This window comes from Streptomyces spiralis (assembly GCF_014654675.1).
In the GTDB taxonomy this organism is placed as follows: Bacteria; Actinomycetota; Actinomycetes; order Streptomycetales; family Streptomycetaceae; genus Streptomyces; species Streptomyces spiralis.
Window position 1 is genome coordinate 48,546 of the sequence record NZ_BNBC01000033.1, and the last position, 55,269, is coordinate 103,814.

At 69.4% G+C, this 55,269-nt stretch carries 57 protein-coding genes, 4 pseudogenes and 2 riboswitches (1 of these 63 cut by a window edge); of the genes and pseudogenes, 34 read left to right on the forward strand and 27 right to left on the reverse strand.

Features of this window, described 5'->3' with window-relative positions:
* Positions 1–185: 185 nt before the first annotated feature.
* A complete protein-coding gene (locus IE318_RS29040; RefSeq protein ID WP_189905095.1) occupies positions 186–683 on the forward strand; it encodes a DUF1877 family protein in 498 nt (165 codons plus the stop codon).
* Positions 684–893: 210 nt separating this feature from the next.
* Here the strand turns inward: IE318_RS29040 and IE318_RS29045 are convergent, their stop codons facing one another.
* Positions 894–1,118: a hypothetical protein gene (locus IE318_RS29045; protein WP_229903809.1), complete on the reverse strand. Its 225-nt coding sequence runs from the start codon at positions 1,116–1,118 to the stop codon at positions 894–896.
* Between the two features lie 66 nt (positions 1,119–1,184).
* Here IE318_RS29045 and IE318_RS29050 point away from each other — a divergent pair, with 66 nt between their 5' ends.
* The gene (locus IE318_RS29050) at positions 1,185–2,279 is read left to right on the forward strand and encodes an SDR family NAD(P)-dependent oxidoreductase (RefSeq protein ID WP_229903810.1); all 1,095 of its coding nucleotides are present in this window, start codon (positions 1,185–1,187) and stop codon (positions 2,277–2,279) included.
* A 44-nt stretch (positions 2,280–2,323) separates the two neighbouring features.
* Here the strand turns inward: IE318_RS29050 and IE318_RS29055 are convergent, their stop codons facing one another.
* From IE318_RS29055 to IE318_RS29065, 3 genes are all read right to left on the reverse strand, one after another.
* Positions 2,324–2,941 carry a TetR/AcrR family transcriptional regulator gene (locus IE318_RS29055; protein ID WP_229903811.1) on the reverse strand — a complete coding sequence of 206 codons (618 nt, stop codon included), beginning with the start codon at positions 2,939–2,941 and terminating at the stop codon, positions 2,324–2,326.
* A 218-nt stretch (positions 2,942–3,159) separates the two neighbouring features.
* A protein-coding gene (locus tag IE318_RS29060; protein WP_444546219.1) for an IS5 family transposase occupies positions 3,160–3,977 on the reverse strand; the annotation gives its coding sequence in 2 pieces (ribosomal slippage) (positions 3,160–3,632 and positions 3,632–3,977; 819 coding nt in all).
* A gap of 83 nt (positions 3,978–4,060) precedes the next feature.
* On the reverse strand, positions 4,061–4,780 hold the full coding sequence (locus IE318_RS29065; protein WP_373311310.1) for an IS5 family transposase: 720 nt from the start codon (positions 4,778–4,780) through the stop codon (positions 4,061–4,063).
* A 13-nt stretch (positions 4,781–4,793) separates the two neighbouring features.
* On the opposite strand from IE318_RS29065, the pseudogene IE318_RS29070 reads away from it, so the two are divergent.
* Positions 4,794–5,101, forward strand: a pseudogene (locus IE318_RS29070) (transposase); the annotation flags it as partial.
* Between the two features lie 71 nt (positions 5,102–5,172).
* On the forward strand, positions 5,173–5,343 hold the full coding sequence (locus IE318_RS46615; protein ID WP_189905098.1) for a hypothetical protein: 171 nt from the start codon (positions 5,173–5,175) through the stop codon (positions 5,341–5,343).
* A 552-nt stretch (positions 5,344–5,895) separates the two neighbouring features.
* Here the strand turns inward: IE318_RS46615 and IE318_RS29080 are convergent.
* Together IE318_RS29080 and IE318_RS29085 are read right to left on the reverse strand one after the other, a co-directional pair.
* Positions 5,896–6,312, reverse strand: a complete 417-nt coding sequence (locus tag IE318_RS29080; RefSeq protein WP_189905101.1) for a hypothetical protein — start codon at positions 6,310–6,312, stop codon at positions 5,896–5,898.
* A gap of 260 nt (positions 6,313–6,572) precedes the next feature.
* Positions 6,573–7,037: a MarR family winged helix-turn-helix transcriptional regulator gene (locus tag IE318_RS29085; protein ID WP_189905199.1), complete on the reverse strand. Its 465-nt coding sequence runs from the start codon at positions 7,035–7,037 to the stop codon at positions 6,573–6,575.
* Positions 7,038–7,357: 320 nt separating this feature from the next.
* Between IE318_RS29085 and IE318_RS29090 the strand changes: the two genes are divergently transcribed.
* From IE318_RS29090 to IE318_RS46620, 9 genes are all read left to right on the forward strand, one after another.
* Positions 7,358–7,495, forward strand: coding sequence for a hypothetical protein (locus tag IE318_RS29090; protein ID WP_189905102.1), 138 nt, complete (start codon positions 7,358–7,360; stop codon positions 7,493–7,495).
* Between the two features lie 433 nt (positions 7,496–7,928).
* On the forward strand, positions 7,929–9,116 hold the full coding sequence (locus IE318_RS29095) for a CE1758 family FMN-dependent luciferase-like monooxygenase (RefSeq protein ID WP_189905104.1): 1,188 nt from the start codon (positions 7,929–7,931) through the stop codon (positions 9,114–9,116).
* Positions 9,116–9,598: a MarR family winged helix-turn-helix transcriptional regulator gene (locus IE318_RS29100; RefSeq protein ID WP_229903813.1), complete on the forward strand. Its 483-nt coding sequence runs from the start codon at positions 9,116–9,118 to the stop codon at positions 9,596–9,598. Before IE318_RS29095 ends, IE318_RS29100 begins: the two co-directional genes overlap by 1 nt.
* Positions 9,595–10,323: a CE1759 family FMN reductase gene (locus IE318_RS29105; protein WP_189905106.1), complete on the forward strand. Its 729-nt coding sequence runs from the start codon at positions 9,595–9,597 to the stop codon at positions 10,321–10,323. Before IE318_RS29100 ends, IE318_RS29105 begins: the two co-directional genes overlap by 4 nt.
* Positions 10,313–11,518 carry a flavin-containing monooxygenase gene (locus IE318_RS29110; RefSeq protein ID WP_189905108.1) on the forward strand — a complete coding sequence of 402 codons (1,206 nt, stop codon included), beginning with the start codon at positions 10,313–10,315 and terminating at the stop codon, positions 11,516–11,518. Before IE318_RS29105 ends, IE318_RS29110 begins: the two co-directional genes overlap by 11 nt.
* Positions 11,515–12,678: an LLM class flavin-dependent oxidoreductase gene (locus IE318_RS29115; protein ID WP_189905110.1), complete on the forward strand. Its 1,164-nt coding sequence runs from the start codon at positions 11,515–11,517 to the stop codon at positions 12,676–12,678. Before IE318_RS29110 ends, IE318_RS29115 begins: the two co-directional genes overlap by 4 nt.
* Before the next feature lie 65 nt (positions 12,679–12,743).
* Entirely contained in the window at positions 12,744–13,610 is an 867-nt protein-coding gene (locus IE318_RS29120; protein ID WP_189905112.1) for a helix-turn-helix domain-containing protein, read from the forward strand.
* Positions 13,611–13,867: 257 nt separating this feature from the next.
* Positions 13,868–14,452 carry a DinB family protein gene (locus tag IE318_RS29125; protein ID WP_189905114.1) on the forward strand — a complete coding sequence of 195 codons (585 nt, stop codon included), beginning with the start codon at positions 13,868–13,870 and terminating at the stop codon, positions 14,450–14,452.
* Positions 14,391–14,696: a transposase gene (locus IE318_RS46620; RefSeq protein ID WP_189905115.1), complete on the forward strand. Its 306-nt coding sequence runs from the start codon at positions 14,391–14,393 to the stop codon at positions 14,694–14,696. The genes IE318_RS29125 and IE318_RS46620 overlap by 62 nt, the downstream gene beginning before the upstream one ends.
* Here IE318_RS46620 and IE318_RS29135 read toward each other — a convergent pair.
* Entirely contained in the window at positions 14,666–15,868 is a 1,203-nt protein-coding gene (locus IE318_RS29135) for an IS110 family RNA-guided transposase (RefSeq protein WP_189905117.1), read from the reverse strand. The genes IE318_RS46620 and IE318_RS29135 overlap by 31 nt on opposite strands.
* Positions 15,869–16,105: 237 nt before the next feature.
* On the opposite strand from IE318_RS29135, the pseudogene IE318_RS29140 reads away from it, so the two are divergent.
* Together IE318_RS29140 and IE318_RS29145 are read left to right on the forward strand one after the other, a co-directional pair.
* Positions 16,106–16,426 (forward strand): annotated as a pseudogene (locus tag IE318_RS29140) (transposase); the annotation flags it as partial.
* Between the two features lie 117 nt (positions 16,427–16,543).
* Positions 16,544–17,665 carry a hypothetical protein gene (locus tag IE318_RS29145; RefSeq protein WP_189905121.1) on the forward strand — a complete coding sequence of 374 codons (1,122 nt, stop codon included), beginning with the start codon at positions 16,544–16,546 and terminating at the stop codon, positions 17,663–17,665.
* A 179-nt stretch (positions 17,666–17,844) separates the two neighbouring features.
* Here the strand turns inward: IE318_RS29145 and IE318_RS29150 are convergent, their stop codons facing one another.
* A complete protein-coding gene (locus tag IE318_RS29150) occupies positions 17,845–18,834 on the reverse strand; it encodes a helix-turn-helix transcriptional regulator (protein WP_189905123.1) in 990 nt (329 codons plus the stop codon).
* A 93-nt stretch (positions 18,835–18,927) separates the two neighbouring features.
* Between IE318_RS29150 and IE318_RS29155 the strand changes: the two genes are divergently transcribed.
* From IE318_RS29155 to IE318_RS29165, 3 genes and pseudogenes are all read left to right on the forward strand, one after another.
* Positions 18,928–19,326 (forward strand): VOC family protein, encoded by a 399-nt coding sequence (locus IE318_RS29155; RefSeq protein WP_189905125.1) that lies wholly within the window; start codon positions 18,928–18,930, stop codon positions 19,324–19,326.
* A gap of 233 nt (positions 19,327–19,559) precedes the next feature.
* Positions 19,560–20,387 (forward strand): alpha/beta fold hydrolase, encoded by an 828-nt coding sequence (locus IE318_RS29160; protein WP_189905127.1) that lies wholly within the window; start codon positions 19,560–19,562, stop codon positions 20,385–20,387.
* A gap of 37 nt (positions 20,388–20,424) precedes the next feature.
* Positions 20,425–20,568, forward strand: a pseudogene (locus IE318_RS29165) (IS5/IS1182 family transposase); the annotation flags it as partial.
* 135 nt (positions 20,569–20,703) lie between these two features.
* Here the strand turns inward: IE318_RS29165 and IE318_RS29170 are convergent.
* Positions 20,704–21,321: a TetR/AcrR family transcriptional regulator gene (locus IE318_RS29170; RefSeq protein ID WP_189905129.1), complete on the reverse strand. Its 618-nt coding sequence runs from the start codon at positions 21,319–21,321 to the stop codon at positions 20,704–20,706.
* Positions 21,322–21,430: 109 nt separating this feature from the next.
* On the opposite strand from IE318_RS29170, the gene IE318_RS29175 reads away from it, so the two are divergent.
* Positions 21,431–22,489, forward strand: a complete 1,059-nt coding sequence (locus IE318_RS29175; protein WP_189905131.1) for an aldo/keto reductase — start codon at positions 21,431–21,433, stop codon at positions 22,487–22,489.
* Positions 22,490–22,533: 44 nt separating this feature from the next.
* The gene (locus tag IE318_RS29180; RefSeq protein ID WP_229903814.1) at positions 22,534–22,731 is read left to right on the forward strand and encodes a hypothetical protein; all 198 of its coding nucleotides are present in this window, start codon (positions 22,534–22,536) and stop codon (positions 22,729–22,731) included.
* 102 nt (positions 22,732–22,833) lie between these two features.
* Here the strand turns inward: IE318_RS29180 and IE318_RS29185 are convergent, their stop codons facing one another.
* The 10 genes and pseudogenes from IE318_RS29185 to IE318_RS29225 form a co-directional block, all read right to left on the reverse strand.
* Positions 22,834–23,892 (reverse strand): LLM class flavin-dependent oxidoreductase, encoded by a 1,059-nt coding sequence (locus IE318_RS29185; protein ID WP_189905133.1) that lies wholly within the window; start codon positions 23,890–23,892, stop codon positions 22,834–22,836.
* On the reverse strand, positions 23,889–25,580 hold the full coding sequence (locus IE318_RS29190; RefSeq protein WP_189905136.1) for a dipeptide ABC transporter ATP-binding protein: 1,692 nt from the start codon (positions 25,578–25,580) through the stop codon (positions 23,889–23,891). The genes IE318_RS29185 and IE318_RS29190 overlap by 4 nt, the downstream gene beginning before the upstream one ends.
* Positions 25,577–26,500, reverse strand: coding sequence for an ABC transporter permease (locus IE318_RS29195; protein WP_189905138.1), 924 nt, complete (start codon positions 26,498–26,500; stop codon positions 25,577–25,579). Before IE318_RS29195 ends, IE318_RS29190 begins: the two co-directional genes overlap by 4 nt.
* Positions 26,497–27,456, reverse strand: a complete 960-nt coding sequence (locus IE318_RS29200; RefSeq protein ID WP_189905140.1) for an ABC transporter permease — start codon at positions 27,454–27,456, stop codon at positions 26,497–26,499. Before IE318_RS29200 ends, IE318_RS29195 begins: the two co-directional genes overlap by 4 nt.
* Before the next feature lie 3 nt (positions 27,457–27,459).
* Positions 27,460–29,079 (reverse strand): ABC transporter substrate-binding protein, encoded by a 1,620-nt coding sequence (locus tag IE318_RS29205; RefSeq protein WP_189905142.1) that lies wholly within the window; start codon positions 29,077–29,079, stop codon positions 27,460–27,462.
* Between the two features lie 214 nt (positions 29,080–29,293).
* A complete protein-coding gene (locus IE318_RS46625) occupies positions 29,294–29,410 on the reverse strand; it encodes a putative leader peptide (RefSeq protein WP_324605924.1) in 117 nt (38 codons plus the stop codon).
* A gap of 34 nt (positions 29,411–29,444) precedes the next feature.
* Positions 29,445–29,559, reverse strand: a riboswitch (SAM riboswitch).
* Between the two features lie 88 nt (positions 29,560–29,647).
* Entirely contained in the window at positions 29,648–30,472 is an 825-nt protein-coding gene (locus IE318_RS29210; protein WP_189905144.1) for a DUF1684 domain-containing protein, read from the reverse strand.
* A gap of 69 nt (positions 30,473–30,541) precedes the next feature.
* Positions 30,542–31,464 (reverse strand): annotated as a pseudogene (locus tag IE318_RS29215) (LLM class F420-dependent oxidoreductase).
* 104 nt (positions 31,465–31,568) lie between these two features.
* A complete protein-coding gene (locus IE318_RS29220) occupies positions 31,569–32,969 on the reverse strand; it encodes an NtaA/DmoA family FMN-dependent monooxygenase (RefSeq protein WP_189905146.1) in 1,401 nt (466 codons plus the stop codon).
* Positions 32,966–34,072, reverse strand: coding sequence for an LLM class flavin-dependent oxidoreductase (locus tag IE318_RS29225; protein ID WP_189905148.1), 1,107 nt, complete (start codon positions 34,070–34,072; stop codon positions 32,966–32,968). The genes IE318_RS29220 and IE318_RS29225 overlap by 4 nt, the downstream gene beginning before the upstream one ends.
* A gap of 344 nt (positions 34,073–34,416) precedes the next feature.
* Positions 34,417–34,525, forward strand: a riboswitch (SAM riboswitch).
* A 322-nt stretch (positions 34,526–34,847) separates the two neighbouring features.
* On the opposite strand from IE318_RS29225, the gene IE318_RS29230 reads away from it, so the two are divergent.
* The 14 genes from IE318_RS29230 to IE318_RS29290 all read left to right on the forward strand — a co-directional run bounded on the left by IE318_RS29230 (position 34,848) and on the right by IE318_RS29290 (position 48,477).
* Positions 34,848–35,828 (forward strand): amino acid ABC transporter permease, encoded by a 981-nt coding sequence (locus tag IE318_RS29230; protein WP_189905149.1) that lies wholly within the window; start codon positions 34,848–34,850, stop codon positions 35,826–35,828.
* Positions 35,825–36,622, forward strand: a complete 798-nt coding sequence (locus tag IE318_RS29235) for an amino acid ABC transporter ATP-binding protein (RefSeq protein WP_189905151.1) — start codon at positions 35,825–35,827, stop codon at positions 36,620–36,622. The genes IE318_RS29230 and IE318_RS29235 overlap by 4 nt, the downstream gene beginning before the upstream one ends.
* 61 nt (positions 36,623–36,683) lie before the next feature.
* Positions 36,684–37,712 (forward strand): ABC transporter substrate-binding protein, encoded by a 1,029-nt coding sequence (locus IE318_RS29240; protein ID WP_189905153.1) that lies wholly within the window; start codon positions 36,684–36,686, stop codon positions 37,710–37,712.
* A gap of 89 nt (positions 37,713–37,801) precedes the next feature.
* Positions 37,802–38,527: a GNAT family N-acetyltransferase gene (locus tag IE318_RS29245; protein ID WP_189905155.1), complete on the forward strand. Its 726-nt coding sequence runs from the start codon at positions 37,802–37,804 to the stop codon at positions 38,525–38,527.
* A 46-nt stretch (positions 38,528–38,573) separates the two neighbouring features.
* Positions 38,574–38,660: a putative leader peptide gene (locus tag IE318_RS46630; RefSeq protein ID WP_324605925.1), complete on the forward strand. Its 87-nt coding sequence runs from the start codon at positions 38,574–38,576 to the stop codon at positions 38,658–38,660.
* A 77-nt stretch (positions 38,661–38,737) separates the two neighbouring features.
* Entirely contained in the window at positions 38,738–39,952 is a 1,215-nt protein-coding gene (locus IE318_RS29250) for an LLM class flavin-dependent oxidoreductase (protein WP_189905157.1), read from the forward strand.
* Between the two features lie 21 nt (positions 39,953–39,973).
* Positions 39,974–41,350, forward strand: coding sequence for an NtaA/DmoA family FMN-dependent monooxygenase (locus IE318_RS29255; protein WP_189905159.1), 1,377 nt, complete (start codon positions 39,974–39,976; stop codon positions 41,348–41,350).
* Positions 41,347–42,438, forward strand: a complete 1,092-nt coding sequence (locus IE318_RS29260; protein ID WP_189905161.1) for an LLM class flavin-dependent oxidoreductase — start codon at positions 41,347–41,349, stop codon at positions 42,436–42,438. The genes IE318_RS29255 and IE318_RS29260 overlap by 4 nt, the downstream gene beginning before the upstream one ends.
* A complete protein-coding gene (locus tag IE318_RS29265; RefSeq protein ID WP_189905163.1) occupies positions 42,431–43,579 on the forward strand; it encodes an LLM class flavin-dependent oxidoreductase in 1,149 nt (382 codons plus the stop codon). The genes IE318_RS29260 and IE318_RS29265 overlap by 8 nt, the downstream gene beginning before the upstream one ends.
* Positions 43,580–43,790: 211 nt before the next feature.
* Positions 43,791–44,348 (forward strand): NADPH-dependent FMN reductase, encoded by a 558-nt coding sequence (gene ssuE / locus IE318_RS29270; RefSeq protein ID WP_189905165.1) that lies wholly within the window; start codon positions 43,791–43,793, stop codon positions 44,346–44,348.
* On the forward strand, positions 44,345–44,992 hold the full coding sequence (locus IE318_RS29275) for an acyl-CoA dehydrogenase family protein (protein WP_189905167.1): 648 nt from the start codon (positions 44,345–44,347) through the stop codon (positions 44,990–44,992). Before ssuE ends, IE318_RS29275 begins: the two co-directional genes overlap by 4 nt.
* 32 nt (positions 44,993–45,024) lie before the next feature.
* Entirely contained in the window at positions 45,025–46,185 is a 1,161-nt protein-coding gene (locus IE318_RS29280) for an LLM class flavin-dependent oxidoreductase (RefSeq protein ID WP_189905169.1), read from the forward strand.
* Positions 46,186–46,627: 442 nt separating this feature from the next.
* Entirely contained in the window at positions 46,628–47,503 is an 876-nt protein-coding gene (locus tag IE318_RS29285; RefSeq protein ID WP_189905171.1) for a glutathione S-transferase C-terminal domain-containing protein, read from the forward strand.
* A 434-nt stretch (positions 47,504–47,937) separates the two neighbouring features.
* Positions 47,938–48,477, forward strand: coding sequence for a manganese efflux pump MntP (locus IE318_RS29290; protein ID WP_030172836.1), 540 nt, complete (start codon positions 47,938–47,940; stop codon positions 48,475–48,477).
* A gap of 6 nt (positions 48,478–48,483) precedes the next feature.
* Here the strand turns inward: IE318_RS29290 and pqqE are convergent, their stop codons facing one another.
* The 8 genes from pqqE to katG all read right to left on the reverse strand — a co-directional run.
* Positions 48,484–49,620 carry a pyrroloquinoline quinone biosynthesis protein PqqE gene (gene pqqE / locus IE318_RS29295; RefSeq protein WP_189905173.1) on the reverse strand — a complete coding sequence of 379 codons (1,137 nt, stop codon included), beginning with the start codon at positions 49,618–49,620 and terminating at the stop codon, positions 48,484–48,486.
* A complete protein-coding gene (pqqD, locus tag IE318_RS29300) occupies positions 49,613–49,942 on the reverse strand; it encodes a pyrroloquinoline quinone biosynthesis peptide chaperone PqqD (RefSeq protein WP_030172843.1) in 330 nt (109 codons plus the stop codon). Before pqqD ends, pqqE begins: the two co-directional genes overlap by 8 nt.
* 5 nt (positions 49,943–49,947) lie before the next feature.
* Entirely contained in the window at positions 49,948–50,646 is a 699-nt protein-coding gene (pqqC, locus tag IE318_RS29305) for a pyrroloquinoline-quinone synthase PqqC (RefSeq protein WP_030172846.1), read from the reverse strand.
* Between the two features lie 4 nt (positions 50,647–50,650).
* Positions 50,651–51,538, reverse strand: a complete 888-nt coding sequence (pqqB, locus tag IE318_RS29310; RefSeq protein WP_189905175.1) for a pyrroloquinoline quinone biosynthesis protein PqqB — start codon at positions 51,536–51,538, stop codon at positions 50,651–50,653.
* Positions 51,539–51,662: 124 nt separating this feature from the next.
* A complete protein-coding gene (pqqA, locus tag IE318_RS29315) occupies positions 51,663–51,758 on the reverse strand; it encodes a pyrroloquinoline quinone precursor peptide PqqA (protein ID WP_063766868.1) in 96 nt (31 codons plus the stop codon).
* 45 nt (positions 51,759–51,803) lie between these two features.
* Complete coding sequence (locus tag IE318_RS29320) at positions 51,804–53,504, reverse strand: PQQ-dependent dehydrogenase, methanol/ethanol family (protein ID WP_189905177.1); 1,701 nt, start codon at positions 53,502–53,504, stop codon at positions 51,804–51,806.
* A 19-nt stretch (positions 53,505–53,523) separates the two neighbouring features.
* Positions 53,524–53,985, reverse strand: coding sequence for an MSMEG_3727 family PQQ-associated protein (locus tag IE318_RS29325; RefSeq protein ID WP_030172855.1), 462 nt, complete (start codon positions 53,983–53,985; stop codon positions 53,524–53,526).
* Between the two features lie 277 nt (positions 53,986–54,262).
* Positions 54,263–55,269 carry the end of a catalase/peroxidase HPI gene (gene katG, locus IE318_RS29330; protein WP_229903821.1) on the reverse strand. The gene runs 1,138 nt beyond the window's last position, so 1,007 of the gene's 2,145 nt are visible here — the last part of the coding sequence; its start codon lies beyond the right edge, outside the window — the gene reads right to left on this strand; the stop codon is at positions 54,263–54,265.

Below are 55,269 nucleotides of genomic sequence, written 5' to 3' on the forward strand. Positions count from 1 at the left end.
TCCGTACGGATGTGTACCTGTCCGGAGTGGACGATCTCGACGACACACGGCGCTCGGTGTGGAGGGGTCCTGGCAGCGCCGGACATCCCAGCGTGAAGAGACGGGCCTCTCGCCGTCAGTGCCGTCGAGTAGGTTCTGTCCGTTCGGCCCGACAGGCGGGCCGCCGAACTCGAGGACTCGTCGCTGTGAGCATCCACATGCACATGCGCGCCGTCGCGGAATCCGAGATCCGGGACGACCACACCTGGCTTGCGGCGTTCATGTGGGAGGCTTGGGAAAACCACCCCGCCGAGTACGCAGCGGGCATCGCCACGTCGATCGACAAGGTCTGGGACTCCGTCAATGACCTCTACGCCGTTGCCGATGGCCTCGATGCGGATGCCGGCAGGCTCTGGACGTTGCCGATCTACGGCGGGCGCCCCGTGGCACACAGTGCCGATGCCGACCCCTCCAACCCACCCATGGGGATTCTGGAGCCGTCGGGGGTTTCCCAGGCCGCAGGCTTCCTCGCGAGTGTCTCTTTCGACGAGCTGTGGAACGTCGCCAGTGCCAAGCTCATCTGGTCCGGCGAGGACGAGGCACAGGTCAGGCGCGAGTTCCTCGACCATCACAGGGACCTCCAAGGGTTCTACGGGCGGGCGGCTGCAGCAGGCCACGCCGTGATCAGGGCGGTGTGGGCCTGAGACGTGGTCAAGTGCCGGTCACAGTCATTTGTTGGTGGAGGCGACCAGCACTACCGCTCCGTAGTGGGACAGCAAGTTCGTATCGTCAGGCGACGGCCCCCGACTGTCAGGAGCACAACATCGTGCGCGCCGAAGACTTCGTCTGCGTCTTCTGCGGCAGCGATCTGCCTGCGGCGTGGAACGTGGACCCCACCGCGTGACGGCCGAGGGTCACAGCCACTCGTTGATGGCACCGACGAGGACGAATGTCTCGTAGCGGACGTCGAGCTCGTCGTAGTGCGTGGCGACGGCGCGGTGTCTCTTGAGGCGGTTGATCCCGCACTCGACCGCATGGCGCTCGCGGTAGTCGGCCGTGTCGAAGCGCGGAGGTCGGCCGCCGCGGGAGCCGAGCTTCTGGCGGTTGCGTGCCTGGTGGTCTTGTCCGGGATGGTGCATCGGATCCCGCGGCGGCACAGGTAGGCGCGGTTCTTGCGGAAGGCATACGCCTGATAGGCATGTGAGTTGGCCGTCATCTACTGGAACAGCGCCTGGCAGAAGCTCCGCTCGCCCCAGTTCCGCAGCGGGCTCTACCTCGCCCAGTGGGTGCACACCTACAGCCAGGTCAGGGACCGACTGCCCTACCGGCGCCAGTTCGCCGTCCCCGGCTTCGTCCGCCGCCACGCGGGCAACCTCACCGACCGGGACGGACGTCTCTGGCGCGCGGTCGCAGCCTGCGTTATCGCGGCGGAGATCGCGCTGCCACCCGCGCTGTCAACTGCTGATGGGCAGCAAGTCTACGGTTGTATACTTAGTTCTATGGAACTGAATCTCACCACCAAGCGCGCCCTGGTCACCGGCTCGAGTGCCGGGCTGGGCGAGGCCACAGCGAAGCTCCTGGCGGCGGAGGGCGCCGCGGTCGTGATCCACGGCCGGGACAAGGACCGGGCGCAGAAGGTCGCCCAGGAGATCCGTGACGCCGGAGGCACCGCCACCGTCGCGCTGGGCGACCTGGCCACCGACGAGGGCGCCGCCGAGGTCGTGCGGGCGGCGACCGCGGACGGCCCCGTCGACATCCTGGTCAACAACGCCGGCTTCTACCGCCACCTGTCCTGGGCCGAGGCGGCCCCCGACGAGTGGAACGACACCTACAACATCAACGTCGTCTCCGGTGTCCGCATGATCCAGCAGCTGGTGCCGGCGATGCGCGAGCGCGGCTGGGGCCGCGTCATCACCATCGGCGGCGGCCTCGCCTCCCAGCCCATGAACACCCACCCGCAGTACAACGCCACCCTGGCCGCCCGCCACAACCTCGCCGTCTCGCTCGCCCGTGACCTCAAGGACACCGGCGTCACCTCGAACGTGGTCTCCCCCGGAGCGATCCTCGTCGAGGCCACCAAGGACCTCGTCACCAGCATCGGCCCCGCCCGGGGATGGGGCGACACCTGGGAAGAGATCCAGCCCAACGCCGTCCAGGCCCTCATCCCCAATGACCACAGCCGCTTCGGCAAGCCCGACGAGATCGCCGCAGCCGTCGCCTACCTGTGCAGCGACTACGCCGAATACATCAGCGGCGCCACCATCCGCGTCGACGGCGGCCTCATCCGCTCCGCCTTCTGATCCGCCTTCTGAACGAGGTGGAGCGGTGAAGGTGAACGGTCCGGCTACTCGGCGGCGCTGTCGGGGTCGCCGCCGGGGGCGTCGCCGGTCTCACCGGTGATCGGCTGGAGCATGTCGGCCAGCAGGTCGGCGAGACGGTCGTTGTCGGCGGCGGCGAGTGCGCCGGTGCCGATCACCGCGCGCAGCAACCATGTCCCGGCGGCCAGGGCCAGCCCGAGCTGAGCCCGTACGTGCGCCTCGGGACCGTCGAGCAACCCCGCGAGACGGGCGCCGACGTGCGTCTCGATACCCCGCCGGACGATGTCCGCCGCCGCGGGATCCGACGCGGAGCGGAGCGTCAGGAGGAACGGGTCGAGGCGCTCGGCGCCGGGCCCGGTGCGCTCGGCGAGCGTGTGCGCGATGGCGCGTGTCAGACCTTGGCGTTCGTCGCCGACGATGGTCGGCGGGCCGAAGGACCGGTCGACGGCCTCGGCGAACAGGCCCTCCTTCGAGCCGAAGTAGCGATTGATCATCATCGCCGTCACGCCCGCCCGCTCGGCGATCTGCCGGACTCCGGCCCTCGCGTACCCGTGCTCGGTGAACTCGACGACCGCGGCGGCGAGGATCGCCTCACGGGTCGCGACAGCATCGCGACGGCGGGCGGGCTGCGCAGCACTACTCATGGGGAGGAGCATACGGGCACCGGTATACGGCCGTAGAGGACGTCCCGGACCGTGCACGGGAAGGGCGAGGGGAGTGCGCGGGAAGTATGCGGGGCGAAAACGCACCATGGCTCTTCGACGCACTGGCACTGATCAGCGCCGTCTGATCGCCGTAGCGGTACTCGCCGTGCCGGAAACCCTGCCGCGGCGCTTACTGTACGTAGCCGCTGTAAGAGGTCCTAACAAAGGCGTTGGATGTGTCTGTAGGTGATGAGGCAGGTGGCGAGGCCGAGCAAGGACTCGTGGATGTCGTCGCGTCGCTCCCAGCGGATGCGCAGGCGGCGGAAGCCGTGCAGCCAGGCGATCGTCCTTTCGACGACATACCGGAAGATGCCCAGGCCGGAGCCGTGTTCCTGGCCTCGTTCGGCGATGACCGGGCGGATGCCGCGTTGCCGCAGCAGGCGTCGGTATTTGTCGTGGTCGTAGCCGCGGTCGGCGAGCAGGGCGTCCGGTCGTCGCCGTGGCCGGCCCACGGCCCCGCCCACCGCCGGGACCTTGTCGAGCAGCGGCAACAGCTGGGTGACGTCGTTGCGGTTGCCGCCGGTCAGCGACACCGCGAGCGGGATGCCCTGGCCGTCGGTGAGGACGTGGTGCTTACTGCCCGGCCGTGCACGGTCGACCGGACTGGGGCCGCTTTTGGGCCCCGCCGAGCTGCCCGCACGTGCGAGGAGTCGATCACCGCCCGGGACCAGTCCAGCTTCTTCGCCGACCGCAGCTTCTTCAACAGCAGCACATGCAGCTCGTCCCAGACCCCGGCCTCGTTCCACGCGGCCAGCCGCCGCCAGCAGGTCATGCCCGAACCGAAGCCCAGCTCCTGGGGCAGGTACTCCCACTGGATGCCGGTGTGCAGCACGAACAAGATCCCGCACAACGCCAGCCGGTCCGGCACCCGCGGTCGCCCCTCGACCAGCTTCGGACCCGGCTCGGGCAGCAACGGCTCAATCAGCGCCCACAGTTCGTCCGACACGATCCACGGCCGCGACTGTCTCTTCCCCACGACCAGACCAACGAGCGGACAAGCCAACAGTCACGTGATCAACCACTTCTGTTAGGACCTCTAAGAGGGCATCTGATCAATGTTCACGCTGTTGTGGGCGGGATGTCCGTTTCGATTCGCCAGGTTGGTGTGGATTCTCCGGCCAGTTCGCGGGACATTTTGTTAGCCATTGCCCAGTGGATCATCGTTCTGGATCTCTGCGGTAGGGCCTCGTAGTCCCGTGCCAGGCGACGGTGCTGCATCAACCAGCCGAAGGTCCGCTCGATCACCCACCGCTTCGGCAGCGGCTCGAACCCCTTGGTTCGTGGTCGCTGAACGACCTCCACATCGATGCCCAGCGCGGCCCCATGGTTGAAGATGCTGCTCTGGTAGCCGCCGTCGGCCCAGACCTTGGTCACGCTGGGGTGCGCCGCGGCCAGGTCGTCGAGCAGGAGCTTGCCGCCGGTGGTGTCGTGGACGGATGCGGCGGTGACGAGGACGGCGAGGGCCAGGCCGAGGGTGTCGGTGATCAGGTGTCGCTTGCGTCCTTTGATCTTCTTGCCGGCGTCGATGCCCTGGCTGGTCTCGGGGACGTTTGTCGAGGTCTTCACGCTTTGGGCGTCCACCACGGCCGCGGTCGGCTCGGTCCTGCGGCCGTGGGCTCGGCGGGTCTTGTCGCGTAACAGGTGGTGGACCTGCTGCGTGGTGCCGTCCGCTTCCCACTTGGCGTAGGAGTCGTTGACGGTTTTGTAGGGAGGGAAGTCGTGCGGAAGGTACCCGCGGGAGATCGTCAACGCGATCCTCGACGTCAACCGCACCGGCATCCCGTGGGAGCATCCTGTCCGCCGTCCCCGCACCCGACCCGACGCGTCGCCGGGGATAAGGCCTACTCGTCCCGCGGTAACCGGTCCTACCTGCGAAAACGTCGTATCAAGGCGGTCATCCCGGAGAAGAGGGATCATGCCGCCAACCGGAAGAAGAAGGGCAGCAAGGGCGGCCGGCCCGTCAGCCACGACGCCGGCCTCTACAAGGAGCGCAACACCGTTGAGCGCCTGATCAACAAGCTGAAGGCCTGGCGAGGCATCGCCAATCGCTACGACAAGACCCCGTCCAGCTACCTCGCCGGCGTCCACCTTCGCGGCGCGGGAGGGTGCTGCCGCTGTGCATGGGCCTCGTCGAGGTCTTCAACGTCACGGACTAAAGGCTGCTGTCCTCCATGCCGAGCCATCTGGCGAGTGAACTCCACTACGACGAGACCCTGGCGCTGGTCGTGCTCGGTGTGATCGTGCAGCCGCTCGCGGGCGCGCTGTCGGACCGCGTCGGTCGTCGCTCGGTGACGTCGCTGGCTGCGCGGGCTTCTTCCTGCACGTCCCCGCGCTGCTGCTGATCCGCCAGGTCGCCAACGTGTCGGTCGCGCTCTTCGGCGGCGCCGCGGTGTGGTTGACGGTGGAGTCGGCGGGGTGGCCGCTGTCCGGGTCCGCCTCCGCTGTGGAGAGGCAGGTGCAGGCGCGTGTTCTTCGGGGGCGTCGCGCCTTGGCGGGGGCGTGGGGCGGCCGGGCGGGGGTGTGGGTATCACTCGGTTTGCAGGCGGAGGTTGACGGTGTTGTTCACACGGTTGGCCACAGCCGTGGCGCGTCGGGAGGCATCTGTGCTTGGCGGCACTGTGCGTGCGCAGCGGGGCCTCGTCGGGTCGTCGGCCTCGCGGGGTCGGCTCACACGAGGGCGGTCAGGTGGACGCTGGAAGAGCGAGGGTCTCGGTGCGGCGGTGGCGGCCGTTTCCGGGCGTGTCCAGGGCGGCCGGGCGCTCGGCGGCAGGCTGTCCACGGTGCTGGCCGGCACCGAAGTCCTTCACTGGACGACGGCGGCGAAGGGTCCTGAGGGTGCGGATCGACTGCTTCATCATGTTCTCTGTTCGCGTGTTCTTGGGAGCGGATTCTGCTCAGATGCCGCGGGGGTCGACGGCGCGGACGGTCCAGAGCTGGTCGAAGTGCCAGCGGTTGAAGGCGTAGGCCTGCTCGTCCGCCTGGGCGACGGCGACCCACTGTCCCTGGCTCAAGTGGTAGAGGCGGTGACCGTCGTAGCGAAGCTGCTGACCGTTGCCGCCGGAGCGCCAGTACGAGTAACCCGACTGGTCCCGCTCGCCGTGCCATTCACGCTGCCCGTCCGAGAGGGACCACCCCTCGCCGATGCGGGAGAGGCCGGCGTGCTCCGTCGCGGTGGCGACGGCGCTGTGGTGACCGCCGTGCCCCGAGGGCAGGGTGGCTGCCGAGGCGGGGCCGGTGACGGCGACGAGGGCGCTGCCGGTCATGGTCACGGTGGCGGCTGCGAGGGCGACGCGGGTCATCAGCTTCTTCATGGTGGTGTCTCCTTGCTTCGCCCGGTGTGTGGTGCGGGCGGTGAACGATCGACGCGTTGTGCCGAAGGGCTCGTGGCCGATATGGCCGAGCAACGTCATGCATTGACGCTAACAGATCGTTGAGACTCGTCAATGAATGAACGGATGTGACTGTCGACTCACCGAAACGAAGCTGCCGGAATGCTGTGGATTCCCAAAACGGGCATGACGAAGGGGCCACGGGAATGCCCGTGGCCCCAAGCTGCCTGGTGGCGGGTCGGTCAGGTGCAGGCGGAGTCGCTCTGGGACGTCCTCACTCGGCCGAGGAGGCTGCGGAGGGTGGAAAGCTCTTCGGGGGTGAAGTCGGCGAAGAGATCATTCTCCACGGCGGTGATGGCGTCCTGGGCCTTGTCGAGGGTGCGGCCGCCTTCGTCGGTGAGCGCCACGATGTGGCGGCGCCGGTCGGCCGGGTCGCGCCGACGCTCGACGAGGTGCGTGTCCTCGAGGTCGTTGAGGATCCCGCACAGGATGCTGGGATCCACCTCCAGGACTTCCGCCATGCCCTTCTGGCTCATGTGTCCCGACTCGCCCAGCAGGACCAGCGTCGCGCCTTGGCGGGGTGTCAGTCCGCACTGCTTGAAGGCGTGCTCCATGCGGGCATGGGCGATGGCGCCGTGCCGGGCGAGCAGAAAGCCGAGCCGGTCGAGGGGTTCGGCCTCGACGGTGCCGGTCAGGTCCGCAGTCATTGTCACCCCACTTACCGTATCAGTTCGCAAACTGTTACTCGATTAAGATCATTTATTAGTTTCGATGATATCAGATACTCAATGATGGAGGGGATCGCAGAGCCGGGGGTCGCGGTGGTGGTGCAGGCCGCGGGCTGTCATGTATCCGCCCTGGTCGCAGGGGGCAGGTCCCTCACGTGCGACCGCGCTGGCTCTGACCGACGGCGAGGTCCCCTATGTCGAGCGTCTAGCGGAGCGCATCGCCGGATTTCCGGAGACGGCGGTACGGATCGCCGAGCGGCGGATCAACGCGGCCGGCCTCCCGCCGAAGGAGGACGTCCATGTCGACTCCGGCTTCTTCCAGCCGCTGGCGCGTGATCCGTCCACCATGGCCCGGATCCGAGCCCCTGATGCAGCGCGGGATGCAGGAACGCTCCCGCGCCGAGCTGGACTTCGGTGAAGCGGTCGGAGAGCTGTGAGCAGCACCGTGTCGGTGGCGATCGTCGCATGACGAGTGCCGCGCGCGGCCGGCTTCTGGCTGCAGGGTGTCGCCCTGCCGGCCGCCGCCGGCGCTCCGGCGCCGCTCGATGTGGTCCACCAGCACCGGAGAGAACCACCGGGCATCCGCGACACCCTCAACGCCCGCCGGGCATCGAGCGCAGATCGGTCGGCCTCAGGTCGAGGCCGCGTCGTCGGTGTGTGGAGCCTTCGTCTGCCTCGCCGTCGCCCCTCTCCCTGGTCGCCGCTGCGCTGCCGATCCGGGCCTGTCCCGCCAGGTGGCTGCCGTCGGCCTCTGAGTCGCCGCACGGGGTATGGCGGAGATCACGCCGCCGCTGGTCGATTCCAGGGGAATACATGCTCAGTCATGTTGTTCATTTGCATGCGAAGTCATGTATCAGCAGGGAGCACGGCATGCAGTTCGGCATCTTCGGGGTCGGTGACATCTCGCCCGACCCGACCACGGGACACACCCAGAGCGAGGCGGAGCGGATCGGCAACCTGATCAAGATCGCCCGGCGGGCCGACGAGGTGGGCCTCGATGTGTTCGCGCTGGGCGAGCACCACAATCCACCGTTCGTGATGTCCTCGCCGCCGGCCCTCCTCGCCCACATCGCGGCGCTGACGGACCGGATCATCCTGAGTACCGCGGTGACCCTGATCACGACCAATGACCCGGTCAAGATCGCCGAGGACTACGCGATGGTGCAGCACGTCGCCAAGGGGCGGCTGGACCTGATGCTCGGACGCGGCAACACCGTGCCCGTGTATCCCTGGTTCGGCAAGGACATCCGCCAGGGTGTCCCCCTCGCTCTGGAGAACTACAACCTGCTTCACCGGCTATGGCGCGAGGACGTGGTCGACTGGGAAGGAAGGTTCCGCACCCCGCTGCAGGGCTTCACCTCCACCCCGCGCCCGCTGGACGACGTCCCGCCGTTCGTGTGGCACGGCTCGATCCGCAGCCCTGAGACGGCCGAACAGGCGGCGTACTACGGCAACGGGTTCTTCGCCAACCACATCCTGGCCCCGAACTTCCATTTCAAGCCAATCGTTGAACTCTACCGGCGGCGGTACGAGCACTACGGCCACGGCACCGCCGAGCAGGCCATCGTCGGACTGGGCGGTCAGGCATTCGTCGCCAAGCGCTCCCAGGACGCGGTCGACACCTATCGGCCCTATTTCGAGAACTACCCGGTCTTCCGCGGCTCGAAGCTGGAGGACTACATGGCGGGTACGCCGCTGACCGTCGGCAGCCCGCAGGAGGTGATCGAGAAGGTCCTCACCTTCCAGGAGGGCTTCGGGGACTACCAACGCCAACTCTTCTCGGTCGACGCCCTCGGTCTGCCCCTCGACATGGCGTTGGAACAGGTCGAACTGCTGGGCACTGAGGTGGTGCCCGTGCTGCGCAAGGAGATGGCAGTCCGCCGCAAGCCCGGTATCCCCGACGCTCCGACGCACGCTTCCCTGGTCAGGGCGAAGTACGGCGACGCCGAGCCGCGTCAGCCGCGGCCGAACCCGAACCGGGGCGACAACCTGTCTGGCACCTCGCCGTACCAGGACAGCGACCCGGCCGTCGAAGCCAGCTTCCCGGCGGCGTTCTGATGGCCGGCGTCAGCCGACTGGCCAACGAGGCTTGGGAGGCGATGTTCCGGGCCCAGGCGACCCTCGCGCGAGAGTTCGAGTACGAGGGCGACTGGGGTGGCTTCCCGCCACGCGAGTACGGCGTGCTCTACGCGCTGGCCGGAGCGAAGGACGGCCTGCGGATCACCGACCTGATCGACGACGCCCTGCTCACCCAGGCAGGGGTGTCCCGGCTCGTCGCCCGCATGGAGAAGCGGGGCCTCGTCGAACGACGGCCCGATCCCGACGACGCCCGCGCCTGCCGCATCGTCCTCACCGCAGAAGGCCGTGACGTGCAACGGCGCCTCGGCCGCGCACATGCGCGGCACGTCACCACCGCGATGACCCGGGCCCTGACCCGCGAACAACTACAGACGCTGCGCGAACTCGGCCACGCACTTCTCGCCGCGGCCCCGGCCACTGCCGCCCACCACACGAAAGCACCCACGAGGGACACCGCATGAACGACCTCACCCCCGCCGTGACTTCGTTTACGATCGCCCTCGTCAACGCCGGCGTCAGCGATCCGTCCTCGACCCGGCTGCTTGCCGACCGCATCGCCCAGAAGACGGTCGACATCCTCGAGGCGTCGGGCACGACAGCAACCGTGCGTGCGATCGATCTCGGCCCTCTGGCCGTCGACATCGCACAGGGCATCGTCTCCGGCATACTCAACCCGAAGGTGCAGACGGCCATGGAGTTGCTCGCCGGGGCCGACGCGGTCATCGCCGCCACCCCGGTCTACAAGGCGGGGATCAGCGGCCTGTTCAAGTCGTTCGCCGACCTGATCGACAACGATCTGCTCATCGCCAAACCGGTCGTCCTCGCCGCGACAGGCGGAAGCGCTCGACACGCCATGGTCGTCGACGACCAGCTGAGGCCGCTGTTCGGATTCCTGCGCACCATCCCGGTGCCCACCTCCCTGTACTGTGCACCCGAGGACTGGGCATCGACCGACCTCGGCAAGCGCATCGCCCGAGCCGCACAAGAGCTCTCCGTCATGCTGCGCAGCGGAGCCGGCCGGCAAATCGCCGACAGCAACTGGAGCGGCTACGACCACCAGTTCGGCGGCAACGCCACACGGGCGCAACGGTCTCTGGACGACGTCGACTTCACCACCGACTTCATGCGACTCGCCACCGGCGCAAGCGCACGCCCTCAAGATGGTGACCGGGCCGATGTACGTTGACACACCCGCCCCGGAAAGGGGACAGGCGGGATACGAGCGAGCGGCCCGACGCGCCACGGTGGTGGTCATAGGAGGCGGACAGTCGGGGCTCTCGGCCGGCTACCACCTCAAGCGGCGCGGGTTCGCTAGCGCCCTGACCGGCCCGCACGCCTCCGACACCGAGGGAACCTTCGTGGTACTCGATGCCGAACCGGCGGCCGGCGGGGCGTGGCGGCACCGCTGGGAGTCGCTGCGGATGGGGACCGTGAACGGCATCTTTGACCTGCCCGACTTCCCGCAACCACCTGTCGACCCCGACGAGCCCAGTCGTGCGGCGGTGCCGCGCTATTTCGCCGCCTTCGAGCAGGCGACTGACCTTCCGATCCTGCGTCCGGTGACCGTCACCCGCGTACGGACCGTGGACGACCGCCCCGACGGAGAACTGGTGGTGGAGTCCAGCGCGGGGACGTGGACCACCCGGGCGGTCATCAACGCCACGGGCACATGGACCAACCCCGTCCGCCCCCACTACCCGGGACAGGAGACCTTCACCGGCATCCAGGTGCACACCCATGACTATGTCTCGGCCGACCGGTTCGCCGGCCTGCGGGTCGCCGTCGTTGGCGGCGGCATCTCGGCACTCCAGCAACTGGAGGAGATCTCACGGGTGGCCACCACGTTCTGGTACACGCGTCGCGAACCCGTCTTCCGCGAGGGCGAGTTCGAGCGCGAGGTCGCCGGCCGTGAGATTGTCGCCAAGGTCGCCGCCGACGTCGAAGCGGGCAGGCCCACCGGCAGCGTCGTCTCCTATACCGACCTGGCCTGGACTCCGTACGCGTTGGCGGCGAAGGAGCGCGGGGTCCTGCGGCGTCGTCCCATGTTCACCGCCATCGAACCCGACGGCGTCCGCGAGGCGGACGGTTCGTTCACGGCCCTCGACGCCATCGTGTGGGCCACGGGTTTCAAAGCCGCCCTGGCGCACTTGGAGCCCCTTGGGCTGCGCAACGAGTTCGGCGGGATCACGATGCGCGGCACCCAGGTGGCCGCCGAACCACGCGTGCACCTGGTCGGCTTCGGGCCGTCCCAGTCCACCGTCGGCTCCAACCGCGCCGGCCGTCAGGCGGTCAACAGCCTGCTGCGGCAGTGGAAGGCCACCGCACTGTCTTTTGCCAGCCCGACGGGCACGCCCAGCGAAGAACCGGAGATCCACTCGTGAAGTTCCAAGTCCTCGACATCCTGCCGAACCTCAAGAACCCCCTGACCGGGCGTGAGATCCGCCCCGACGAGCGGTACTCCCAGGCGCTGACCTCCGCGCGCTACGCCGAGCAGTTCGGCTTTGACGCGGTCGGGTTGGGCGAACGGCACGCCGGTGCCTTCCTCTCCAGCGGCGTCACGGTCCTGCTCGGTGCGATAGCCGCGACCACCAGCCGGGTCCGGATTCAGACGGGCGTCTCGGTCCTGTCGATCCACGACCCGCTGCGCGTCGCCGAGGACTACGCCACGGTCGACCAGCTCTCCCGCGGCCGGCTCGAGCTTGTCATCGGCAAGGGCAACGAAATGCGTCAGCTGCCGATGTTCGGTATCGACAACGGCGACCAGTGGGAGGCGCTGGCGGAGAAGTACGAGCTGCTGCGCCGACTGTGGCGCGAGGAGAAGGTCACCTGGCAGGGCCGCTTTCGCGGACCGCTGAACGAGGTCACCAGCCTGCCGCGCCCCTTCGCCGGTGCTCCTCGCGTGTGGCACGGGTCGGCGACCACGCTGACCTCGGCGAGCCTCGCGGCGAAGTGGGGTGACCCGCTCTTCTCCGCCAACGCCATCCAGCCCCGTGACAACTACACCGTACTCATCGACCACTACCGCACGGAGTACGCCGAGCACGGGCACGACCCCCGATTCGCCTATGTCGGCGCAGGGGCCGGCTTCCTCTACTTGGCCGACACGACCCAGGAGGCGAAAAAGGCCTTCGGGCCGACGTACGAGCAAATCATGGCTTTCTTCAGCAAGCCGGGGAATCATACGCCCGGCAACGAGAACACGTTCGCGACCATCGACGACGCCATCGAGCGTGGCCCGGTCCTGGTCGGGTCGCCGCAGCAGATCGCCGAGAAGATCCTCTGGTTCCACGAGGGGTTCGGACACGATCTGCAGTCCTTCAACCTCCCGACGATGATCCCGCATGAGCAGCAGCTCGCCATGCTCGAGCGGTTCGCCAGTGAGGTCATACCGGTGGTCCGCAGGGCTGCCCCGACGACGTTGTGGAGCGATGAGGACCCCTACGGCGGTCGCCCCGCCGTCCATGGCCGGACTGTTGCTGACGCTGCCACGGAGGTCGAGCGGGCGCAGCTGCAGCAGTCTGACGCCCGTTGGGAAGAGTGAGGTGGGCATGCGGTTCGCAAGCTTTCGGCTGGAAGACGTGCTCGGCGATGACTGAGTCCGCAGAGATGAGCAAGGAAGGCGTGATGTCGTTTCTGCGGTCGCGCCGGGAGCAACTGAGTCCCGAGCAAGTGGGATTGCCTTCCTTTGGCCGGCGGCGGACCCCCGGGCTGCGGCGGGAGGAGCTTGCTGCGCTTGCCGGTATGAGTGTCGAGTACCTGGAACGGCTGGAGCTGGGCCGGGATACCAATCCCTCACATGCGGTGCTTGCCGCGCTTGCCGAGGCGCTGCGGCTCTCTGACGGCGAGAAGCGGCACCTTGCGATGTTGGTCATGAAACGTCACAGCGCCGGGCTCTTCCCAGCTCCCCGTCCGGTCAGCGATGAGACACGGCCTACGGTGCGTACGTTGCTGAATCAGCTTGATCCCACGCCGGCATGCGTGTTCGGGCCGATCTGCAACGTTGTGGCATGGAACAGCGCATGGGAAACAATGGTGAGGCCGCTGGGATTCCTGGATGAGGACTCGCCCAATTTGATTCGCTACCATTTCCTGAACCCCATGGCGCGCCGGATATTCACCGAGAGCAATTGGGCAGCCAGGGCGGACGAGATGATCGGCTTGCTGCCGGCTGCCCGACCGGACTGGGGTGGTGCTGAAGAGTTCCGCGCCCTGATCGACGACGTGAACGTGGCACCTGATTTTACGTCGCGATGGGTTGCTTACCCGGTTGTAGACACGCGGCCCTGCGGCGCGACTCTCTCTCACCCCGTTATTGGAATCATGAACATCATTACCGAGGTTCTCCTCGTTGGGGAGGCGGGTCAACGGCTCGAGATGTGGCTGCTGGTCGATGAGAGGACTGCGGCCGCCATCAAAGCCTCTGCGACGCCACGCCCTCCGCGTCGTCCAATCGAGGGTAGCGCTCCGGGCTGACGGCGGGCCATCAGCAGGCCATCAGCGCCCTGGCCACGGGCACCTCACGATGTTCCAGGAAGGTCCACCACTGAGCCAGGCTCGTCGCGTACGACGGACGGTGTTCGGCGACCAGTACCGCCTGTGCGCCTGCCCCTGGCGGCGCACGTTCGCTCGGGAGCGGTCCTCGATCACGTACTGGTGATGACTGAAGAGGCTGTTGCGGACCACCTACGGGATCTTGAGACCATGAGCAGCCCATGGCAGGCTCATGCCGCATGATCGATGAAATCGCGAAAGACACTCTGCACGGGAGACTGCGGCGGGACCGCAAGGCGCTGCTCTGGAAGCTCGACGGCCTGTCCGAATACGACGTCCGCCGACCTTTGACAGCGACCGGGACCAACCTCCTCGGCCTGGTCAAACACGTGGCCACCGTCGAGGCCAGGTACTTCGGTGAGGTCTTCGACCGCCCTTCGCCGGAACCGCTGTGCCGGTGGCAGGACTCCGACGGCAGCGATCTGTGGGTGACCGAGGACGAGACCCGCGATCAGATCATCGCTTTCTACCGGCGCACGTGGGAACACTCGGACGCGACGATCAACGAGCTTCCCCTCGACGCCCCCGGCCACGTGCCGTGGTGGCCGGAGCCTTATGCCGACACGAACCTGTTCGCCGTCATGGTCCATGTCCTCGGCGAGTCCATCCGGCATGCCGGGCACGCCGACATCTTGCGCGAGGGCCTCGACGGCCGGACCGGGCTGCGCGCCGAACACGAGGAGCAGATCGACGAGGAAGCCCGTGCAGCCTACTGCGCGAAGATCGAGCAGGCCGCCAGGACGGCCGCACCAGTCAAGGCTTAGCAGCGGCTGTGCCTGGCGGCATCTGCCGCCGGCGTTCGGCACGTCGTCCGCCACCGCGCATCGCCGCTTCACCGTATGGACCGAGACCGGCCTGTGGCGTCGGCTGCACCGGGCGGCGCTGGACGAACTCGGGGCCCGGGACGAGGCGGACTGGACCTGGGCGATCGTCGACGTGGCCTCCGTTCGCGCCAAAAGGTGCCCCTATGGTTTTCGTCAAGCGGTGGCCGGAGCAGGTGGCTGGTAGAAGGTTCCGTCTCGGAGCATGGCGAAGAGGACGTCGATGCGGCGTCGGGCCAGGCAGACGATGGCTGCGACGTGGTGTTTCCCCTCGTGTCGTTTCCTGTCGTAGTAGGCACGTGAGTCCGGCTGGGACAGTGAGGCGAACGCGGCGAGGTAGAAGGCTCGCTTGAGCTGTTTGTTGCCTCGTCGGGAGTGCTGTTCGCCGCGGATGGAGGAGCCGGATCTGCGCGTGGCGGGTGCCAGGCCGGCGTAGGCGGCCAGGTGCCCTGCGGTGGCGAAGCCGCTGCCGTCACCGACGTCGATAAGGATCCGGGCTGCCGTCCTGACCCCAATGCCGGGCATCGAGGTCAGGACCTGCGAAAGAGGGTGTGCCTCCAGCAGTTCCTCGATCCTTGTGGCAAGGACTTTGCGCTGGTCAAGTACCGCGGAGAGCGAGGCAGCCAGACTTGGGACGATCAGCGCGGAGGCCTCGGTGCCCGGAACGACGACCGTCTGTTCGTCGAGTGCGTCGAAGATGTCCGCAACGAGCCGTTCTGCCATGCGTGGCGCCTTGGGCCGCAGCAGGGTCACCAGCCGTCGCCTGCCGGCTTTCCGTAACTGGGCTGGTGAGCCGTGTCGTTCGAGAAGGACCAGCACTGCCGGGTGGTCCAGTCGAGGGCCCAGGACCCGCTCGAGCGAGGGATGGATCTGGGTCAGCAGTCCGCGCAGACGGTTCTTGATGCGGGTGACCTCCCCGGCCAGGTCGTCGTCGAAGCCCACGAGCATGTTCAGCTCGGCGACGGTTTCGTCGTCCCGGGCCAGGTCGCGGAGGGTGTGGGGCATGGTGCGGGCGGCATCGGCGATGATCGCCGCATCGCGGGCATCGGTCTTCGACTCGCCCGGGTAGAGATCTGCGATACGCCGCATCGTCAGCCCTGGCAGATAGGCAACCCGGCAGCCCGTATCGCGGGCCACTGCCAGTGGGAGAGCACCCATCGAGGCCGGCTGGTCCACCACGACCAGCACGTTGCCGTGCTTGACCTGCAGCTCCTCGAACAGTTCACGCAGCCGCGATTCACTATTTGGCATGGGCTTGTCGAACACCTTCTTGCCCGCCGGAGTCAGAGCAGTGCCGTGATGTTCGCCCTTGCCGACGTCCAGACCGAGGTAGATGTCGATCTCACCGTCGTGGTTCATGCCCCTCCCCAGCAGCCTCTTCCCGGTCTCGCGCGTGGCATCAGCGTGCCGGCATCCACGTTACGAAGGCCTGCTCATCCATGGTGCGGATGTGAGCGGTCATGCCCCTGATCAGCGGTCTGCCAATGCCTCCCGGCCCGGTGACACCACCTTTTCGATCATGTCGACGAGGGGACCAAGTCATACCGGGCCCGGAGACCGGAGCCCCAATAGCGGGGCCACGGAAAAGGTAACGGGGGATCGCTGACCGGGCCGACCCCGGTCGATCGCGGCAAGAAGGGCAGCAAGCTGCACGTGCCGTCCGATGCCCAGGGCATCCCGCTCGCCGTCGCCGTGTCCGGCGCGAACATGCACGACAGCCTCGCCCTCGAGCCGCTCATTCGCGGCATACCCGCCGTCCGGTCCCGCCGGGGACCACGGCGGCGCCGACCCGTCAAACTCCGCGCGGACAAGGCGTTCTTCTCCGCCGAACACCTGGCTCGGCTGCGCGAGCGCGGGCTCTTCGTGCGCTTCGCGCGGCCCGGCATCGAGTCCGGCGAACGCCTCGGTCGGCACCGTGCTAAGAGAAGCTCGCGAAATCTGCCATGTGAGACACCCTCTAAGTGATCGTTTCAGGATGACTGGCGGTCGGATATCGACCTGCGGCCTCCAGGGCGTCGGTGGCAGAATGCCGCGATGGAGCTGATCTTGCACGCCGCCGGTGAACTGCTGGGTGCCGAGCTGTACAGCTCTGTCGACCTGGGTGGCAGCTCACGCAGCACAGTGTTGCGTTGTGAGACGGCCGACGGCGGCAGTGTGATCGTCAAGGCTTTCAACAACGAGCCGGAGTCGCTGCGCTGCTTCACGGCTGAGGCCGCCGGACTGTCTCTCGGGATCGCCGGTCCCGAGGTCCTGGGCGTAGACCCCGAGGTTCCCTTGCTGGTGATGGGGGATCTTGGGAAGGCACCCACCCTGGCGGACGTCCTGCTCGGGAACGATCCGACCGTCGCGGAAAACGGGTTGCTGGCCTGGGCCCGTGGGCTCGGCAGCCTGGCCGCCGAATCGGTGCACCGGCGCGGCGATCTCACGAGGCTGTGGTCCCGGTACGGCAAGGGCATGCCGTCCTGGGAGGACGAGCCGTGGATCGCACGGAACGCTGCTGAGCTGCTCGTGCTGCTCGACGGCGCCGGAATCGAAGCTCCGCCGGGCCTTGCCGAGGAGTTGTCCCGGATCGGGACAGCAGGTGGGGAAGAGTATCCGGCTTTTACCCCGGGTGACACCTGTCCTGACAACAACCTGCTGACTCCGGAGGGGTTGCGGCTGATCGACTTCGAGGCAGCCTGCTACCAGTCGGTGTTCCTGACGGCAGCGTACTGCCGGATGCCGTTCTCCAGCTGCTGGTGCGTCTTCACCCTGCCGGGCGGGATGGCCGCGAAGACAGAGCAGGCGTATCGGGCGCAGGTCCTCGACGTGTACCCGGCACTGGCCGAGGACGAGGTGTGGCAGGCCGGTATGCGGCAGGCCATAGCGGTCTGGACGGTGGATGTGACGGTGAGGCTGCTGCCTCGGGCCGTGGAGGATGGGCCGCTCCATCGGACTCGACGTCCGGCCCCGACCAGACGCCAGGTGCTCAGGCATCGCTGGGAGATGGCGAGCAGGCTGGAGGAGTTCCCGGCGCTCGCGGAGACGATGCGATTGCTGTTGCGCGAGGTCGCCGGAGACTGGAAGGCAGCCCCGCTGCCGGGGTATCCGGCTTTCGGGCACCGAGAGGCGAGTGAATCGCCTCAGGCACCGGTCGATATGGCGACTACCGGCTGATGGGGCGTCGGGGCAGGATCTGCGGAGTGTGCCGATCTTGTTCCTGATGACCTGTGGGGTGTACGGGGACTGCGCGGCCGCGCCCGCAATCGCCCCGGAGGGCAACACGCCAACCGCGACCACGACCGCGACCACGACTTCGACTAGTTGTGCCGTCTCATGACACTGGTTGCTCGCTGTCAGGCTTGGCGGGCGTAGGACGTGAGGCGATCGGCGAGCGCGATGACGAGGTCGCGAAGTTCATCGGGGCGCTCGATGACGAACGGCAGGTCGAGTGAGGCGAGTATCGGGGGCAACCAGTCGAGCCGCTGCGCCCGTAGCTCGACGCGCAGCCAGTGCTCGGCCGCCGGGTCCTGGCCGGCCGCTGGCTCGTGCTCCTCCAGGCTCGCGACGCTTGCGGGGAGGTGCGCGCGGATCTGCTCAACGGTCCCTTGGACCCGCAAGGTCACCTCATGCCGGTACTCGGCCCTGGCGAATCCTGACAACACGCGCTGTGCCGGACCGGGACCCTCGGGCGCTTCGAATGAGCCGGGCAGGGTCCTCGCGGCTGCGATGCGATCGAGCCGGAAGGTTCGGTCCTCGCCGACCTGGGCGTCCTTGCCCGTGACGTACCACCGGCCCGCGTGGGCGACGATCCCGTACGCGTGCAGTGTGCGTTCGCTGCGCCGTCCGTCGCGGTCGGTGTAGCGGATCGAGACCGGTCGGCGGTGGCGCACCGCATCGGCGACGGTGAGCAGGAGTCCGGCGTCCGGGTGGTCCAACTCGCCGGGTTGATCCGTGAAGGCGAGAGCTTCCAGGAGTGTGTCGAGCCGGCGGGCGATGTGCTTGGGCAGCACCCGCCGGATCTTCGCCGACGCCGTCTCGTTCGCCGTGCGCTCCGTCGTCGTCAGCCCCGCCCGGCGGCCGGCGACCAGGCCGAGCAGCACGGCCAGCGCCTCGTCGTCGCTGAGCATGAGCGGAGGCAAGCGGTACCCGGGAGCCAGCCGGTATCCGCCGTAGCGGCCGCGCACCGACTCCACGGGCACGTCCAGGTCGATCAGCTGGTCCACATACCGCCGCACGGTGCGTCCTTCGACGCCGAGACGGTCGGCGAGCTCGGCCACAGTCCGGGTGCCGCCCGACTGCAGCAGCTCCAGGAGTGTCAGCACGCGGCCGGTGGGTCGAGGCATGTTCGCAGCCTAACCCGAATACAGGACCGATTCTGTCCACTATTTCTCCTAGCCTGCGACGTGCACGCCTCCAGCACAGCCAAGGAGATTCCCATGGACTTCGTCTCGATCCGCATCATCACCAGCGACGTCGCACGTCTCGTCGAGTTCTACGAGCGAGCCACAGGGATGCAGGCGATACGGGCCACCGAGGACTTCGCCGAACTCAGGACCGCGGGCGCCACCCTCGCGATCGCGAGCACCCGCACCGTCCCGCTGTTCGCCCCGGGCTCTGCCCGCCCGGCGGACAACCACAGCGTGATCACCGAGTTCCTCGTCGACGACGTGGACCGCGTCCACCAGAACCTGACCGGCTTCGTCACCGACTTCGTCAACGAGCCCACCACGATGCCCTGGGGCAACCGGTCGCTCTTGTTCCGCGACCCCGACGGCAACCTCGTCAACTTCTTCACCCCCGTCACCCCGGCGGCCATCGAGAAGTTCGCACGCTGACGCCACGCGCAGCTGTTCACCGGGAGCCCCCAGAACCCAGGGCTCCCGGTGAACGCGGCCGCCGAGTCCAGGAGCTCCACCAGCAGGGGACATCGGAACGCACCGCTGACCCCAGAAGGACGTCTGCGCTTGTGCCTGCAACGCGCTGAATCGCTGCCCCGCAATTAATGTTGACCTCATGCGGCGCCGCTTTCGCGTCACATCCCCGGAGGGACATCGAGAGGAGCGCAACCATGCCCTTCGCCACCGCCGAGGACGGCACGCAGATCTTCTACAAGGACTGGGGCTCGGGCCAGCCCGTGCTCTTCTCCCACGGCTGGCCGCTCACCGCCGACGCCTGGGACCCCCAGATGAAGCTCATGGCGGACAACGGATTCCGCGCCATCGCTCACGACCGGCGCGGTGGCGGCCGCTCCGGTCAGCCCTGGGACGGCAACAACCTCGACACGTACGCCGACGACCTGGCCGCGGTCATCGAAACCGAAGACCTGCACGACGTCATTCTGGTCGGGCACTCCACCGGCGGCGGCGAAGTCACCCGCTACATCGGCCGGCACGGCACGGCACGGGTCGCCAAGCTGGTCCTGCTCGGCGCGATCCCGCCGCTGATGCTGAAGACGGAAGCCAACCCCGAGGGCCTGCCGATCGAGGTGTTCGACGAGATCCGCCAGGGTGTGCTCACGGACCGCTCGCAGTACTACAAGGACCTCAGCGCCCCGTTCTACGGTGCCAACCGGGAGGGCTCGACCGTCTCCCAGGGAACGCGTGACGAGTTCTGGCTCTGGAGCATGACAGTCGGCATCAAGGGCGCCTACGACTGCATCAAGGCGTTCTCCGAGACGGACACGACCGAGGACCTGAGGAAGGTCGATGTGCCGACACTGATCGTGCATGGCGACGACGACCAGATCGTGCCCATCGTCTCCGCGGGCGCCAAATCATCCAAGATCGTCAAGGGCGCGCAGTACAAGGTCTACGAGGGCGCGCCCCATGGCCTTGCGATGGTGCCCAAGTACGCCGAGATCTTCAACAAAGACCTGCTTGAGTTCGCGCGGAGTTAGACGGTGTCTTGATTGGCGACAGCTCGTTGATCCGAGAATGGACATAGTTGAGCGGCTGGTGCCCGACGGGCTGTGGGAGATCTTCCAGGACCTGGCGCCGGAGCCACCGGTACGTACTCAAGGGGGAGGCCGGCGGCGCTGCGATGACCGGGCGGTCCTGGCTGCGATCATCTTCGTAGCCTTCGCTGAACACGCGGCGGCCGCAACGACGACACCACCTGCCGCCTCGACGAAGAGGCAGAACCTGCCGCCGCTGCACCGCCGGAGAGCACTCACGGTGATCCGCACCCGGTGCGGATGCGAGGCGTCAGGCAAGTCATTTGCTCCGCAGGTACGCACCGGCGCGCGCGGCAGCCGCGGCGGCTTCGGCGGCCCGGTCCGCGGCGTCTTCGTCGAGGGGATCGCCGCTGGTCAGGAGGCGGTAGTAGAGGGGTGCGGAGACAGCACGGATCACCTCATGGGTGTCGGTGTCCTCGGGTACCTCGCCCCGGTCGATGGCCTGCTGGACGCAGTGCGCCCACTCCTCGACGCGGATGTCGTAGAAGTGGTGCAGAGCCTCGGCCGTCTTCGCCTCGCAGGTGGCGGCCGCGATCATGGCCTTGAACAGTGCCCCCTGCCGCGGGTCGGCCAAGGTGCGCTGCACGAGCCGGGCATTGGCCTTGAGGTCGCCGAGCAGCGAACCGGTCTCCGTACGCGACAGTGACTGCTCGGCCATGTCCACCAGCAGGTCGGCCACCAAGCTGGTCACCGTTCCCCAGCGACGGTAGACGGTCGTCTTGCCCACCTCGGCGCGGCGCGCGATGTCGGCGAGGTCCAAGTGGGCAAAGCCCCGCTCGGCCAGGGCGTCCCCGGCCGCCTGCAGCACAGCCGCCCGCACCCGCGCCGTACGGCCTCCCGGCCGGACGCTTCCCGGCTCCGAACGCTCCGAACCCATAACGGGACCCCAGTTTCGTTAATCGCTTGCATCTGGTACCTTCGGGGTGACATGTTAACGGAACTCTAGACCCGTTAGCTAGCACGGCTGGGAAGATTGGGGAGTGGCCATGGAATACAGGCGGCTGGGTGCATCCGGACTCAAGGTCCCCGCGCTGAGCTTCGGCGCCGGCACCTTCGGCGGCCGGGGACCGCTGTTCGGGGCCTGGGGCAACAGCGATGCGCAAGAAGCGCGCCGCCTCGTGGACATCTGCCTGGATGCCGGGATCACGATGTTCGACACCGCCGACGTGTACTCCGGCGGCGCGTCCGAGGTGGTGCTGGGCGAAGCGATCAAAGGCCGCAGGGATCAGGTGATCGTGTCCACCAAGACCAGCCTGCCGATGGGTGACGGCCCGGGCGACGCGGGCTCGTCCCGCTCCCGCCTGATCACCGCATGCGAGGACGCGCTGCGCCGGCTCGGCACCGACTACATCGACCTGTTCCAGCTGCACGCCTTCGACGCCGGCACGCCCATCGAGGAAACCCTGTCCACGCTCGACGATCTCGTGCGCGCAGGAAAGGTGCGCTACCTCGGAGTCTCCAACTTCTCCGGCTGGCAGGCGATGAAGTCCCTCGCGATCGCGGAGAGGTACGGCCACCCGCGCTACATCGCGCATCAGGTCTACTACTCCCTTGTCGGACGCGACTACGAGTGGGAACTGATGCCCCTCGGACTCGACCAGGGACTCGGCGCGCTCGTCTGGAGCCCTCTCGGCTGGGGACGGCTCACCGGCAAAGTCCGCCGCGACCAACCGCTGCCCGCCGGCAGCCGGCTGCACCGAACCGCGGACTACGGCCCGCCGGTCGATGACGAGCACCTCCACCGGGTGGTCGACGTCCTCGACGAGATCGCGCAGGAGACCGGCAAAGCCATTCCGCAGATCGCCATCAACTGGCTGCTGCAACGGCCGACCGTCTCCTCCGTCATCATCGGCGCCCGTAATGAGGAGCAGCTCCGCCAGAATCTGGGTGCCGTCGGCTGGGCACTCACGCCCGACCAGATGGCGAAACTCGACGCGGCGAGCAGCAAGGCAGCGCCCTACCCGTACTTCCCCTACCAGCGCCAGGAAGGCTTTGCCCGTCTCAACCCACCGGTGGGTGACTTCATGCCTCCGACCGCTGCCTGAGGTTGTGCGGTACGTCCCGGCCGGTACGCCGATGACTGCGCGCCGTGTCAACTGCCCAGCCAGAGATCGACGCCGACGCACAGGCTGCTTCGACTCTCGTGGCCCTGGCCGTCCGGGTCACCCGGGCGACCGGCTATTACAAGGGTCCGGGAAGCCGCTCCTCCGTGATCATCACCTTCGGGCCAGTGACCCTGACCCACGCGGACGGCAGCGTCTCCACCGTCAACATCGACATCAACTAGCGTTGCCGAACTGGGCCGGAGCCCGGGCCTGCTGAGGCGCCGACTCGACGATTCATGGTCGGCCGTTTCTGCTGCCCCGGGCCGGACGCTTTGGAACAGGACTCACCGGCCCGTCTCCTGAAACGCCGGGGAAGCTGGGCGCCAGCCCAGCTCGGGGGCGATCAGGTGCTGTACGTCGTGCAGGATCTGTTCGTACTCCTCGCGATGGAACTCGTACGGCAGCTCCAGGCGCAGCTCCGACACCTGCGCGAGGACGGGGTCCGCCGCCAGCTGTTCCAGGATCTGTTCCGCGGTGCCGACCACGTCCGGGGCGAACAGGAGCCGCTTCGGGCCCAGCGCCGCCAGGGTCTGCGGCTTCAGGGTGCGCTCGTGCCGACTGGCCGCGTAGTCCCGGTAGCGGGCCCGGGTGGCGGCGTCGGCGCTGTCGAACGGCACGATCACCCGTCCGAGCGCCACCCGCGTCGCCGGCCGGTCGTCGAGCGTGCTGCGCCGGTACTCGGAGAGCAGGTTCAGCTGGGCGGTGGTGAAGTCGTCGGTGTCCTCGCCGGAGACGATGTTGCCGGACAGCAGGTTGAGACCGTTCTCGGCGGCCCAGCGGACCGATCGCAGGCTGCCCCCGCCGTACCAGATCCGCTTCACCAGACCGGGGTTGTGCGGCTGCAGTCGCGGCCGCTGGACGTTGCCGGGCGAGTGGATCACCGTGTCCGGGCCGCCGAGGTAGTGGCCGCGCAGGTTGTCGACGAGGCGGGCGATCCTGCCGTACGACAGGTCGAAGCCGCGCCAGTCCCCGTCGTACACCAGATCGCCGAGCAGTTCGGCGTGCGGCATGCCGGTGCTGAAGCCGACCTGGAGGCGGCCGCGGGACAGTACGTCGGCCAGTGACAGGTCCTCGGCCAGGCGGAACGGGCTCTCGTACCCGATGGGGATGACCGCGGTCCCCAGCTCGACCCGCTCGGTGCGCTGGCCGGCCGCGGCGAGGAACACCGCGGCGGAGCCGACGCCGTGCTCGAGATGGCGCTGGCGGATCCAGGCCCCGTCGTAGCCGAGCCGTTCGCCGTATTCGAACAGCTGGAGAGTCTCCTCCAGGCCGGTCCAGGGGTCGTCGTCGGCGAAGTTGCCCGGGGTGAGAAAGGCCAACGAGGTGATGGCGGGAGTGCTCATGAAACTGGTCCTCGGCTCGTGGTGGTCTCGGGGGCGGGGGAGGGGACACGGCCGCCGGGGATCGCCGCGAGAAGTTCGCGGGTGTACTCGTGGCGAGGGCGGCTGAACAGTTCCTCCGGCGGGCCTGTCTCGACGACGCGGCCGGCCCGCATGACGGCGACGTGGTGCGCGATCTGCCGTACGACGGCCAGGTCGTGCGAGATGAAGAGGTAGGCCACCCCTGTGTCGGCCTGCAACTCCGCCAGCAGGTCCAGGACCTGGGCCTGTACGGACACGTCGAGGGCGGAGACCGGCTCGTCGCAGACCACCAGGTCGGGAGACAGGGCGAGGGCGCGGGCGATCGCCACGCGCTGCCGCTGTCCGCCGGACAGCTCCGCCGGCCGACGCTCCAGTGCGGCGGAGGGAAGTGCCACCCGGTCGAGCAGTTCACGGGCCCGGGCGAGCCGGGAGGCGCGGTCGCCGACCTTGAAGGCGCGCAGCGGTTCTGTGATCACCTCGCCGATGGAGCAGCGCGGGTCGAGCGAGGCGTACGGGTTCTGGTAGACGAGCTGGGCGCGGCGGCGCAACTGCCTGGCCCGAATGCCCTTGGCGGTGGTGACGTCGGTGCCGTCGAACAGGATCTGCCCGGCGGTCGCGTCGGCGAGGCGGAGTACCAGGCGAGCGGTGGTGGACTTGCCTGAGCCCGACTCGCCGACGAGGGCGAGGGTCCGGCCCCGGTGCAGGGCAAGGCTGACATCGTCCACGGCGCGCAGGGTGCGAGGTCTCTCCCCGGTGCGGGGCAGCCTGAACTCCTTGACCAGGTTGCGCACTTCGAGCAGGGGTGCCGTCTGCGCCTCGGGGCTGGAGACCGGGGTGCGGGGCCGGGCGGTGGTCAGGCTCGGCGCACTGGCCAGCAGGTGCCGGGTGTAGTCGTCCTGCGGGTCGGCCAGGATGTCACGGGTGGGGCCCGCCTCGACGACCTTGCCCTGGGACATCACCACCAGCCGCTGTGCCCGGTCGGCGGCGACCCCGAGGTCGTGGGTCACGAGCAGGACCGCGGTGCCCGACTCCTCGGTGAGGCGCTGGAGATGGTCGAGGATGACCCGCTGGACGGTGACGTCGAGTGCGCTGGTGGGCTCGTCGGCGATGATCAGCTCGGGCCGGCCGGCGATGGCGATGGCGATCAGGGCGCGCTGCCGCATGCCGCCGGACAGTTCGTGTGGATACTGCCGGGCCCGGACGGCCGCGTCGGGCAGCCCGGCGCGGTCCAGCACGGCGACCGCCTCGGCGGGAGCCGACCGGCGCGTCGCCAGACCATGGATGCGCAGCACCTCGGCGACCTGGTCGCCGATCCGCTTGACCGGATTGAGGGAGACGGTCGGGTCCTGGGGGACCAGTCCGATCCGTGCTCCGCGTACGGTGCGCAGTTCCGCCTCCGAAAGGGTGGCGAGGTCGTGCCGGCCGAAGCGGACCGTGCCCGCGTCGATACGGCCGTTCGCCGGCAGGAGCCGGGTGATGGCGTGCGCGATGGTGCTCTTCCCGGAGCCGGACTCGCCGACCACCGCCGTCACCTGTCCCGGCCACACGTCGAGGTCCACGCCCCGGACGGCCTCGACCGTGCCGCCCCGGGTGCGGTACGACACCGACAGGCCGCGTATCTCCAGTAGTGGTGTGGTCACGTCCTCACCGTTCTCACGTTCGTCGGTCATCGCTGCCGGGACCATTCGCCGTCCAGCGCCCGGGCGATGCGGTTGGTGGCCAGCACGGTCGCGGCGATCGCCAGCCCGGGCAGTGCGGTCAGCCACCAGGCGTTGGCGAGGTAGTTGCGGCCGTCGGAGATCAACGTGCCCCACTCCGGGGCCGGCGGGGGAGCGCCGTAGCCGAGGAAGCTCAGGGCCGACACGGCCAGGATGGAGGAGCCGAAGTCGAGGGTGGCCAGCACGATCACCGGGCCCGCCGCATTGGGCAGCACGTGCCGGCCCAGCACCGAGTACCAGCGGGCCCCGCTCGCGCGCGACGCCTCCACGAACACCGCCTGCCGCACCCGCAGCACCTCCGCACGCGCCACTCGAGCGAACGCGGCGACGCTGGCGATGCCGACCGCGACCGCCACCTTCACCGTGCCGTAGCCCAGCGCGGTCACCAGGGCCAGGGACATGAACAGCGCGGGGATGGCCAGCAGCACGTCGACGAAGCGCATCAGCACGTCGTCCACCCAGCGGCCCACGAACCCGGCGACCACCCCGAGCAGCCCGCCGACCACGAACGCGACCAGCACCGCGATCAGCGTGGCCTTCAGGGACAGCTGGGCGCCATGGACGACCCGCGAGAACACATCGCGGCCCAGCTCGTCCGTGCCGAACCAGTGACTGCCGCTCGGGCCGCGGAAGTTCTGCGACGGCACGCCCCTCAGCGGGTCCTGCGAGGCGAACAGGCCGGGCCGGAACGAGGCCAGCACGACCAGCACGAGGACGACCACCGACAGCAGCAGACCCGGGCGGCGCACCACGAAGCGCAGCAGCCGCCGTACGTCCACGCGGCGTCCCGGATCCGGCCCCCGACTCGCCTCGACCGGGCGCTCCAGTCCCGGCGCCGCCTCGGCCGGGTCGTCGACAAGGCTCTGGCTCATGCGAGTGCCGCCCTTCTGTCCGAGGCCACCACGACCCGCGGGTCCAGGAGCGGATAGACCAGGTCGATGACCAGATTCGTCGTCACGAAGATCAGCGCACCGAACACCACCACCCCTTGGACCAGCGGGATGTCCTGGGCCGTGACCGCCGCCGCGGTGACGCGGCCGAGGCCGTCGCGGGAGAACACCGTCTCGACGACCACCGAACCGGCGATCAGCTGCCCCACCAGCAGGCCGACGACCGTCAGCGCCGGCAGGGACGCATTGCGCAGGGCGTGCCGCAGATGGACCCGCCACCGGTCGGCGCCCTTGGCCCGCGCGGTCTCCACATACGCCTGGTCCAGTGCGGTGAGCAGGCTCTTGGCGAGCACCTGGGCGACCTGCGCGCCGGTCGGCACCGCCAGCGTCAGGGCCGGCAGCACCAGCCCTTTCGGCCCGTCGTTGCCGAACGCGGGGAACCAGTGGAGCCGGAAGGAGAACGTCTCGACGAGCAGCAGTCCCACCCAGAACGTCGGGACGGACACCCCCAGCGGCGGCAGCGACAGCAGCAGCTGCCGCAGCCAGCGCTGAGCGGTGTAGGTCGCCAGCACCGCCAGACCACCGCCGAGGACGACCGCGAGCAACAGGGCCGCCCCGGTCAACTGCAGGGTCTGCGGCAGGGCGTCGGCCAGCGTCGAGGTGACCGGGCGACCGGTGGACACCGCGTCGCCGAAGTCCCCGCGCGCCGCCCGCCCCAGGTACTCGGCGTACTGCACCACCACCGGCTTGTCGAAGCCGTATTCGTGCCGCAGGGCGGCGATCTGCTTCGGATCGACCTGCCCCGAGTCCATCCCGGCACCGGCCATCGCCGTGACCGGGTCGCCCGGCAGATAGTCCAGCACCAGGAACGAGACCGTGTACGCCGCCCACAGCACGCCGACCGCCTGCGCGAGCCGTTTGATCACATAGCGGCGCATGCGCTAGCCGATCCAGGTGTCGTGCAGCTGGAGCCGGCTGGAGGCGTCGAAGTTCAGGGCGTGCACCCTCTTCGACACCCCCAGTTGGGTCTGGAGCTCCACGACCGGCACGTAGTAGGCGTTGTGCACGATCAACCGCTGTGCCTGGGCGATCAGTTGCTTGCGCTTGGCGGTGTCGGTGGTCGCGGCCTGCGCGGCCAGGGCCGTGTCCAGGCTGCTCGTCGGCAAGCGGTACAAGTTGGCCAGCTTCGTGGAGAAGGAGCTGCGCAGGATGTCCGGGTCGGCCCGGGTGATGTTCCCCCAGGCCGCGTCGTAGTCGCCCGACTGCAGCGTCGGCGCGAGCTGGGTGATCTGGAGCTGCCTGAGGGACACCTGGATCCCGACGGCCTTGAGCTGCTGCTGGATCAGCTCCAACGCGGGTTGGTTGGTGGCGGCGTTGGGGACCCAGTCGATGGTGAGACCGAGCTTCTTGCCGTCCTTGGTGCGGATGCCGTCACTGCCCGGCTTCCAACCGGCCGCCTCCAGAAGGGACTTGGCCCTGGCCGCGTCGGACGTCAGGTCCGGGGCGAGGCTGGTGTAGTCGGGCGTGGTGTGCGCGAGGACGCTGGTCGCCGGCTGGGTGCCGGTCGGGAACACGGTGTCCGCAACCTGCTTCCGGTCGATGGCGTACAGGATCGCCTGGCGCACTCGCGCGTCCTTCAGGGCCGGCCGTGAGTTGTTGAGGCCGAGGCCGAACACGATGCCGGGGTTGGCCCGACGCTGGAGGGTGACCTGGCCGCCCTTGAGCGCTGCCTCGTTGGCCCTGCCGACGCTGCTGATCGCGTCCACCTGGCCGGACTGGAGACTGCCCGCCCGTACACCCGCCTCCGGTACGACCTTGAACACCAGCTTGTCCAGGTACGCCTCGCCCTGCTTGGTCCACAGCGAGGAACCCCAGGCGTATCCGGTGCGCTTGGCGAGGGTGAGCGACTGGTTCTGCACGTACTGCTTCAGCACGAACGGCCCGGACCCGGTCACGCCGTCGCTGCACTTCTGCTGCGGGGTCTTCTTCACGCTCGCCGACGACTCGATGCCGAGCGAGTGGGTGGAGGTGGCCTGCAGGAACTGGGCGTTGGGCTGCTTGAAAGTGACCTTGACGGTGAGCGGGTCGACTACCGTGGTGCTCTTGACGCCGCTGAGATAGCCCTCGGCGAGGGTGCCGAGCGCGCCGAGCCGGGGCACCGCGTCGAAGTTGTCCTTGACCACCTGAGCGGTCAGCTTCGACCCGTCGCTGAAGGTGACGCCCGAGCGCAGACGGAAGGTGAACGTCGTGGCGTCGGAGCTGACGTCCCAGCTCTTCGCCAGCCACGGCACGATCTTGCCGGTCTTGGGGTCCTGGTCCGTCAGGGAGTCCACGATCTGGCGCACCGAATAGATGGTCTCGTTGCTGGCGACCTGCTGCGGGTCCACGCAGCCGGCGTCCGAGCCCACCGCGAAGGTCAGGGTGCCGCCGGACCTGGGCTGCCCGGTGCCGCTGCCGGGATCGGTGCCGCTGGAGCCGCAGGCGGTCAGCAGAACACTGGTGGTGACAAGGGCGGTCAGTGCCGCCCACGGGGTGGATCTGACATCGGGGAGTGCAGTCACGGAGGGCTTCTCCTACTCGTGTCACCCGGCACGGGTGCCGTGCGAGGCATGGCCGTACGTGGGTGTGTGGCCCCGGCCGGCGCGACGCCGGTGCCGGGCGAGCGCGGTGCAGACAGGGATCACGGGGAAACAGGGCTCAAAGACAGACGAAGATCAGGCGCGGCCGGGCGCGCGACGGCAGATGCCGTACCGCGACCGGCGGCGGGAAGGTCCGTCAGGCCTGACAGAGACAGCTGGTCGAGCGCTTGAGGTCGATGTGGCGCCGACGCGAGAGCCGGGAGAACACGGTGGCGGCGGCGAAGTGGGTGCTGAGGTCACCACCGTGCCGCATGCCGGTCCTCCACATTTCCGGCCCCGGTCACGGGGCCACGCGCTTGCGGAGATCGTCGGTGATCCCGCCGGGCTTTCACCTGGAGCACCCCACCGCGCGGGAGGGGTTGCCGGTCAGCGAGCCAGGGCTTGACGCTGACACTCAATGCCGTTCGTGATCGTACGGAGGGCTCTTGCCGTACGTCAATGCCGGAAGGCGACGCCCCGCAGGAGCAGTCGGACCGGCACCGGGTCCGGCTCAGGAACCGCCGCGCTCGCGGGGGATCTTCTGGCCGGCCTCGATGGCCACCGGCAGCCGGTTCTCGGCCGGGGGAAGCGGGCAGGTGGCCAGGTCCGTGTAGGCGCACGGCAGGTTCGTGGCGCGGTTGAAGTCCAGTACGACCCTACCGTCGGCGGCGGGCGGCTCCAGGGCGAGAACCCGGTTGGCGGCGTAGGTGGTGACCCCGGAGGTCGCGTCGGTGAACAGCACCATCAGACGGCCCGCGCCATGCCCGGGGAACGCGGTCAGCGACAGCGGGCGCCCGTCCAGCTCGAACTCGACCCTGCCCGGAGCGTCGTACACATGCTCAAGGCCCTCGACCGCGGCGCCCACGGTGGTCGGCCGGGGTGTGTCGAAGGGGACGTAACGGCCCGTCACGGCCCAGCGCGGGTCGGGGGCGTAGGCCGGCGTTCCGGTGAAGGCCGTGCGCAGCGGCGCGTCCGGGTGCCGGGGGCGCACGATGTCGTGCCCGCCGCGCCTGGCGATCTCGATGACGGCGTCTCCCCAGACGGCGTCGACGCCGCCGCGTTCGGGGAGCACGCCGAAGCGGTGCTCACCGTGCACCGGCGTTCCGTCTACGACCAGTTCCTCACCGTCGTCGAGGTCTACGACGACTCCCTCGGTCCCGGTGCGCCACGCACCGGGCGCGTCCGGGAAGCGCTGGGGCCGGTCGTCGAGCCAGTGCAGGCCGGTGATCGCCAGGAACCCGTGCGGGTCGGCGAGCCGGGCCTCCTGGGCTCGGTGCCACTCCAGCCAGTTCTCGGTGAAGGCATGAAAGTCGGTCGTGGTTGCCTCGGTGGTCATGGGTTCTCCTTCGTCACGGGGTGCAGGGGGGCAGAGGGCCGGTCGGGCCCGTAGGTTCGACCGGCGGGCTCAGTGGGCCAGTTCGCCGAGGAGTCGCCAGGTGCGTCGGCGGTCGGGTTCTCCCGCGATCTCGGTACCCGAGAACACGACCTCGGTGGCGCCGGCGTCGCGGTATCGGCGTACCTCGGCCTCGACGGTCTTCTCGTCGCCGATCACGGCCAGGTCGGCGGCCCGCCGGCCGCCGGAGAGTTCGATGACCCGGGCGTAGGACGGGATCTGTTCGTAGAACGCGAGGCTCTCGGTGGCCTTGGCCCGTACCGCGTCCACGTCGTCGGTGACCACGCCGGGCACCAGGGCCACGATCCTGGGCGCGGGGCGGCCGGCGGCCTCGGCCGCGGAGGTCAGGGCAGGCACGATGTGCTCCGCCAGCGCGCGCGGTCCCGCCAGGTAGGGCAGGATCCCGTCCGCCAGCTCGCCGCTGACCCGCAGCGCCTGCGGCCCCATCGCGGCCACCAGCAGGGGGACGCCGCTCTCGGCGCCCGGTACCCGTGCCGGGACCGGGGTGGTCGCGGTGAGCAGCTCACCGTGGAAGTCGGCCGTGCCGGTCTCGGTCAACTGCCGCAGGGCGGTGAGGAATTCACGCAGGCGCGCGATGGGGCGTTCGAAGGGAAGGCCGAAGCCGGTCTCCGTCAGCAGTTTCGTGCCCAGGGCCAGCCCGAGGTGGTAGCGACCGTGGGTAGCGGCCTGCGCGGTCTGAGCCTGGCTGGAGACCAGCAGCGGGTGCCGGCCGAAGACGGGGATCGCGGAGGTGCCGACCTGCAGGCCGGGAACTTCCCGCCCGACGATCGCCGCGAGCTGGGGTGAGTCGCGCCGAAGGTCTGCCCGAACCAGGCCGACGTGAGAGCGAACTCGGCCGCCTCTCGGGCCAGTTGCACGGTGGCGTCGACCTGGTTCGGCGCGTCGGACGCGTTGAGCGCTACTCCAACAGTCATGTCAGTGAGAACGGGCGCCGGTCGAACCCGCATTCCGGTTCGTGTGTGACAGCTTCTTGTCAGTCATGTGTGCTCACTCCTGAGGGGAAGGGCCATCCCGGTACTCAGCCCGCCTGCCGCCGGTCCCGCGCGGACCGGTGCGTGAGGGGGTCGCGCAGGCCGAGGTGCTCGCGCAGGGTGTTGCCGGTGTACTCGGTGCGGTAGACCCCGCGTTCCTGCAGTTCGGGGACGAGCAGGTCGACGATGTCGTCGAGGCCGTCGGGGATGAGGTACGGAGTGACGTTGAAGCCGTCGATCGCTCCGTGCCGCACGAAGTGGGCGAACTTGTCGGCCAGGCCGGACGGTGTGCCGACGTGCCCGCGCTGCGGGCCGAGCGCGATGACGGTCTCGCGCAGCGACCAGCCGTGTGCCTCCGCCTTCGCCCGCCATTCAGCCACGACCGCGCGCGGGTCGGCGATGCGACGTGCGCCGAAGGAGCCGTCGTTCTCGGTGACGACCGGATCCTCCTTCGGCAGTGGCCCGTCGGCGTCGCGGCCGGACAGGTCGATGCCCCACAGCAGCCCCGCGATCCCCAACGCCGTGGCCGGGGTGACCTGTTGCAGACGGATCCAGCGCTTCTTCTCCCGTGCCTCCTCCTCTGTGGCACCAATGATGATCTCGGTGCCCGGCAGGATCCGCAGGTCGTCGTCGGGCCGGCCGGCGGCGCGCAGGCGGGTGCGCAGGTCCTTGGCGAAGGCCAGCGCGTCGTCGAAGTCGTTGCCGTGCGCGGAGAAGATGACGTCGGCGTTGCGAGCCGCGAAGTCGCGTCCCTCACCGGAGTCACCGGCCTGGAAGATCACGGGGTGCCCCTGGGCGCTGCGCGGCAGGGTCGGAACGAGGTCGACGTCGAACTGCGGTCCGCGATGGCGTACTCGGCGTACGGCATCCGGCGCCGACCATTCCCGTGCACCCGCGGAGCCGGCGATCCCTCCGTCCTCCCAGCCGTCCCACAACGCGCGGGCCACGGTGAGGAACTCCTCGGCGCGCCGGTAGCGGTCGGCGTGGTCGAGGTAGCCGCCGCGGCGGAAGTTCGCTCCGGTCCAGGCGTTGTCCGTGGTGACCACGTTCCAGCCGGCGCGGCCTTCGGAGAGCAGGTCGAGGCCGGAGAGGCGGCGGGCGAGGTCGGCGGGCTCGTTGAAGGTGGAGTTGGAGGTGGAGACCAGGCCGATCCGGCGGGTGACCGCGGCCAGTGCCGCGAGCTGGGTGATGGCGTCCGGCCGCCCGGCCACGTCGAGATCGTGGATCCTGCCGTCGACCTCGCGCAGCCGCAGGCCCTCGCCGAGGAAGAACGCGTCGAACAGTCCCCGTTCGGCCGTCTGGGCGACCCGGCGGAAGGAGGCGGGGTCGATCTGGGAGCCGCTGTCGGGAGCGGACCAGATGGTCCAGTGGTTGACACCCTGGAAGAACACCCCGAAGTGAAGCTGGGCGTGAGGCCGGGGGACGTCGAGAGGATCGGTGCGGGTCATCGGGCGTCCTCCTGGGCGACCGCGGCAGCGGCTGCGAAGCGATTGGCGGGGCGCTCCAGGCCCAGGGTCGAGCGCAGGGACGTACCAGGCAACGGACGGGCGACGAGGCGCCGCTCGGACAGGGCCGGCAGCACGAGGCGGGAGAGGACCGGCAGGTCCTCGTCCAGCACCAGCGGGTGCAGCCGTACGCCGTCGACGTGACGACTCAACTCGACCAGCAGAGCTACCAGTTGGTCCGACGAGCCGATGTGCCGCAGCCGCCCCCGGTCGCTCCACGCCGCGTGCCGTTCCAGGTCGGTGACGCGTTCGGCTGCCGTGGCCTGCGGGGTGTCCAGCGCCACGTCGACCTCGGCGAAGACGCGGGGCGTACCGGCGGCAGCAGCGGCCGTGGCGGCCGACGCGAGGTCGCGCCCCTCGACGAGAGCGACGTCGAGCTGGGCGGCGGGAACCCGGTCCGGCCGGCCCAGGACGACAACCTGCCCCTGGGGCGGGCGCGGCACGATCGCCGGGCCCTTGACGGCATACGTCTCGCCCGTGAAGTCGATGTAGTGCAGCCGCTCGCGGTCGAGGTAGCGGCTGGTGGCCACGGACCGGATGACCGCGTCGTCCTCCCACGAGTCCCACAGGGCACGGGCCACCTCCACGCCGTCCCGGGACTCCCGGGCCCGCGCGGCGGCGTCGGCGATCAGCGGCCGCCCCCAGGCACGGGCCGCCTCGGGACGCTCCTCCTCCGTCACCACCCATCCGGCGCGACCGGCGGAGACGTGGTCCAGGGACGCCAACTGGCTGGAGACGTGGAAGGGTTCGGCATACGTGACCGGGACGACGGGCGCGATCCCGATGGTGCTCGTGGACGCCGCGACGAAGGCCGCCCGCTCCACCGCCCCGATACGGCCCACCGGATCCGGTGAGGCGGCGGGCGGCAGCACGCCGTCATCGAGGGTGATCAGGGTGAACCCGGCGTTCTCGGCGATGGCGGCGACCCGGGCCACGCGACGCGGTGTGAGCAGCTGGTCGGGGGAGTGGGCGGCGCGGCGCCAGGCCGCGGGGTGGGCGCCGTCGCCGTCGATCTCGACGGCGAGGTGCAGGGCGGGGCCGGTCAATGGGGTTCCTTCCGGGAAACACGAGGAATCGCGGCCACAGGGCCACGAGGAGACAGCCGGCGGGACGGCCGGCAGGGTCAGGCGTGTACGGAAGGACAGACGGCGGAGGAGGTACGGCAGTAGTCGACATGCCGCCGGGTGATGAGCCGCGCACCGGTGCACGCACCGCGCGGTGCCGCGCCCAGTGCGTCCATCAAAGCCTCCACCCGTCAGGAACTTTCCCGTTCAACGTACGTCGCCCGCCCCGGTGAGTGTCAAGGTCGAACATCACCTCGCCGGCCGTTCCACCTGCCGGACCGGCGTTGACAAGTGTTCGGGCCGTTGTCTTAACTACCGCCCAGAACGGTCATGAGCGTCAGCGACAAGCCCTGGCTTGCTGACCGGCAACCCTCCCATCGCGGTGGGGTGCCCCAGGTGACGACCCGACCGATGAAGCCTCGGTAAGCGCGAGGGCCCCCAGGGCCGGAACAGAGACGGTGACGCCATGTACGCAGCTCCCAGGACGGCCGCACGCCGCTCCCGGGGCTGCGTACCGTCATACGCGAACCTGCTCGTCGCCGATCGTGCCGTCGATCTGCTCCGCGTGAGCAGCGCACTGTGTACCGCACCGGGCTGTGCCCGCTGTCGGGGCTGACACCTTCCCGCAGCCCCCGCACCTCCTGACGCACCGCGCCCGCGCGGTGTGCCGTTGCCTCCCCGCCCCGGTACTCGCCGTCGTGTGCGCCCCCGCATGCCGCCGCGCTACCGGGGTGTACCCACCCAGCCGGAGCCCACCATGAGTGAATCCCCTGGCGCCACCGTCACCCTCCCCGAGGCGCCGACCAGCGACGAGCCGCCAAAGCCCCTCACAGCCCAGCGAGTTGTACCGCTGCGCCGTCCCGGGCGCTGGATCGCCACCGCGGTCGTACTGGTCCTGGTCGCCCAGTTCGTGCACGGACTGGTCACCAACCCCTTCTACCAGTGGGCCCGCTGGAGCTACTGGTTCCTGCGCCCCACCATCCTCGACGGCCTGCTGATCACCCTCGAAGTCACCGCCTTCAGCGCGGTGCTGGGCCTTGTCGGCGGCATCGTGCTCGCCCTGGCCCGGCTGTCGAGGAGCCCGGTGCTGCGCGCGGTCAGCTGGACCTACGTCTGGGCACTCCGCTCCATCCCGCTCATCGTGGTGCTGATCTTCCTCTACAACTTCAGCGCCCTGTACAAGACGTTGAGCCTCGGCATCCCCTTCGGCCCGGCCTTCTTCACCTTCGACGAGTCCAAACTCGCCACCGACATGGTCGTCGCGGTCGTCGGCCTCAGCCTCAACGAGGCCGCCTACGCGGCCGAGGTGGTCCGCGGCGGCATCCTCTCCGTCGACCAGGGCCAGCACGAGGCGGCCGCGGCGCTCGGCCTGCCGAAGGGCTACCAGTTCCGGAGGATCGTGTTTCCGCAGGCGCTGCGCTCGATCATCCCGAACTACGTCAACCAGCTCATCGGCTTGATCAAGGGCACCTCGCTGGTCTTCTACGTCTCCCTGCTCGACCTGTTCGGCTCCGCGCAGACCATGGGCTCCACCTACCCCGGCGACATCGTGCCGCTGCTGCTGGTCGTCACCGTCTGGTACCTGATCCTGACCAGCATCGTGTCCGTCATCCAGTTCTACGTCGAGCGGCACTACGCCCGCGGTGCCACCCGCAGCCTGCCGTCGACACCGCTGCAGAAGCTCCGCACCGGTCTTTCCGACCTGCGGACCCGCATCCGCCGGGAGGCCGCCGTATGACCGCCGAGACGCTCGAAGCCCTGGCGGACGTCGAAGCCGCCACCGTCGAGGTCCACGACGTGCACAAGTGGTACGGCACCCACCGGGTACTGGACGGAATCGACCTGACCGTCCGCCCCGGCGAGGTCACCGTCATCCTCGGCCCCTCCGGCTCCGGCAAGTCCACCCTGCTGCGGGTCATCAACCACCTGGAGAAGCCGGAGATCGGTCACGTCAGCATCAACGGCGAACTGATCGGCGTGAAGCGGCAGGGCGACCGGCTCAAGGAGCTCGGCGAGCGGGCCATCCTCACCCAGCGCGGCCGGATCGGCTTCGTCTTCCAGAACTTCAACCTCTTCCCGCACCTGACCGTGCTGGACAACGTGGCCGCCGCACCCGTGGCGACCGGCCGGCTCAGCAGGCCCGAAGCCCAGGAACTCGCCCGCGGGCTCCTCGCCCGGGTCGGCCTTGCCGACAAGACCGGCGCCTACCCGCGCCAGCTCTCCGGCGGCCAGCAGCAGCGCGTCGCCATCGCCCGCGCCCTCGCCCTGCGCCCCGGCGTCATCCTCTTCGACGAGCCCACCTCCGCCCTCGACCCCGAACTCGTCGGTGAAGTCCTCGCCGTCATCAAGGACCTGGCGACCAGCGGCACCACCCTCGTCATCGTCACCCACGAGATCGGCTTCGCCCGCGAGATCGCCGACCGGGTCGTCTTCATCGACGGCGGCAAGATCGTCGAGCAGGGGCCGCCCTCCGAGGTCCTCGACAAACCGCGGCACGAGCGGACCAGGGACTTCCTCAGCAAGGTCCTCTGAACCGCCGTATCCCAAGACCTCCCCACGCCACCCTCCTCACCCTCAGCGACAAGGAACGGCCATGCACACCCACCTCACCCGACGCAGCCTGATACGCGGCATCACCGCGGCGACCGCCGTCGCCTCCCTGGCCACCGGGCTCGCCGCCTGCGGTGGCAACAGCGACGCGGCCACCTCCACCGACAGCGCCGCCAAGGCCGGCGAGGTCGTCATCGGACGGGTCTCCAACGGCGCCGCCGTCCAGACCACCATCAAGGTCGCCGAGGTCAAGTCCATCAGCGCCGAACTGCCCGCCGCGGTCAAGAAGAGCGGCAAGCTGCAGATCGGCATCGGTGCCCTGCCCGCCGGGTTCCCGCCGCTGGCGTACGTCGGCAACGACCAGAAGACTCTCACCGGCTCCGAGCCCGACCTCGGCCGCCTGGTCGCCGCGGTCTTCGGCCTCAAGCCCGAGGTGAAGAACTCCACCTGGGAGAACCTCTTCGTCGGCGTCGACAGCGGCAAGGTCGACGTGGCCTTCTCCAACGTCACCGACACCGAGGAGCGCAAGAAGAAGTACGAGTTCGCCTCCTACCGGCAGGACAACCTCGCCTTCATCGTGCCGAAGAAGAGCACCTGGAACTTCGACGGCAACTACGAGAACCTCGCCGGCAAGACGATCGCCGTCGGCTCCGGCACCAACCAGGAGCGGATCCTCCTGGAGTGGAAGGACAAGCTGGCCAAGGAGGGCAAGAAGCTCACCGTCAAGTACTTCCAGGACAGCACCAGCACCTACCTGGCCCTGAACAGCGGCAAGGTCGACGCCTCCTTCGGCCCCAACCCCGGCTTCGCCTACCACAACCGCCAGGTGGCCAACACGCCCAACGCCACCCGCACCGCGGGCACCTACTCCGGCGCGGGCGCGAGCCTGCAGGGCCTGATCGCGGCGACGGCGAAGAAGGACAGCGGGCTCGCCAAGCCGCTGGCCGACGCCGTCAACTACCTGATCGAGAACGGTCAGTACGCCGAGTGGCTCAAGGCGTACAACCTCTCCGACGAGGCCGTCGCCAAGTCCGAGGTCAACCCGCCCGGGCTGCCGCTGGACAACTCCTGACCACCGCGTGCCGGGGACTCCACCGCCGCCCCGCGACGGAGTTCCCGCGCGCCGGACACCCCGAGCCGCACCCTGGAGACCGCCACACCATGTCCGTCATCACCCTCGACGCCAGCTCCTCGCACATCCTGGACAACCCCGCATGGGCCGCGCTCACCGGCCCCCACGCCCACTTCGCCGAACGAATCGGCCACGCCGCCCGCTATCACCAGGACGTGGCTCCCTTCTACGCCGTTGCCGACGAGGACGACCCGCGCGCCTGGGGCGACCTCGCCGCGCTCGTCGGCCCCGGTGGCACCGCCTCGGTGCGAGGCGTCACCGAGGCACCGGAGGGCTGGGAGGTCGTCGGCATCGGACACGGCGTCCAGCTCGTGGACACCGGCCTGCGAGCGGAGCCCGACCCCGAGGCCGTACGGCTCGGCTCCGACGACGTGCCGGAGATCCTCGACCTGGTCGCCCGCACCGAACCCGGCCCCTATCTGCCCCGCACCGTCGAGATGGGTACCTACCTGGGCATCCGCCACCGCGGCCGCCTGATCGCCTTGGCCGGCGAACGCCTCCGCCCACCCGGCTGGACCGAGATCAGCGCCGTGTGCACCGACCCGGCGTATCGCGGCCGGGGTTTGGCCACCCGTCTGGTCCGCGCCGTCGCGGCCGGCATCAAGGAGCGCGGCGAGCGGCCCTTCCTGCACGCCAGGGCCGACAACGCGAACGCGATCCGGCTGTACGAGTCGATCGGCTTCACCCTGCGCTGCCGCACGGTCTTCTCACTCGTACGGCAGACCGAAGCCGCCTTCCTGGAAGAAACGGCATAGCCGTGCCGTTGTCCTTGTCGAAGGCGATGACTTGGAGGTGGGCCGCGTGACACGTGTACCGCGTGCCGTACGCCTCCACAGCCGGCCCCACATCGACCTTCAGCGCGTGGCCGGCGCCCTCTGTTGTTCCTGACCCCGTTTCCCTCGCGCCGTGCGCCCACCCTCGTCGTGGGCCGGTGATCTCATACGGACCTCCAGGAAGGCACCTTCGTGTCCTCAACTGCCCCTTCACATTTGCACCTTGCCGTCGCTCTGGACGGCACCGGCTGGCACCCCGCCTCCTGGCGCGAGCCAGTCGCCCGTCCCCGGGACCTGTTCACCGCCGGATACTGGGCCGATCTGGTCGCCGAGGCCGAGCGCGGCCTGCTCGACTTCGTCACCCTCGAGGACGGCCTCGGCCTGCAGTCCTCGCACTACGGCGAGCCGGACGACCGTACGGACCAGGTGCGCGGCCGCCTCGACGCCGTACTCATCGCCTCCCGCATCGCTCCCCTCACCCGGCACATCGGCCTGGTTCCGACGGTGATCGCCACGCACACCGAGCCCTTCCACATCTCCAAGGCCATCGCCACCCTCGACTACGTCAGCACCGGCCGGGCCGGCCTGCGCGTGCAGATCACCGCCCGCCCGCACGAGGCCGACCACTTCGGCCGCCGCACGTTCCCGCCGATCAGCCTGGAGGAGTTGCGGACGCCGGCCGGACAGGAGCGCCTCACCGAGCTGTTCGACGAGGCCGCCGACTACGTCGAGGTCGTGCGGCGGCTGTGGGACAGCTGGGAGGACGGCGCCGAGATCCGGGATGCGGCCACCGGCCGCTTCATCGACCGGGACAAGCTGCACTACATCGACTTCGAGGGCAAGCACTTCAGCGTCAAGGGCCCGTCCATCACCCCGCGCCCGCCGCAGGGCCAGCCGCTGGTCACCGCCCTCGCCCACCAGACCGTTCCGTACCGGCTCGTGGCCCGCCAGGCCGACATCGGCTACGTCACCCCGCACGACGCCGAGCAGGCCCGCGCGATCGTCGCCGAGATCCGCGCCGAGCAGGAGGCGGCCGCACGCGGGGACGAACTCCTGCACGTCTTCGGGGACTTGGTGGTCTTCCTGGACGACGCGCAGGCCGCCGCGGAGGACCGGCGCGCGCGCCTCGACGCCCTGGCGGGGGAGTCGTACACCAGCGACGCACGCGTCTTCGCCGGCACGCCCTCCCAACTCGCCGACCTGCTGCAGGAGCTGGCGGCGGAAGGATTGAGCGGCTTCCGTCTGCGCCCCGCCGTCGCGGGCCACGACCTGCCCGCCATCACCCAGGGCCTGGTACCCGAACTACAGGCCCGGGGCGCCTTCCGCACCGCCTACGAGGCCGACACTCTGCGTGGCCTGCTGGGCCTGCCCCGCCCCGCCAGCCGCTACGCCGCAGCGACCGCCTGAGCCGGAAGGACCGCATCCACCATGAGCAAGCCGCTGAAGCAGATCCATCTGGCCGCGCACTTCCCGGGCGTCAACAACACCACCGTGTGGAGCGACCCGGCTGCCGGCAGCCACATCGAGTTCGACTCCTTCGTCCGCTTCGCGCAGACCGCCGAACGCGCCAAGTTCGACTTCCTGTTCCTCGCCGAGGGCCTGCGCCTGCGTGAGCAGGGCGGGAAGATCTACGACCTGGACGTCGTCGGCCGGCCCGACACCTTCACGGTCCTTGCCGCGCTCGCCGCCGTCACCGAGCACCTCGGCCTGACCGGCACCATCAACTCCACCTTCAACGAGCCCTACGAGGTGGCCCGCCAGTTCGCCGGCCTCGACCACCTCTCCGGCGGCCGCTCGGCCTGGAACGTCGTCACCTCCTGGGACGCCTTCACCGGCGAGAACTTCCGCCGCGGCGGCTTCCTGCCCCAGACGGAGCGCTACTCCCGCGCCAAGGAGTTCCTGGCCACGGCGAATGAGCTCTTCGACTCCTGGCACGGCGACGAGATCGTCGCCGACCAGGCCACGGGCGTCTTCCTGCGCGACGCCAAGGCCGGCGCGTTCGTCCACAGCGGGCAACACTTCGACATCCGCGGACAGTTTAACGTCCCGCGCTCACCGCAGGGCCGCCCGGTGATCTTCCAGGCCGGTGACTCCGACGAGGGCCGCGAGTTCGCCGCCTCCAGCGCCGACGCCATCTTCAGCCGGTACGCCACCCTGGAGGGCGGCCGGGCCTTCTACACGGACGTCAAGAACCGCCTCGCCAAGTACGGCCGCCGGCACGACGAACTGCTCATCCTGCCCGCCGCGAGCTTCGTCCTCGCCGACACGGACGAAGAGGCCGGGGAACTGGCCAAGGAGGTGCGCCGACAGCAGGTCAGCGGTGCCACCGCCATCAAGCACCTGGAGTTCGTCTGGAACCGGGACCTGTCCTCCTACGACCCCGAGGGCCCGCTGCCCGACATCGACCCGGACCTCAGCGCCGACCACATCTCCAAGGGCCGCGCCCAGGTCCGCATGTACCGTGACCCGCTGGCCACCGCCCGCGAGTGGCGTGAGCTGGCCGCCGCCCACAACTGGTCCATCCGCGACCTGGTCATCGAGACGGGCAACCGCCAGAACTTCATCGGCTCCCCGGCGACCGTCGCCCGGACCATCAACGAGTACGTCCAGGCGGACGCGAGCGACGGCTTCATCCTCGTCCCGCACATCACGCCCACCGGCCTGGACGACTTCGCCGACAAGGTCGTCCCGCTCCTGCAGGAACAGGGCGTGTTCCGCACCGACTACGAGGGCCCGACCCTCCGGCACCACCTCGGCCTCGCCCACCCGGACGAACTGCGGGGCGAGGAGCGGGCGGCGTCGTGAAATTCCTCGCCATCACACTCGTCGTGCACCGCCCGGATCCCATCACCGGGATACAGAAGCCGACCCACGACCGCTTCCGCGAAGTGCTCGACAACGCCCTGCTCGCCGAGGAGCTCGGCTTCGACGGCTTCGGCGTGGGGGAGCGGCACGAGCGGCCGTTCATCTCCTCCTCGCCGACCGTCGTCCTGAGCCATGTGGCCGCCCTGACGAAGCGGATCCGCCTGTTCACGGCCGTCACCACGCTCAGCCTGCTGGACCCCGTCCGGGCGTACGAGGACTACGCCACCCTCGACCACCTGTCGGACGGACGCCTCGACCTGATCATCGGCAAGGGCAACGGCGCCGCCCAGCGCGACCTGTTCCACGTCACGCCCGAGAGCCAGTGGGACCGCAACGCCGAGAGCTACGAGGTCTTCCGCAAGATCTGGCGCCAGGACAAGGTCACCGCCGACACCCGCTTCCGTCCCCCGCTGACGGACGCCGAGGTGTGGCCGCGTCCGTACCAGCGGCCGGTCCGGGTCTGGCACGGCAGCGCGACCAGCAAGGAGTCGGTCGACCTGGCCGCCCGCTACGGCGACCCGCTCTTCTCGGCGAACGTCACCAACCCCATCGAGCCGTACGCCGAGCTGATCCGCCACTACCGCGAGCGCTGGGAGCACTACGGCCACGATCCGGCGCAGATCGCCGTCGGCGCGGGCACGGCGGGCATCCACGTCGCGCCCACCTCCCAGCAGGCCCTCACCGCATACCGGCCGATCTTCGAGTCCAACCTGGCCTTCTTCAAGAAGGCGGGCCTGCCGGTCGTCTTCGAGACCCTGGAGGACTTCGTCGAACGCAGCTCCGCGCTGATCGGCAGCCCGCAGCAGGTCATCGACAAGGTGCACCGCTACCACGAACAGTTCGGGCACACCGTCCTCCACGTGCACGCCGACGCGGGCGGGCTGACGGAGTCCCAGCACCGTTCCTCCCTCGAGCTGTTCCAGTCCAAGGTCGCCCCCGTGCTGCGCCGCGAGATCCCGGACCCGCCGTTCGCATGGGGCCCCGTGCTTCCGGCAACACCACTCACCCAGGAGTCCGTCCATGTCTGACATCGCCCTCGGAGTTCTCGACCTGGTCCCGATCCCCTCCGGCTCGACGGCAACCGATGCCCTGCGCAACTCCATCGACCTCGCACAGCAGGCCGAGCGCCTCGGATATGCCCGCTACTGGTTCGCCGAGCACCACCTCAATCCGGGCGTGGCAGGCACGTCCCCGGCGGTCGTCCTGGCCCTGACCGCGTCCGCCACCTCCACCATCCGGCTCGGTTCCGGGGCCGTGCAGCTCGGGCACCGCACGGCGCTGTCCACCGTGGAGGAGTTCGGCCTGCTCGACGCGCTGCACCCGGGCCGCTTCGACCTGGGCCTGGGCCGCTCGGGCGGCCGCCCGCCGGGACAGCCGGCCGCACCCTTGCCGACGGCGACCCCGGTCGTCGACGGCCGCACCCCGAACGGCCTGTTGATCCCGCCCCGCTTCTCCTTCGAGCATCTGCTCGGGTCACCCCGCATCGCGCTGCAGCGCAGGCTGCTTCTGCTGCCGGGCGCCGAGTCACAGGACTACGCCGAGCAGATCGACGACATCCTCGCCCTGCTCGCCGGCACCTACCGGTCCCCGGAGGGCGTCGAGGCGCACGTCGTGCCGGGGGAGGGCGCCGACGTGGAGCTGTGGATCCTGGGCAGCAGCGGTGGTCAGAGCGCCGCTGTCGCGGGCCGCAACGGTCTGCGGTTCGCGGCGAACTACCACGTCAGCCCGGCCACGGTGCTGGAGGCGGTGGAGGGTTACCGGTCCTTCTTCCAGCCCTCCGAGTTCCTCGACAAGCCGTACGTCAGCGTCTCCGCGGACGTCGTCGTCGCGGAGGACGACGCCACCGCCCGCGCACTCGCCACCGGCTACGGCCCGTGGGTGCGCAGCATCCGCACCGCCGAGGGCGCCATCGAGTTCCCGACGCCGGAGGAAGCGCGAGCCCACACATGGACCGACGAGGACCGGGCCCTCGTCCAGGACCGCCTCGACACCCAGTTCGTCGGCTCACCGGGCAGGGTGGCCGACCAGCTGGAACAACTCCAGGAGGCAACGGGCGCGGACGAGTTGCTCATCACGACGATCACCCACGACCACACGGACCGGGTCCGTTCGTACGAACTGCTCGCGGAGGAATGGCGCCGCCGGGGTCACTCCCTCCCGCCGAGCTGATGCTCGCGGTCCCACGGCTCGTACTCCCGGTCGACGGCCTGCTGCCAGTCCGGCAGTGGCAGACCTGGAATGTCGGCCGACAGCGAGGTCACGCGGCGCCGGTGCTCCGCCGGATCCGAGCACGTGAGGCGGAGAAAGCCGCGTCCGAGCCCGCCGCCGCCCACGCCTGACCGCGGCCCGCACACGAAACGACGAATCGAAAGGTCCTCCCATGGCCACTGTCCTGTCCGTCTCCGGAAGCCCCTCCGCCACCTCCCGCACCGCTCGGCTGCTGCGCCACCTGGACGAGCGGCTCATCGCGCAGGGGCACGAGGTGATCGCGCTGGACGTTCGCACCCTGCCTGCCCAGGCGCTGCTCGGGGCCGACTTCGGTCACCCGGCGATCGTCCGGGCCACCGCCCTGTTCGAGCAGGCGGACGGGGTGGTGGTCGGCACCCCCGTCTACAAGGCCGCCTACTCCGGACTGCTGAAGTCCCTGCTCGACCTGCTCCCGCAGTACGCCCTGGCGGGCAAGACGGTCCTCCCGCTGGCCACCGGCGGCTCCATCGCCCACGTCCTGGCCATCGACTACGCCCTGCGCCCGGTGCTGGCCTCCATGGGCCCCGCGCACATCACGCCGGGCTGGTTCACGCTCGACAAGGACATCACCGTGGGCGAGGACGGCACGCTGACCGTCGCGCCGGGATCGGCCGAGGCTCTGGCGCAGGTCACGGACCAGTTCTCGGCCGCGCTGGGTGGCCGTACGACGCTGCTGGCGGCCGCCGGATGAGCGTCGCGCACGTCATCGCGAATGACGCCGAGGCCCTCGCCGTGGCCGCGGAGCCGGCCTCGGACTTCCGCAAGGGCGCCGCCGAGCGGGACGCGCGGCGCAGGCTCCCGCACACGGAGCTGGAGCGGCTGCTCGCCGCGACCGTGCCCGCCGGGTTCGGCGGCGCGGACATCCGCGCGGACACGCTCGCCGAGATCTTCCGACTGCCGGCCGCCGCCGACGCCGGCCTCGCCCGGATCCCGCAGAGCCACTTCGTGTACGTCAACGTGCTGCGCCGGCAGGGGTCCGAGAGGCAGCAGGAGTTCGGCGAACCGGCGATGAGAGAACGGGCTGCCGGAGCGTTGCTTCGCGAGACCGCCCGCGCGGTCGACGACGCCCGCGCCGGCCTGGCCGACGACTCGGCCGCCGAGGCCTCGATCGCGGTGGCCACCGCGAAAGTGACGGCTGCCGAGGCCGCCGTGGAGGTCGCCAGCGCCCTTTTCGAGGTCTCCGGCACCCGCTCGGCGCTCGGCTCCCTGGGGCTGCATCGCCATTGGCGCGACGCCCGCACCGACACCCTGTACGACCCGGCCCGCTGGAAGATCAAGCACATCGGCCGTTACGTACTCAACCGCAGCAGGCCACCCCGGCACGGCCTCCTCTGACGAACGCTGACGAACACCGATCGGAGCCCCACGTGTCCCTCACCTTCCACTGGTTCCTGCCCACCAACGGCGACAGCCGCCATGTCGTCGGCGGCGGCCACGGCACCCCCGCCACGGAGTCCGGGCGCGACCGGCCGCCGACCATCGCCTACCTCAGCCAGATCGCCCGCGCCGCCGAGGACCTCGGCTTCGTCGGCGCGCTCACGCCGACCGGCGCGTGGTGCGAGGACGCGTGGCTGACCACCGCCATGGTCAGCCAGAACACCGAGCGCCTGAAGTTCCTCGTCGCCTTCCGCCCCGGCTTCGTCTCCCCGACGCTCGCGGCGCAGATGGCCTCCACCTTCCAGCGGCAGACCGGCGGACGGCTCCTGCTCAACGTCGTCACCGGCGGCGAGAGCCAGGAGCAGCGGGCCTACGGGGACTTCCTGGACAAGGACGCGCGGTATCGCCGTACCGGCGAATTCCTGGAAATCGTCCGGGGGTTGTGGGAGGGCAGGACCGTCGACCTGTCCGGCGAGCACCTCCGGGTCGAGGACGCCAAGCTCGCCCGGGTGCCCGACCCGGTGCCCGAGGTGTACTTCGGGGGCTCCTCGCCGATCGCCGGAGAAGTCGCCGCCAGGCATGTCGACGTCTACCTCACGTGGGGGGAGCCGCCGGCGCAGGTCGCCGAGAAGATCGCCTGGATCAGGAAGCTGGCCGCCCAGGAGGGTCGCAGCGTCCGCTTCGGCATCCGCCTGCACGTCATCACCCGCGACACCTCCGAGCAGGCCTGGTCCGAGGCGGAGCGGCTGCTGGCGGGCTTCGACACGGAGACCGTGCGACAGGTTCAGGCCGGACTTGCCCGCAGTGAGTCGGAGGGCCAGCAGCGGATGCTGGCCCTGCACGGGGGTGGGAGCCGGGACGCACTGGAGATTTATCCCAACCTGTGGGCGGGCATCGGGCTGGTGCGGGGTGGGGCCGGGACCGCCCTGGTCGGCAGTCACACCGAGGTCGCCGAGCGGATCAAGGAGTACGCCGCGTCGGGGATCGAGGAGTTCATCTTCTCCGGGTATCCGCATCTGGAGGAGGCGTACTGGTTCGGCGAGGGCGTGCTGCCGAAGCTGCAGGCGCAGGGTCTGTGGCGGCACCCGTACGGGCAGCAGGTGGCCCCCGCCGCTCAGGTCCCCTTCGCCGGTGCCGGGAGCACGCGATGACCCGTGTGATCGCCGACGAGGCCGAGGCGGTCGGCGCACTGCTCGCCGCCTGTAAGGCCGGCCGCGCGGCCTGACCGCGCTGACGGTCCCGCATCTCTTGCATGGTGAGACGTCCCGGTGTGGTTCGTGCGGGCCTCTTGACTCGACTTGGCCGCGGCCTGACACTCCACTAGGGAATCCTAGTGAATTGGTAGGGAAGCATGGATCGTGCTGTGCTGGACCTCGGCAGCGATGCTGTCCGTGTCGCCGTCCGGCCGTTGCCCCTGCTCACATCCCGCCGTCACATCGATCTCGTACGTGTGTGCAGTGCGGCAAGTTCCCCGTACGTCGGTGGCCTCACCCCCGCCTGACCCTCCCGCGCACCTACACATTCCGGCCGCGCCGAAGCTGTCGCGCGCCGTCGCCGTCGTATGCCCGTGACCGAGCACTCCGAGGGAGACGTATGCCCGCCTCATCCCCGACAGCCGTGCCGTCCTTCCGGGGCAGGATCGGCTGTGACGCGCGCAGCGGTTACTACGCTGCGCCTCACCGCTACCGGCTCCACCTCTCGCCGTCCTGTCCGCACTGTCTGCAGATCGCCGTCACACACAGACTGCTCGGGCTCGACGACACCCTCCCGGTGACCCTGCTGCCCGCCGTGCCCGATGCCCCGGACGGCGGGTATCGTGCGCTGCGCCCGCTGTACGAGGCCAGCTCGCACCAGCATCCCGGACCGGCGGTGGCTCCGGTCTTCAGCGACGGCTGGACCGGCACGATCGTCAGCACCCACACCCCCGACATCCTTCGAGATCTCGCCCGGCGATTCGGTGGCCACGGCCCTGATCTCCACCCGCGCGGCGCCGAGGAGGCGATCGAGGCCGTCGGCCGGCTCTGCGAGCGGGGCATCACCCGGGCCGCCCAGCGCGCCGGCGAGTCCGGTGGCGACCCGGCGGCCCGTGACATCGCCCTGGCCACTCTCCTGCGCGCGCTGGACGTGCTGGAGTGGCGGCTCGGTTCCCGGGAGCGAGTGCTGGGTGACGAACTCACCCTCGCCGACGTGCAGTTGTGGGTCACACTGGTGCAGCTGGACACGGTGCACCGCCACCACCTGGACGCCGCCACCGTACACCGCATCACCGACCACCCCCGTCTGTGGGCGTACGCACGGCGTCTGACGGCGCACCCCGCCTTCGGCTCCCACCTCGACCTCGACGGCATCGCCCGCAGGCACCACGCCCACTGCCGGGGCGAGGAGGCGGCCGGCGCGGCGGTGCAGATCGTGGACTGGGCGGCGTACGCACGACAGGCGGCACCGGAGCCGGCGAGGCAGCCCGGTTGATGCCATGCGATCCTGCAGCATGCGGTAGGTCTCCGGATGCCTTCGTCGGGCGAGCGGTTGGGCTTGTAGGCGGCGATCCAGACGTCGGACAGGTAGTGGCTGCACGGCAGTCCCCGCCTTGGCGAGCCGCCGACTTGTCGGTCAGCAGGATTCCGCTCCAGCGGCGGATTCACCGTCTACCGGCCACGCCGCTGGACTCTGGCGGACTGTTCAAGTCCTATTTAATCGGCGGGACCGCCGGTCCGTCCGGCATTGGATTTCCGTCGATGCGGAAGTGTTTTCAGGAGCGGACGACCGTCAGGCGTCGCGCCCCGCACGTGACTCACCGAGTTTGGTCCGCGGACCTTCTGAGATATGATATTGATCATGGCAGGTAGCAGCCTGAGCGGAATCGTTGCTGCCGGCGTCGGTCGTCATCGGGCAGCGACGTCGCCATGATCTGGGAAATGCTGGTGCTGGGTTTCGTGCTCAGTCTCGACAATTTCCGGGTGTCGATCGCGCTCGGCACCGTCCCCTTCGGTCTGAAGCGCGCGGTGCAGGTCGCACTGACCTTCGGTCTGTGGGACGCGGTCATGCCCCTGATCGGGCTGTTGATCGGTCGCGAGATCGGGGAGTCCATCGGGAACGTCGCCGATGTGATGGGCGCGGCTGCGCTCGGCGGGTACGGTCTCTACCTCGTCATCTCGGCCCTTCGCAACCCCGAGCCGGACGAGTTGGACCACCCGTGGGCGCTGTTCGGCATCCCGTTGACACTGAGCCTGGACAACCTGATCGCCGGGGCGAGCCTCGGGATGCTGGGGCTTTCGCCGTGGCTTTCGGCCGCCGCCTTCGGTGTCATGACGGCGGTGATGTCGCTGGTCGGGCTGCAGCTCGGGCGGGCCGTGGCGCACCTGATCCGGATACGCTCGGACCTGCTGAGCGGTGTCACCTTGATCATCGCCGCTGCGGCGCTGCCGTTGGTGTTCGGCAGTTAGGGTCTCTCACTCGGCCCCGGATGCGGTCCGGCCCGCTCGGCCCGGGTGGCGGCCCGGTGCGTGAAGCTGGTGCGGGCGGGGGATCAGCGGAAGGTCGCTGGGCCGCGAGTCGGCGTTGGCGGCCTCGACCGCCCGGGCGACCAGGTCGTGGTCGGGCGACAGGTAGCAGACCGGGTCGGTGCGGGCGGCGTCGCCGGTGAGGAGGAAGGCCTGGCAGCGGCAACCGCCGAAGTCCACCTCCCGCCGGGGGCAGCTGCGGCAGGGTTCCGGCATCCAGTCGGTCCCTCGGAACGCGGTCATCACCGGGGCCTCGGCCCAGATCCTCGCCAGTGGGTCCTCCCGCACGCTGGCCCGCGGCAACGGCAGGGACTGGGCGGCCGGGCAGGGCAGGACGTCGCCGTTCGGCGTCACGGTCAGCTGCCGGGAGGCCCAGCCGCCCATGCAGGGCTTCGGATAGCGGCTGTAGTAGTCGGGGATGACGTAGATGATGTCCATGTGGTCGCGAAGCCGTTCGCCGGCGGTCCGTACGACGGCCTCGGCCGCCTCGAGCTGGGCCCGGCTCGGCAGCAGCGCGTCACGGTTGCGCCAGGCCCAGCCGTAGTACTGGGTGTTGGCCAGCTCCACCCGGTCGGCGCCCACCTCCTCGGCCAGGGCGAGCACGTCGGCGAGGCGGTCGATGTTGTGTCGGTGCAGCACCACGTTCATGGTGAGCGGCCAGCCCAGCTCCTTGACCACTCTCATGGCCTCGATCTTGCGGTGGAAGGACGGGGTTCCTGCGATCCGGTCGGACACGGTCGGCTCGTCGGCCTGGATGCTGATCTGTACATGGTCCAGGCCGGCGGCCCGCAGCTGCTCGGCCCTGGGACGCGAGAACCCGAGGGCGCTGGTGATGAGGTTGGTGTAGAGGCCCAGGTCGTGGGCGTGCGCCACGAGCTCCACCACGTCGCGGCGCAGCAGCGGTTCCCCGCCGGACAGGTGGCACTGCAGAACTCCGAGGTCCTCGGCCTCGGTCAGCACTCGCAGCCACTCGCCGGTGGTCAACTCGTCCTGGTAGCCGGCCAGGTTCAGCGGGTTGGAGCAGTACGGGCAGGCCAGCGGGCAGCGGTAGGTGAGCTCGGCCAGCAACCCGAACGGGCTATCCATCGCTGAGCTCCACCCAGTGCCGGGCGACGAGCCGGGTCAGGAACTGCCGCACCTCGTCGTCGGGGACGGTCTGGTAATGCGCGCCCAGCTCGCTCACGATCTCGGCCACGGTGTGCCGCCCGTCGCACAGCTCGAGGATGGCCGCGCCGCTCCCGTTCAGCACCACCACGGCCTCGGGGTGCAGCAGGATCGGACGCTGCCTGGTCCGGGAGAAGTCCAGCCGGACATGGCGCGCCAGTCGGGGCCGGTCGGAGCCGGACAGCCCGGCACCGGGTCGGTTCCTGGTACTGGTCCGGTTCGTTCCGGTGGGGGTCGTGTCCATGATGGTCACTCCGGATAGGCCTGGTCGACGGCGTCCATCAGGCTCCACAGGACGTCGCACTTGAACGACAGTGCGCCGACGGCACGCGCCCGGGACTCCGCGGAGAGGCAGTGCCCGGTGACCACCTCGAGGGCGTGCTCGCAGTCGCGGGGGGCCTGCTCCAGACGGGCGCGGAAGTAGGCGAGGCCCTCGGGGTCGATCCACGGGTACCACCGCTCGAACGCGGCCAGCCGCGCCGCCATCAGATCGGGCGCGAACAGCTCGGTGAGCGAGGACGCCACCGCCTCCACCCACGGGCGGGTCCGGGCGAAGTTCACATAGGCGTCTACGGCGAACCGCACACCGGGTACGAGGTGCCGGTGGTCCCTGACCTCCTCGCGGGTCAGCCCGACGGCCTCGCCGAGGCGCAGCCACGCCTCGATGCCGCCCTCGCCGGCCGCGGTGCCGTCGTGGTCGAGGATCCGTCGGATCCAGCGGCGGCGAACCTCGAGGTCGGGGCAGTTGGAGAGGATCGCGGCGTCCTTGCGGGGGATGTTCTCCTGGTAGTAGAAGCGGTTGGCCACCCAGCCCCGGATCTGCGGGCGGCTCAGCCGGCCGTCGTTCATCCGGACGTGGAACGGATGCTGGTCGTGGTACCGCCGCGAGTGGGCCCGCAACGCCTCGACGAAGCCGTCGGCGCCGGTTGCCGTGGCCGTGGTCGTCACGGCACTACACCTGGACCTCAAGGCCGTCCATGGCAACCTCCATGCCGTTGTCCTCCACGGTACGCCGCTCGGGCGTGTCCTCGAGGAGGATCGGGTTGGTGTTGTTCATGTGCACGAAGACCGTCCGTCCCACCCCCAGCGAGGGCAGTTGTGCCAGGCTGCCGTCCGGTCCGCCGACGGGCAGGTGGCCCATCTCCCGGGACGTCTTCCCGGCCAGGCCGAGCCGTACGAGCTCGTCGTCGCGCCAGCAGGTCCCGTCGATCAGCAGGCATGCGCAGCCCTGGATCTCGCCGCGCAGTGCCGGGGTCAGTGATTGCACTCCCGGCAGGTACACCAGCGTCCCCCCGCTGCGCTCGTCGGTCAGCCGGTAACCCACGACGCGGCCGTGGTCCGGCCCGGCTCCGAACCGGGCCCGCTTGCTGGTGGGCACGTCGAATGCCTGGCAGGACAGCCCGTCCGACAGGGCGAGTTCGGCGCCGGGGAGCACCGCGTGCCACTCGACCGGGCAGTAGCGCTCGAGCGTGCGCAGAATCCCCGAGCCCTCGCACAGGGTCTTGCGCACCGCCGGCGTGGTGTACAGCCGCAGGGCGCGGGCCTCGCGCAACAGGAGCAGGCCCAGCGTGTGGTCGAGTTCGGCGTCGGTGAGCAGCACCGCCTCCAACGGCGTCGTCCGGTCCTCGCGCGGGTGCAGGCCCGGGAAGGCCTCGATCTGGCCGCGCACGTCGGGCGAGGCGTTGATGAGGAACCACCGGCGGCGGTCGGCGCTGACCGCGACCGACGACTGGGTGCGCGCGAGACCGGCCCGGGAGCGGACCGCGGCGCACACCGGGCAGCCGCAGTTCCACTGCGGGGAGCCGCCCCCCGCCGCCGAACCCAGCACGCGCAGCAACACACCGCCACTTCCGTTCCTCGGAACTCCGGGCCGCCGCCGGCCCAGCCGTCCGTGGCCGTCCCGAACCGCCGGGGGCGCCGGATCAGCTCCGGCGCCGCCCCGCGTCCGCTGGTCCTCTCGTCCGCTATTCCTCCAACCGAGCGAGGTACATGGTCACCTCGGCCGCGACCACGATCTCGTCGAACTCGGGTGTCTCCCACACAGCGAGCTCCGACTCCATGGATTCACCTCCTCTCTGCCAAGGGCGGCAGGCTCCGGTCACGCACTAGACCGGTTCCGGAAGGGCGAAGACGAGCAGGGCGCTCCCGTGCCCCGCGCCGAGCATGCCGGGGAGGAACCCCTCGGCCCAGCCGCCCCAGCCGACCGGTACGGCGATGTACTGCCGGCCGTCGACCATGTAGGTGGTCGGGCTGCTGTGGTGCCCGCTTCCGCACTGGAACTGCCACAGCACCTCCCCGGTTCGCGCGTCGTAGGCGTTGAACTCGCCGGAGGGTTCACCGGCGAACACCAGGTCGCCGCCGGTGGCCAGCACCGAGGCGCACATCGGCAGTTCATTGCGCCAGCGCCACTTCTCCTCGCCGGTGGCGTCGAAGGCGCTGATGGACCCTGCCATGTCCTCGATGTCCACCTGAACGCCCGCGCCCCAGTACGGGATGCTCTCCTTGAACTCCCGGCGCCGCCGGGTGGCGGTTGCTCCGGTGTCCTGGACCGGGACGTAGAAGAGCCCGGTCTTCGGGCTGTAGGCCGCGTGCGTCCATTCCTTGGCGCCGGCGGGACCCGGGTAGAAGTGGACCGGTTCTCCCTCCTTGTCCGGGTACACCTTGGCCGTCACCTGGCCTTCCCTCGTGATCGCACCCCACGTGATGCGGTCCACGAAGGGGGTGATCCGGACCATCTCGCCGTTCGTACGGTCGAGGACGAAGAAGTAGCCGTTCTTGTCGAAGTGCCCCAGCAGTTTGCGCCCGTCCTCCTCGAACAGGATGCACTCGGCGATGCTGTCGTAGTCCCACAGGTCGTGCGGGGTGCACTGGTAGTGCCAGCGGATCTGACCGCTGTCCACGTCCACGGCGATGATGCTGTCGGTGAACAGGTTGTCGCCCTCGCGGACGGCTCCGTCGAAGTCGGGCGCCGGGTTGCCGGTGCCGACGTACAGCAGGTTCGTCTCCGGGTCGAAGGTGCCGGTGAGCCAGCAGTTCGCCCCTCCCCGTGCCCAGGCCTCGCCGTCGGCGGGCCAGGTCTCCGCGCCGGGTTCCCCGGGCTTCGGCACCGTGTAGCAGCGCCACTGGTGCTCGCCGGTCTCGAGGTCGAACGCGTCGAGATGGCCGCGTACGCCGAACTCGCCGCCGGAGCTTCCGACGATGACCATGTTCTTCACGACCAGCGGTGCGACCGTGGCGCTCTCCCCGGCCCGGACGTCTCCGTAGGTCCTGTCCCAGACCCGCTTGCCGGTGGTTGCGTCGAGGGCGAGCACACGCGCGTTCGCCGTGACGAAGAAGACCTTCCCCTGGGCCACGGCGACCCCACGGTTGACGTTCCCGCAGCACAGGGACACGTCGAAGGGAACCGCGTGCTTGTACCGCCAGATCTCCACACCGGTCTTCGCATTGAGGGCCCAGACCCATCCGTCCCAGCCGGAGAGGAACATGACCCCGTCGACGACGATCGGGGCGGCCTCGAACGAGTAGGTCGACGCGCCCGCGATCAGGCCGGTGGTGCCCGCCTGGAAGACCCATGCGGGGACCATGCGCTTGACGCTCTCCGTGTTGATCTGGTCCAGCGGGCTGTACCGCTGTCCGTTGTAGGCGCCGTAGTAGGTGAGCCAGTTCTGGGGTTCCTCGCGGGCGTGGAGTATGCGTTCGTAGTCGACGCCGGCCACCACGGGGGGCGCGACATCCCCGCCCGCGACCTTGCCGCTCAGGCTCCCCTGGTCGACGGCCCAACCCGCGTCCACGTAGTCGACGGTCATGTGCTCCGCCTCCTTCTCCTTACGGTCGCGGCTGTTCGGGACGGTCGAGTCGGGCCTCCGGCGGAGCGTCCCCCAGGACGACGATGGCGCCGGTCAGCCCCCGGCCCTCGTCGTTGCCCGTGGGCGAGCCGAACCAGTAGTAGCCCGGTCCGTCGAGGTTGAGGTTCGCCCGTCCCCGTGAGTGGTTCACCAGCCAGATGAACTTCCGGTCGCCGTTGCTCGGCAGCAGCGCGCAGTGGGTGTTCAGGTCGTCGTTGATGAGCTCGAGTTCGATGTCGCCTCCGTGCGGCATGACCAGAATTTCGGGATCCCAGGTCAGTTCATCCGGGTGAATGCGAATGGTGGCCTTCATGCGGCCGTCCGATTCCTCGGTGGCCCGGCCGATGGTTCCAGTGCCCAGCACCTGACCCAGCGCTGCTTTGTTCTGCGTGTTCAGCCCGATCTGGTCCAGCAGGTCGGATCGCTCCTGCGCGGTCGTCATCGGGGCTTCACTCCCCTCATGAAGGGACCTCTAATGAGTGGACCTTTGAAATTCAATTTTGCGTCGCGGTACCCGGATATAGCCGGCAACCAAGGCAGATGTCACGCCGGATGAATCACATCGAAAAGCGGGATGAATTAGCAACCGATAAACACGCTACGCCGGGAGGATCACACCGACAAGAGTGAACGACAGCTCGGGGCCGCTCATGCCGTTCGTCCGCGACGGGCTACCGTTCATACCCCATGTGCTGCCGTTGGCGGCTTCGATGGGGGAATCAGGCGAGGTCGAACCGATCGAGGTTCATGACCTTGTCCCACGCGGCGACGAAGTCCCGCACGAACTTCTCCCGTGCGTCGTCACTCGCGTAGACCTCCGCGACGGCGCGCAGCTCGGGGTTCGTGCCGAAGACGAGGTCGACGCGGCTGCCGGTCCACTTGACCTCGCCGGTGGCGCGGTCGCGGCCCTCGAAGGTTTCCGCGGTCGCGGATGTCGGCGTCCATTCCGTGTCCGTGTCGAGCAGATTCACGAAGAAGTCGTTGGTCAGCGACCCGGGCGCCGAGGTGAGGACGCCCATCGGTGACTGCCGGTGGTTTGCGCCCAGCACCCGCAGGCCACCCACCAGGACGGTCATCTCGGGCACGCTGAGGTTCAGCAGGTTCGCGCGGTCGACCAGCAGGTGCTCCGACGGCAGCCGGACGCCCTTGCCCCGGTAGTTGCGGAACCCGTCCGCGGTCGGCTCGAGCGGGGCGAAGGACTCCGCGTCGGTCCACTCCTGCGCGGCGTCCGTGCGTCCCGGAGTGAAGGGGACCCGGACGTCGTGGCCGGCGGTCCTGGCGGCCTGCTCGACGGCGGCGGCTCCGCCGAGCACGATGAGGTCGGCCAGCGAGATCTTCTTGTTCCCGGTCTGGGAACCGTTGAAGGACTTGCGGATCTCCTCCAGGGTGCGCAGCACCTGTGCCAGCGTGTCGGGCTCGTTGACCTCCCAGCCGCGCTGCGGCTCGAGGCGGATGCGCGCGCCGTTCGCCCCGCCCCGCTTGTCGCTGACGCGGAACGTCGAGGCCGACGCCCACGCGGTCGAGACGAGCCGGGAGACCGGCAGCCCGGAGGCGAGGATCCGGCTCTTGAGCACGGCGATGTCCGCCGCTCCGACGAGCTCGTGGTCGACGGCGGGGACCGGATCCTGCCAGATCAGCGTCTCCCGGGGGACCAGCGGTCCGAGATAGCGCTGGATCGGGCCCATGTCGAGGTGCGTCAGCTTGAACCACGCCCGGGCGAACGCGT

What these genes read in the sequence shown, in the direction of transcription:
- IE318_RS29045 (WP_229903809.1), bottom strand. Translation starts at nt 1,118, where the DNA reads ATGCACCATCCCGGACAAGACCACCAGGCACGCAACCGCCAGAAGCTC.
- IE318_RS29055 (WP_229903811.1), bottom strand. Translation starts at nt 2,941, where the DNA reads ATGAGTAGTGCTGCGCAGCCCGCCCGCCGTCGCGATGCTGTCGCGACC.
- IE318_RS29065 (WP_373311310.1), bottom strand. Translation starts at nt 4,780, where the DNA reads ATGCCGGTGCGGTTGACGTCGAGGATCGCGTTGACGATCTCCCGCGGG.
- IE318_RS46615 (WP_189905098.1), top strand. Translation starts at nt 5,173, where the DNA reads ATGCCGAGCCATCTGGCGAGTGAACTCCACTACGACGAGACCCTGGCG.
- IE318_RS29080 (WP_189905101.1), bottom strand. Translation starts at nt 6,312, where the DNA reads ATGAAGAAGCTGATGACCCGCGTCGCCCTCGCAGCCGCCACCGTGACC.
- IE318_RS29085 (WP_189905199.1), bottom strand. Translation starts at nt 7,037, where the DNA reads ATGACTGCGGACCTGACCGGCACCGTCGAGGCCGAACCCCTCGACCGG.
- IE318_RS29090 (WP_189905102.1), top strand. Translation starts at nt 7,358, where the DNA reads ATGTCGACTCCGGCTTCTTCCAGCCGCTGGCGCGTGATCCGTCCACCA.
- IE318_RS29095 (WP_189905104.1), top strand. Translation starts at nt 7,929, where the DNA reads ATGCAGTTCGGCATCTTCGGGGTCGGTGACATCTCGCCCGACCCGACC.
- IE318_RS29100 (WP_229903813.1), top strand. Translation starts at nt 9,116, where the DNA reads ATGGCCGGCGTCAGCCGACTGGCCAACGAGGCTTGGGAGGCGATGTTC.
- IE318_RS29105 (WP_189905106.1), top strand. Translation starts at nt 9,595, where the DNA reads ATGAACGACCTCACCCCCGCCGTGACTTCGTTTACGATCGCCCTCGTC.
- IE318_RS29110 (WP_189905108.1), top strand. Translation starts at nt 10,313, where the DNA reads ATGTACGTTGACACACCCGCCCCGGAAAGGGGACAGGCGGGATACGAG.
- IE318_RS29120 (WP_189905112.1), top strand. Translation starts at nt 12,744, where the DNA reads ATGAGCAAGGAAGGCGTGATGTCGTTTCTGCGGTCGCGCCGGGAGCAA.
- IE318_RS29125 (WP_189905114.1), top strand. Translation starts at nt 13,868, where the DNA reads ATGATCGATGAAATCGCGAAAGACACTCTGCACGGGAGACTGCGGCGG.
- IE318_RS29135 (WP_189905117.1), bottom strand. Translation starts at nt 15,868, where the DNA reads ATGAACCACGACGGTGAGATCGACATCTACCTCGGTCTGGACGTCGGC.
- IE318_RS29145 (WP_189905121.1), top strand. Translation starts at nt 16,544, where the DNA reads ATGGAGCTGATCTTGCACGCCGCCGGTGAACTGCTGGGTGCCGAGCTG.
- IE318_RS29150 (WP_189905123.1), bottom strand. Translation starts at nt 18,834, where the DNA reads ATGCCTCGACCCACCGGCCGCGTGCTGACACTCCTGGAGCTGCTGCAG.
- IE318_RS29155 (WP_189905125.1), top strand. Translation starts at nt 18,928, where the DNA reads ATGGACTTCGTCTCGATCCGCATCATCACCAGCGACGTCGCACGTCTC.
- IE318_RS29160 (WP_189905127.1), top strand. Translation starts at nt 19,560, where the DNA reads ATGCCCTTCGCCACCGCCGAGGACGGCACGCAGATCTTCTACAAGGAC.
- IE318_RS29170 (WP_189905129.1), bottom strand. Translation starts at nt 21,321, where the DNA reads ATGGGTTCGGAGCGTTCGGAGCCGGGAAGCGTCCGGCCGGGAGGCCGT.
- IE318_RS29175 (WP_189905131.1), top strand. Translation starts at nt 21,431, where the DNA reads ATGGAATACAGGCGGCTGGGTGCATCCGGACTCAAGGTCCCCGCGCTG.
- IE318_RS29185 (WP_189905133.1), bottom strand. Translation starts at nt 23,892, where the DNA reads ATGAGCACTCCCGCCATCACCTCGTTGGCCTTTCTCACCCCGGGCAAC.
- IE318_RS29190 (WP_189905136.1), bottom strand. Translation starts at nt 25,580, where the DNA reads ATGACCGACGAACGTGAGAACGGTGAGGACGTGACCACACCACTACTG.
- IE318_RS29195 (WP_189905138.1), bottom strand. Translation starts at nt 26,500, where the DNA reads ATGAGCCAGAGCCTTGTCGACGACCCGGCCGAGGCGGCGCCGGGACTG.
- IE318_RS29200 (WP_189905140.1), bottom strand. Translation starts at nt 27,456, where the DNA reads ATGCGCCGCTATGTGATCAAACGGCTCGCGCAGGCGGTCGGCGTGCTG.
- IE318_RS46625 (WP_324605924.1), bottom strand. Translation starts at nt 29,410, where the DNA reads ATGCGGCACGGTGGTGACCTCAGCACCCACTTCGCCGCCGCCACCGTG.
- IE318_RS29210 (WP_189905144.1), bottom strand. Translation starts at nt 30,472, where the DNA reads ATGACCACCGAGGCAACCACGACCGACTTTCATGCCTTCACCGAGAAC.
- IE318_RS29220 (WP_189905146.1), bottom strand. Translation starts at nt 32,969, where the DNA reads ATGACCCGCACCGATCCTCTCGACGTCCCCCGGCCTCACGCCCAGCTT.
- IE318_RS29230 (WP_189905149.1), top strand. Translation starts at nt 34,848, where the DNA reads ATGAGTGAATCCCCTGGCGCCACCGTCACCCTCCCCGAGGCGCCGACC.
- IE318_RS29235 (WP_189905151.1), top strand. Translation starts at nt 35,825, where the DNA reads ATGACCGCCGAGACGCTCGAAGCCCTGGCGGACGTCGAAGCCGCCACC.
- IE318_RS29240 (WP_189905153.1), top strand. Translation starts at nt 36,684, where the DNA reads ATGCACACCCACCTCACCCGACGCAGCCTGATACGCGGCATCACCGCG.
- IE318_RS29245 (WP_189905155.1), top strand. Translation starts at nt 37,802, where the DNA reads ATGTCCGTCATCACCCTCGACGCCAGCTCCTCGCACATCCTGGACAAC.
- IE318_RS29255 (WP_189905159.1), top strand. Translation starts at nt 39,974, where the DNA reads ATGAGCAAGCCGCTGAAGCAGATCCATCTGGCCGCGCACTTCCCGGGC.
- IE318_RS29265 (WP_189905163.1), top strand. Translation starts at nt 42,431, where the DNA reads ATGTCTGACATCGCCCTCGGAGTTCTCGACCTGGTCCCGATCCCCTCC.
- ssuE (WP_189905165.1), top strand. Translation starts at nt 43,791, where the DNA reads ATGGCCACTGTCCTGTCCGTCTCCGGAAGCCCCTCCGCCACCTCCCGC.
- IE318_RS29275 (WP_189905167.1), top strand. Translation starts at nt 44,345, where the DNA reads ATGAGCGTCGCGCACGTCATCGCGAATGACGCCGAGGCCCTCGCCGTG.
- IE318_RS29285 (WP_189905171.1), top strand. Translation starts at nt 46,628, where the DNA reads ATGCCCGCCTCATCCCCGACAGCCGTGCCGTCCTTCCGGGGCAGGATC.
- IE318_RS29290 (WP_030172836.1), top strand. Translation starts at nt 47,938, where the DNA reads ATGATCTGGGAAATGCTGGTGCTGGGTTTCGTGCTCAGTCTCGACAAT.
- pqqE (WP_189905173.1), bottom strand. Translation starts at nt 49,620, where the DNA reads ATGGATAGCCCGTTCGGGTTGCTGGCCGAGCTCACCTACCGCTGCCCG.
- pqqD (WP_030172843.1), bottom strand. Translation starts at nt 49,942, where the DNA reads ATGGACACGACCCCCACCGGAACGAACCGGACCAGTACCAGGAACCGA.
- pqqA (WP_063766868.1), bottom strand. Translation starts at nt 51,758, where the DNA reads ATGGAGTCGGAGCTCGCTGTGTGGGAGACACCCGAGTTCGACGAGATC.
- IE318_RS29320 (WP_189905177.1), bottom strand. Translation starts at nt 53,504, where the DNA reads ATGACCGTCGACTACGTGGACGCGGGTTGGGCCGTCGACCAGGGGAGC.
- IE318_RS29325 (WP_030172855.1), bottom strand. Translation starts at nt 53,985, where the DNA reads ATGACGACCGCGCAGGAGCGATCCGACCTGCTGGACCAGATCGGGCTG.